Origin of the sequence: Streptomyces sp. NPDC048297 (assembly GCF_043201585.1) — a bacterium.
Taxonomy (GTDB): domain Bacteria; phylum Actinomycetota; class Actinomycetes; order Streptomycetales; family Streptomycetaceae; genus Streptomyces.
The window spans coordinates 217886-272947 of record NZ_JBICZA010000001.1 but is presented as its reverse complement, the minus strand read 5'-3'; the positions used below and the strand labels follow the sequence as shown (position 1 = coordinate 272947).

Annotated in this window: 50 protein-coding genes, 7 tRNA genes and 2 pseudogenes (1 of these 59 running past the window's edge); 20 read left to right on the top strand and 39 right to left on the bottom strand. The window is 71.9% G+C overall.

What is annotated here, in order from left to right; all coding sequences use genetic code 11:
- Positions 1-141, bottom strand: the start of a protein-coding gene (locus ACGFYV_RS01255) for a phosphatidylinositol mannoside acyltransferase (protein ID WP_393876239.1). The gene continues 768 nt to the left of window position 1, outside the view; 141 of the gene's 909 nt are visible here — the first part of the coding sequence; the start codon lies at positions 139-141; its stop codon lies beyond the left edge, outside the window.
- A complete protein-coding gene (pgsA, locus tag ACGFYV_RS01250) occupies positions 138-866 on the bottom strand; it encodes a phosphatidylinositol phosphate synthase (RefSeq protein WP_393876381.1) in 729 nt (242 codons plus the stop codon). Before pgsA ends, ACGFYV_RS01255 begins: the two co-directional genes overlap by 4 nt.
- Positions 867-1134: 268 nt before the next feature.
- Between pgsA and ACGFYV_RS01245 the strand changes: the two genes are divergently transcribed.
- A complete protein-coding gene (locus ACGFYV_RS01245) occupies positions 1135-3333 on the top strand; it encodes an elongation factor G-like protein EF-G2 (RefSeq protein ID WP_393876238.1) in 2199 nt (732 codons plus the stop codon).
- A 212-nt stretch (positions 3334-3545) separates the two neighbouring features.
- The gene (locus ACGFYV_RS01240) at positions 3546-5192 is read left to right on the top strand and encodes a hypothetical protein (RefSeq protein WP_393876237.1); all 1647 of its coding nucleotides are present in this window, start codon (positions 3546-3548) and stop codon (positions 5190-5192) included.
- Positions 5193-5363: 171 nt separating this feature from the next.
- Here ACGFYV_RS01240 and ACGFYV_RS01235 read toward each other — a convergent pair whose 3' ends face one another.
- Positions 5364-5924, bottom strand: coding sequence for an HIT family protein (locus tag ACGFYV_RS01235; protein ID WP_393876236.1), 561 nt, complete (start codon positions 5922-5924; stop codon positions 5364-5366).
- Between the two features lie 85 nt (positions 5925-6009).
- On the opposite strand from ACGFYV_RS01235, the pseudogene ACGFYV_RS01230 reads away from it, so the two are divergent.
- Positions 6010-6691: pseudogene (locus ACGFYV_RS01230) on the top strand (potassium channel family protein).
- Positions 6692-6719: 28 nt separating this feature from the next.
- Here the strand turns inward: ACGFYV_RS01230 and thrS are convergent.
- The 3 genes from thrS to ACGFYV_RS01215 all read right to left on the bottom strand — a co-directional run bounded on the left by thrS (position 6720) and on the right by ACGFYV_RS01215 (position 10602).
- Positions 6720-8696, bottom strand: a complete 1977-nt coding sequence (thrS, locus tag ACGFYV_RS01225; RefSeq protein WP_393876235.1) for a threonine--tRNA ligase — start codon at positions 8694-8696, stop codon at positions 6720-6722.
- 98 nt (positions 8697-8794) lie between these two features.
- Positions 8795-10039 carry a hypothetical protein gene (locus tag ACGFYV_RS01220; protein WP_393876234.1) on the bottom strand — a complete coding sequence of 415 codons (1245 nt, stop codon included), beginning with the start codon at positions 10037-10039 and terminating at the stop codon, positions 8795-8797.
- Positions 10036-10602: a DUF4365 domain-containing protein gene (locus ACGFYV_RS01215; protein WP_393876233.1), complete on the bottom strand. Its 567-nt coding sequence runs from the start codon at positions 10600-10602 to the stop codon at positions 10036-10038. Before ACGFYV_RS01215 ends, ACGFYV_RS01220 begins: the two co-directional genes overlap by 4 nt.
- Before the next feature lie 168 nt (positions 10603-10770).
- Between ACGFYV_RS01215 and ACGFYV_RS01210 the strand changes: the two genes are divergently transcribed.
- The gene (locus ACGFYV_RS01210; RefSeq protein WP_393876232.1) at positions 10771-11496 is read left to right on the top strand and encodes a 3'-5' exonuclease; all 726 of its coding nucleotides are present in this window, start codon (positions 10771-10773) and stop codon (positions 11494-11496) included.
- 44 nt (positions 11497-11540) lie between these two features.
- Here ACGFYV_RS01210 and ACGFYV_RS01205 read toward each other — a convergent pair.
- The 4 genes from ACGFYV_RS01205 to ACGFYV_RS01190 form a co-directional block, all read right to left on the bottom strand.
- Positions 11541-11612: transfer RNA gene (locus ACGFYV_RS01205), tRNA-Val, on the bottom strand.
- Positions 11613-11651: 39 nt separating this feature from the next.
- Complete coding sequence (locus tag ACGFYV_RS01200) at positions 11652-12098, bottom strand: SRPBCC family protein (protein ID WP_393876231.1); 447 nt, start codon at positions 12096-12098, stop codon at positions 11652-11654.
- Positions 12099-12511: 413 nt separating this feature from the next.
- Positions 12512-12583: transfer RNA gene (locus ACGFYV_RS01195), tRNA-Val, on the bottom strand.
- Positions 12584-12638: 55 nt separating this feature from the next.
- Complete coding sequence (locus tag ACGFYV_RS01190) at positions 12639-13175, bottom strand: TIGR02611 family protein (RefSeq protein ID WP_393876230.1); 537 nt, start codon at positions 13173-13175, stop codon at positions 12639-12641.
- A 191-nt stretch (positions 13176-13366) separates the two neighbouring features.
- On the opposite strand from ACGFYV_RS01190, the gene ACGFYV_RS01185 reads away from it, so the two are divergent.
- Positions 13367-13780: an SsgA family sporulation/cell division regulator gene (locus tag ACGFYV_RS01185; RefSeq protein ID WP_004002642.1), complete on the top strand. Its 414-nt coding sequence runs from the start codon at positions 13367-13369 to the stop codon at positions 13778-13780.
- A gap of 304 nt (positions 13781-14084) precedes the next feature.
- The gene (locus ACGFYV_RS01180) at positions 14085-14645 is read left to right on the top strand and encodes a CGNR zinc finger domain-containing protein (RefSeq protein ID WP_393876229.1); all 561 of its coding nucleotides are present in this window, start codon (positions 14085-14087) and stop codon (positions 14643-14645) included.
- 65 nt (positions 14646-14710) lie between these two features.
- On the opposite strand, the gene ACGFYV_RS01175 is transcribed toward ACGFYV_RS01180, so the two are convergent.
- Positions 14711-14863: a hypothetical protein gene (locus tag ACGFYV_RS01175; protein WP_167359162.1), complete on the bottom strand. Its 153-nt coding sequence runs from the start codon at positions 14861-14863 to the stop codon at positions 14711-14713.
- Positions 14864-15061: 198 nt separating this feature from the next.
- Positions 15062-15505 (bottom strand): hypothetical protein, encoded by a 444-nt coding sequence (locus ACGFYV_RS01170; RefSeq protein ID WP_393876228.1) that lies wholly within the window; start codon positions 15503-15505, stop codon positions 15062-15064.
- 274 nt (positions 15506-15779) lie between these two features.
- Between ACGFYV_RS01170 and ACGFYV_RS01165 the strand changes: the two genes are divergently transcribed.
- Positions 15780-16301 carry a DsbA family protein gene (locus tag ACGFYV_RS01165; protein WP_393876227.1) on the top strand — a complete coding sequence of 174 codons (522 nt, stop codon included), beginning with the start codon at positions 15780-15782 and terminating at the stop codon, positions 16299-16301.
- 199 nt (positions 16302-16500) lie between these two features.
- On the opposite strand, the gene ACGFYV_RS01160 is transcribed toward ACGFYV_RS01165, so the two are convergent.
- The 3 genes from ACGFYV_RS01160 to ACGFYV_RS01150 form a co-directional block, all read right to left on the bottom strand.
- The gene (locus ACGFYV_RS01160; protein ID WP_393876226.1) at positions 16501-17325 is read right to left on the bottom strand and encodes a GNAT family N-acetyltransferase; all 825 of its coding nucleotides are present in this window, start codon (positions 17323-17325) and stop codon (positions 16501-16503) included.
- 79 nt (positions 17326-17404) lie between these two features.
- Entirely contained in the window at positions 17405-18226 is an 822-nt protein-coding gene (locus tag ACGFYV_RS01155; RefSeq protein WP_393876225.1) for an aminotransferase class IV, read from the bottom strand.
- Entirely contained in the window at positions 18223-19278 is a 1056-nt protein-coding gene (locus ACGFYV_RS01150; protein WP_393876224.1) for a chorismate-binding protein, read from the bottom strand. The genes ACGFYV_RS01155 and ACGFYV_RS01150 overlap by 4 nt, the downstream gene beginning before the upstream one ends.
- A gap of 177 nt (positions 19279-19455) precedes the next feature.
- On the opposite strand from ACGFYV_RS01150, the gene ACGFYV_RS01145 reads away from it, so the two are divergent.
- The 5 genes from ACGFYV_RS01145 (at position 19456) to ACGFYV_RS01125 (ending at position 19923) form a co-directional block, all read left to right on the top strand.
- Positions 19456-19528: transfer RNA gene (locus tag ACGFYV_RS01145), tRNA-Gly, on the top strand.
- 38 nt (positions 19529-19566) lie between these two features.
- Positions 19567-19640: transfer RNA gene (locus ACGFYV_RS01140), tRNA-Cys, on the top strand.
- Between the two features lies 1 nt (position 19641).
- A tRNA-Val gene (locus ACGFYV_RS01135) sits at positions 19642-19713 on the top strand.
- A 37-nt stretch (positions 19714-19750) separates the two neighbouring features.
- Positions 19751-19822, top strand: a tRNA-Val gene (locus ACGFYV_RS01130).
- Positions 19823-19851: 29 nt separating this feature from the next.
- A tRNA-Val gene (locus ACGFYV_RS01125) sits at positions 19852-19923 on the top strand.
- 47 nt (positions 19924-19970) lie between these two features.
- Here the strand turns inward: ACGFYV_RS01125 and ACGFYV_RS01120 are convergent.
- From ACGFYV_RS01120 to ACGFYV_RS01110, 3 genes are all read right to left on the bottom strand, one after another.
- Positions 19971-20264 (bottom strand): zf-TFIIB domain-containing protein, encoded by a 294-nt coding sequence (locus tag ACGFYV_RS01120; protein ID WP_393876223.1) that lies wholly within the window; start codon positions 20262-20264, stop codon positions 19971-19973.
- Between the two features lie 206 nt (positions 20265-20470).
- Positions 20471-21406, bottom strand: a complete 936-nt coding sequence (locus ACGFYV_RS01115) for an aminoglycoside phosphotransferase family protein (RefSeq protein WP_393876222.1) — start codon at positions 21404-21406, stop codon at positions 20471-20473.
- A gap of 580 nt (positions 21407-21986) precedes the next feature.
- The gene (locus tag ACGFYV_RS01110; RefSeq protein WP_393876221.1) at positions 21987-22163 is read right to left on the bottom strand and encodes a hypothetical protein; all 177 of its coding nucleotides are present in this window, start codon (positions 22161-22163) and stop codon (positions 21987-21989) included.
- A gap of 628 nt (positions 22164-22791) precedes the next feature.
- On the opposite strand from ACGFYV_RS01110, the gene ACGFYV_RS01105 reads away from it, so the two are divergent.
- Positions 22792-24156 (top strand): protein kinase, encoded by a 1365-nt coding sequence (locus ACGFYV_RS01105; RefSeq protein WP_393876220.1) that lies wholly within the window; start codon positions 22792-22794, stop codon positions 24154-24156.
- Positions 24157-24367: 211 nt separating this feature from the next.
- On the opposite strand, the gene ACGFYV_RS01100 is transcribed toward ACGFYV_RS01105, so the two are convergent.
- From ACGFYV_RS01100 to ACGFYV_RS01060, 9 genes and pseudogenes are all read right to left on the bottom strand, one after another.
- Positions 24368-25186 (bottom strand): TrmH family RNA methyltransferase, encoded by an 819-nt coding sequence (locus tag ACGFYV_RS01100; protein WP_393876219.1) that lies wholly within the window; start codon positions 25184-25186, stop codon positions 24368-24370.
- A gap of 196 nt (positions 25187-25382) precedes the next feature.
- Positions 25383-26600 (bottom strand): annotated as a pseudogene (gene cobA / locus ACGFYV_RS01095) (uroporphyrinogen-III C-methyltransferase); the annotation flags it as partial.
- A 238-nt stretch (positions 26601-26838) separates the two neighbouring features.
- Complete coding sequence (cobT, locus tag ACGFYV_RS01090) at positions 26839-30747, bottom strand: nicotinate-nucleotide--dimethylbenzimidazole phosphoribosyltransferase (RefSeq protein ID WP_393876218.1); 3909 nt, start codon at positions 30745-30747, stop codon at positions 26839-26841.
- Between the two features lie 407 nt (positions 30748-31154).
- Positions 31155-32360, bottom strand: a complete 1206-nt coding sequence (gene cbiE / locus ACGFYV_RS01085) for a precorrin-6y C5,15-methyltransferase (decarboxylating) subunit CbiE (RefSeq protein ID WP_393876217.1) — start codon at positions 32358-32360, stop codon at positions 31155-31157.
- Positions 32361-32559: 199 nt separating this feature from the next.
- A complete protein-coding gene (locus ACGFYV_RS01080) occupies positions 32560-33198 on the bottom strand; it encodes a GNAT family N-acetyltransferase (RefSeq protein WP_393876216.1) in 639 nt (212 codons plus the stop codon).
- Positions 33199-33370: 172 nt separating this feature from the next.
- Positions 33371-34207 (bottom strand): MetQ/NlpA family ABC transporter substrate-binding protein, encoded by an 837-nt coding sequence (locus ACGFYV_RS01075; RefSeq protein ID WP_393876215.1) that lies wholly within the window; start codon positions 34205-34207, stop codon positions 33371-33373.
- Positions 34208-34318: 111 nt separating this feature from the next.
- On the bottom strand, positions 34319-35056 hold the full coding sequence (locus ACGFYV_RS01070) for a methionine ABC transporter permease (protein WP_393876214.1): 738 nt from the start codon (positions 35054-35056) through the stop codon (positions 34319-34321).
- Complete coding sequence (locus ACGFYV_RS01065; protein WP_393876213.1) at positions 35053-36096, bottom strand: methionine ABC transporter ATP-binding protein; 1044 nt, start codon at positions 36094-36096, stop codon at positions 35053-35055. The genes ACGFYV_RS01070 and ACGFYV_RS01065 overlap by 4 nt, the downstream gene beginning before the upstream one ends.
- 392 nt (positions 36097-36488) lie before the next feature.
- Positions 36489-37139 carry an HAD family hydrolase gene (locus ACGFYV_RS01060; protein WP_393876212.1) on the bottom strand — a complete coding sequence of 217 codons (651 nt, stop codon included), beginning with the start codon at positions 37137-37139 and terminating at the stop codon, positions 36489-36491.
- Between the two features lie 69 nt (positions 37140-37208).
- On the opposite strand from ACGFYV_RS01060, the gene ACGFYV_RS01055 reads away from it, so the two are divergent.
- Positions 37209-37568 (top strand): hypothetical protein, encoded by a 360-nt coding sequence (locus tag ACGFYV_RS01055; protein ID WP_393876211.1) that lies wholly within the window; start codon positions 37209-37211, stop codon positions 37566-37568.
- 2 nt (positions 37569-37570) lie between these two features.
- Positions 37571-37990 carry a hypothetical protein gene (locus tag ACGFYV_RS01050; protein WP_393876210.1) on the top strand — a complete coding sequence of 140 codons (420 nt, stop codon included), beginning with the start codon at positions 37571-37573 and terminating at the stop codon, positions 37988-37990.
- 120 nt (positions 37991-38110) lie between these two features.
- Here ACGFYV_RS01050 and ACGFYV_RS01045 read toward each other — a convergent pair whose 3' ends face one another.
- From ACGFYV_RS01045 to ACGFYV_RS01035, 3 genes are all read right to left on the bottom strand, one after another.
- Positions 38111-38608: a GNAT family N-acetyltransferase gene (locus ACGFYV_RS01045; protein WP_393876380.1), complete on the bottom strand. Its 498-nt coding sequence runs from the start codon at positions 38606-38608 to the stop codon at positions 38111-38113.
- Between the two features lie 45 nt (positions 38609-38653).
- Positions 38654-39160 (bottom strand): RNA polymerase sigma factor, encoded by a 507-nt coding sequence (locus tag ACGFYV_RS01040; protein WP_393876209.1) that lies wholly within the window; start codon positions 39158-39160, stop codon positions 38654-38656.
- 100 nt (positions 39161-39260) lie between these two features.
- The gene (locus ACGFYV_RS01035; protein ID WP_393876208.1) at positions 39261-40436 is read right to left on the bottom strand and encodes a glycerophosphodiester phosphodiesterase; all 1176 of its coding nucleotides are present in this window, start codon (positions 40434-40436) and stop codon (positions 39261-39263) included.
- A 392-nt stretch (positions 40437-40828) separates the two neighbouring features.
- Between ACGFYV_RS01035 and ACGFYV_RS01030 the strand changes: the two genes are divergently transcribed.
- A complete protein-coding gene (locus tag ACGFYV_RS01030; protein ID WP_393876207.1) occupies positions 40829-41500 on the top strand; it encodes a lysophospholipid acyltransferase family protein in 672 nt (223 codons plus the stop codon).
- Between the two features lie 108 nt (positions 41501-41608).
- Here the strand turns inward: ACGFYV_RS01030 and ACGFYV_RS01025 are convergent, their stop codons facing one another.
- The 5 genes from ACGFYV_RS01025 to ACGFYV_RS01005 all read right to left on the bottom strand — a co-directional run bounded on the left by ACGFYV_RS01025 (position 41609) and on the right by ACGFYV_RS01005 (position 47012).
- On the bottom strand, positions 41609-42817 hold the full coding sequence (locus ACGFYV_RS01025; protein ID WP_393876206.1) for a cytochrome P450: 1209 nt from the start codon (positions 42815-42817) through the stop codon (positions 41609-41611).
- A gap of 181 nt (positions 42818-42998) precedes the next feature.
- Positions 42999-44531 (bottom strand): MFS transporter, encoded by a 1533-nt coding sequence (locus ACGFYV_RS01020; protein WP_393876205.1) that lies wholly within the window; start codon positions 44529-44531, stop codon positions 42999-43001.
- Positions 44528-45109, bottom strand: coding sequence for a TetR/AcrR family transcriptional regulator (locus ACGFYV_RS01015; protein WP_393876204.1), 582 nt, complete (start codon positions 45107-45109; stop codon positions 44528-44530). The genes ACGFYV_RS01020 and ACGFYV_RS01015 overlap by 4 nt, the downstream gene beginning before the upstream one ends.
- A 195-nt stretch (positions 45110-45304) precedes the next feature.
- Positions 45305-46276, bottom strand: coding sequence for an aldo/keto reductase (locus ACGFYV_RS01010; RefSeq protein ID WP_393876203.1), 972 nt, complete (start codon positions 46274-46276; stop codon positions 45305-45307).
- A gap of 154 nt (positions 46277-46430) precedes the next feature.
- Complete coding sequence (locus ACGFYV_RS01005; protein WP_393876202.1) at positions 46431-47012, bottom strand: winged helix-turn-helix transcriptional regulator; 582 nt, start codon at positions 47010-47012, stop codon at positions 46431-46433.
- Positions 47013-47099: 87 nt separating this feature from the next.
- Between ACGFYV_RS01005 and ACGFYV_RS01000 the strand changes: the two genes are divergently transcribed.
- Both ACGFYV_RS01000 and ACGFYV_RS00995 read left to right on the top strand, forming a co-directional pair.
- Positions 47100-47801 (top strand): SDR family oxidoreductase, encoded by a 702-nt coding sequence (locus ACGFYV_RS01000; protein WP_393876201.1) that lies wholly within the window; start codon positions 47100-47102, stop codon positions 47799-47801.
- Between the two features lie 51 nt (positions 47802-47852).
- A complete protein-coding gene (locus tag ACGFYV_RS00995; RefSeq protein WP_393876200.1) occupies positions 47853-48278 on the top strand; it encodes a tautomerase family protein in 426 nt (141 codons plus the stop codon).
- A 54-nt stretch (positions 48279-48332) separates the two neighbouring features.
- Here the strand turns inward: ACGFYV_RS00995 and argH are convergent, their stop codons facing one another.
- Together argH and ACGFYV_RS00985 are read right to left on the bottom strand one after the other, a co-directional pair.
- Positions 48333-49760: an argininosuccinate lyase gene (gene argH / locus ACGFYV_RS00990; RefSeq protein ID WP_393876199.1), complete on the bottom strand. Its 1428-nt coding sequence runs from the start codon at positions 49758-49760 to the stop codon at positions 48333-48335.
- 167 nt (positions 49761-49927) lie between these two features.
- Positions 49928-51121, bottom strand: coding sequence for an argininosuccinate synthase (locus ACGFYV_RS00985; RefSeq protein ID WP_393876198.1), 1194 nt, complete (start codon positions 51119-51121; stop codon positions 49928-49930).
- A gap of 153 nt (positions 51122-51274) precedes the next feature.
- Here ACGFYV_RS00985 and ACGFYV_RS00980 point away from each other — a divergent pair, with 153 nt between their 5' ends.
- Complete coding sequence (locus ACGFYV_RS00980) at positions 51275-51862, top strand: pyridoxamine 5'-phosphate oxidase family protein (protein ID WP_393876197.1); 588 nt, start codon at positions 51275-51277, stop codon at positions 51860-51862.
- A 3-nt stretch (positions 51863-51865) separates the two neighbouring features.
- Entirely contained in the window at positions 51866-52567 is a 702-nt protein-coding gene (locus ACGFYV_RS00975; RefSeq protein WP_393876196.1) for a L,D-transpeptidase, read from the top strand.
- 56 nt (positions 52568-52623) lie between these two features.
- Here the strand turns inward: ACGFYV_RS00975 and ACGFYV_RS00970 are convergent, their stop codons facing one another.
- Positions 52624-54102: a sensor histidine kinase gene (locus ACGFYV_RS00970; protein WP_393876195.1), complete on the bottom strand. Its 1479-nt coding sequence runs from the start codon at positions 54100-54102 to the stop codon at positions 52624-52626.
- 5 nt (positions 54103-54107) lie between these two features.
- Positions 54108-54848, bottom strand: a complete 741-nt coding sequence (locus ACGFYV_RS00965) for a response regulator transcription factor (protein ID WP_393876194.1) — start codon at positions 54846-54848, stop codon at positions 54108-54110.
- Positions 54849-55062: the final 214 nt, after the last annotated feature.

Sequence of the window (55062 nt, the reverse complement as noted above, 5' to 3'; positions counted from 1 at the left end):
CTTGACGCCCTTGCCGCGCTGCTTCCAGGCGAGGTCGGCGATGGTCTGCCCGAGGCGGACCGCGACGGGTTCGGGGAGCTTCTTGACGGTGCTCCAGCCGAAACCGTACAGCGCGTCGGTGAAGCGGTCGGCGGTGCTCACTTGGCCGCCTCGCTCCCCTGGGACGCGCTGTGCCGCGCGGCCTCGTCCGCCTCTGCGGACTCGCGGCGGACGGTGACGACACGCTGGACCAGTGTGATCAGGCTGCCCACGGCGACGATCCACAGGGCGACCGGCAGCAGCCACTGGATGCCCGGTACGCCGAACTTGTGGAGGCCCGCGAAACCGGCCGCGACCAGCGAGATCACCAGGCGTTCGGCGCGTTCGACGAGCCCGTTGACGGCGACGGGCAGCCCGATCGACTCGCCGCGCGCCTTGGTGTACGACACCACCTGGCCGCTGGCCAGGCAGAAGATCGAGACGGCACACAGGACGTTGTTGTCGCCGTTGCCCGCGTACCACAGGGCGAAGCCGCCGAAGATCGCGCCGTCGGCGACCCGGTCCAGGGTGGAGTCCAGGAAGGCGCCCCAGCGGCTGGAGCGGCCCAGCTGGCGGGCCATGTTCCCGTCGACCAGGTCGGAGAAGACGAAGAGCGTGATCACGACCGTTCCCCAGAAGAACTCTCCCCGGGGGTAGAAGACCAGCGCGCCCGCCACGACACCGGCCGTACCGATGAGCGTCACCGTGTCGGGGCTCACGCCCCGTCGGATGAGAAACGCGGCGAACGGTGTGAGGACACGCGTGAAGAATGCACGCGCGTACTTGTTCAGCATGGCCTTCCCGACGGTCGGTGGCGCCGTGGCCCTGGTGGCCTCCGGCTGGCCCATCGTAGTCACGCGCGGGCGTACGCGGCGGGCGGGCACCCGCAGCCGGTGCCGCGATCCGGTGATCAGGCCCCCGAGCGGTCCCGGCCGGTGCTGCGCGGTCGTCCGTGTGGGCCCGGTGATCCTCCGTGCGGACCCGGTGGTCCTTCGTATGGACGCGACGTGACGGGAGTGGAAAGCTCGAAGGACCGCGGGCGTCCGGAGCCGCCACCGCACGCGGTTCCGCGTGTCCGCGCCCACAGTGACCTCACCGTGCACGGGAGGCAGGATCATGGGCGACAAGGCGCAATCACACCCCGGGGCCGCCGGCAGGGCAGTGGCGGCCGACCACCCCGCGTCCGTACGGAATGTGGTGCTGGTCGGCCACTCCGGATCGGGCAAGACAACGCTGGTGGAGGCCCTCGCGCTGACCGCGGGGGCGGTGAACCGGGCGGGCCGCGTGGAGGACGGCGGCACCGTCTCCGACTACGACGACATCGAGCACCGGCAGCAGCGGTCGGTACAGCTCTCCCTGGTCCCGGTCGAATGGGACGCCATCAAGATCAACCTCCTCGACACCCCCGGATACGCCGACTTCGTCGGGGAACTGCGGGCCGGTCTGCGCGCGGCGGACGCGGCCCTCTTCGTCGTCTCGGCCTCGGACGGGGTGGACGGCTCGACCCGGATGGTGTGGGAGGAGTGCGCGGCGGTCGGCATGCCCCGCGCGATCGTGATCACGCATCTGGAGGCCGCCCGCGCGGACTTCGAGGAGATGACCCGGATCTGCGCGGAGGCCTTCGGCGCCGACGACCCGGACGCCGTGCTGCCGCTGTACCTGCCGCTGCGCGGGGCCGAGGGTCCCGACGGGCACGCGCCCGTGACCGGTCTGGTCGGGCTGCTGTCGCAGAAGCTGTTCGACTACTCGACCGGGGAGCGCAAGGAGTCCGAGCCCGGCGAGGACCAGCTGCCGGACATCGCCGAGGCCCGCAACCGGCTCATCGAGGGGATCATCGCCGAGAGCGAGGACGAGACCCTCATGGACCGCTATCTGGGCGGCGAGCGGATCGACGTCAAGACGCTGATCGAGGACCTGGAGCGGGCCGTCGCACGCGGCACGTTCTTCCCCGTCCTGGCGGCCGCCCCCGCCGCCGAGGGCGCCCGGCAGGGCCTGGGCACGGTGGAGCTGCTTGAGCTGGTCACCCGCGGGTTCCCGACCCCGTTCGAGCACCCCCTGCCCGGGGTCACGACGATCGACGGTCGCGCGCGTGAGCTGAAGGCCTGCGACACCGACGGGCCGCTGGTCGCCGAGGTGGTGAAGACCACCTCCGACCCGTACGTCGGCCGTGTGTCCCTGGTGCGCGTCTTCTCCGGCACCCTGCGCCCCGAGGCGACGCTGCACGTCTCCGGGCACGGCCTCACCGACCGCGGGCACGAGGACCACGACATCGACGAGAAGATCGGCGCCCTGACCATGGCCTTCGGCAAACAGCAGCGCCCGGTGTCCCACGCCGTCGCGGGCGACCTGGTGTGCGTGGCCAAGCTCGGCCGGGCCGAGACCGGGGACACGCTCTCGGCCAAGGACGACCCGCTGCTGATGGAGCCCTGGCAGATGCCGGACCCGCTGCTGCCGCTCGCCATCCAGGCGCACAGCAAGGCGGACGAGGACAAGCTCTCCCAGGGACTCTCCCGCCTGGTCGCCGAGGATCCGACGATGCGGCTCGAACAGAACCAGGACACCCACCAGGTGGTGCTGTGGTGCCTGGGCGAGGCCCACGCGGACGTCGCCCTTGAGCGGCTGCGCAACCGGTACGGGGTCCAGGTCGACGTCGTACCGCACCGGGTCTCCCTGCGGGAGACGTTCGCCGCGAAGGCGGGCGGGCGCGGCCGGCACGTGAAGCAGTCCGGCGGGCACGGGCAGTACGCGATCTGCGAGATCGAGGTGGAGCCGCTGCCGGGCGGCTCGGGCATCGAGTTCGTCGACAAGGTGGTCGGCGGCGCCGTGCCCCGGCAGTTCATCCCGTCCGTGGAGAAGGGCGTACGGACGCAGGCCGCCAAGGGTGTCGCCGCCGGGTATCCGCTGGTCGACGTGCGGGTCACGCTGCTGGACGGCAAGGCGCACTCGGTGGACTCCTCCGACGCCGCTTTCCAGACGGCGGGCGCGCTCGCGCTGCGCGAGGCCGCGACCGAGAGCCGGATCCATCTGCTGGAGCCGGTCGCCGAGGTGAGCGTGCTGGTCGCCGACGACTACGTGGGCGCGGTGATGAGCGACCTGTCGACCCGGCGCGGCCGGGTGCTCGGCACCGAACAGGTGGGCTCCGGGCGGACCTTGATCCGGGCCGAGGTCCCCGAGTTCGAGATCGGCCGCTACGCGATCGACCTGCGTTCCCTGTCGCACGGCACGGCCCGCTTCGACCGCGCGTACGTGCGGCACGAGCCGATGCCGCCCCAGGTCGCCGACCGGATCCGCGAACAGGCGGGCGAAGCGCCGTAGTTCACGCCTGCTCCGCTCCGTGCGCCGGCGGGCGGCTTCGGCCGTCCGCCGACGCGCTGTCAGTGGCTGCGGATACGCTGATCACCTGATCATGTCGTGCCGAAGCCGTGCGCTCGCCGGGCGGTCTCGGCACGATGGCCTGTTCAACAGGTGTGCGGAGCAAGGAAGTCGGGAAGGCCGCAGGAGCGACACGGGCGGCGATGGGGGCGGGAATGTCGGTGGCAACGGAGTGGGACGGGCCTCAGGTGCCGGTCTCCGGTGACGCGGAGCAGGCGGCGACCTTCGCGCTGGCCTCGGCCGCCTACCGGGACAACGAGGTCGAGGACGTCAAGAAGACGGACAACGAGTGGCACAAGTCGACCGTCAAGCCGGGCCGGATCCGCCTGTTCCGGCCGAATCTCGGCGAGGCGTTCTCGCGGGCCGTCGTCGACCGCATGCTGGCGCCCGGCCGCAAGCCGCTGATCCAGTCCTTCGGCGCCGAGCCGCAGGTCGTCGTGGAGCACTGCCTGGCGGCCAACAACCTCCGCCGCGAGCGCGACAACCGGCTGTCCGCCGTCATCGTGCTGTGCGGCCTGATCTTCCTGCCCGGCCTGGTCGGCTGGCTGCTCGTCTTCCAGCTGCGGACGTTCGTCTCCAAGCGGGACGACAAGCGGGCGGGTGCGCTGGCCACCGCGCTGCTCACCGCGGTCGGCGTGGTCGCCGCCCTGTTCTTGCTGAAGATGCCGTTGAGCGGGTTCTGGGGGTGGTACGCGCGTGCGTGCGTCGTCGCCCCGGTGCTCGGCTGGTTCTGGGCCAAGCGGATCTGCGAGGGCACCGCGAAGGACCTGCGGGCGCGTTGGGACGGGCTGCTCTCCGGCACCAGCGTCGGCGCCAAGGTCCCGGAGGCCGTGCCGCGCGCCCCCGGCGAGACGGCCGCCGAGGCGCTGCGTCAGTCGCTGGCCCGGCTCAGCGCCGAGCAGCAGTCCAACTCGGTCTTCTACGCGGGCCCCAAGGGCATACTCGGCATGGGCACCCGCTGGGGCTCCTGGCAGCTCGCCGAGAACCTGTCCCCCGCCGACCCCACCCGGGAGATCCATCCCTTCCGCAGCTGGGACGTCATACGCTCGATCCACGACCAGCTGCGCATGCTGGAGCGCGGCCCGCTGAACACCGGCGGCTTCCCCAAGCCGTCCATACGGCACTGGATCGTCACGCCGATCGGGGAGGGCGCGGGTGCGGTGTCCCGGCCGGAGGGCACGGACGTCGAGGCGTTCCAGGTCAAGCCGCACGCCATACAGGAGATCTGCAACAAGCAGCAGTTCGGCAGCGGCGACCGGCACTACCTTGGCGTGCAGTGGACGCTGTGGGACGGGCAGTTGGTGATCACCATGATGATCACGGTGACCGTGCTGCACGAGACGCTGCGCATCGAGGTGACCGGTCACGCGCTCGGCCCGGTGAACTCGCTGTTCACCACCAAGCCGGAGGCGCCGAGCAAGGAGGTCGCCAAATCCCTCAAGCCGTGGGAGACCCGCAAGATCATGCTGCCGCTGGTCCCCACCGACGAGGTGGTACGGCTCGCCGCGCGCGCCCCGCTGACCTGGTACCCGCCGCTGCTCAACTGGCTCGGCGGCTCGCTCGCCCTGCCCGAGCCGTTCGGCCTGCGGCACGCCTGGGCCGACCAGCCGTGGCGGCACCGCTTCATGGCCGACGACGCGCTGCGCGCGGCCACGCCGGTGCTGCGGGTGGTGCACTCGGCCGCGATCAAGGTGCTTGAGGAGAACGGCGTGGACACGGAGAAGTTCGGTACGCGCTCGGCGTTCCTCAGCGTGCAGGTGCAGGACGCGTCGCCGCGGAAGGCCGATCTGTACGACGCGTAGGCCTGCGGCGGTTCGGCCTGGTGCGTGGGGGGCGCCGTTCGGGGCTGCCGTCCCCGAGCCCCCGCTCCAGCCCTGGACGGGCCTCGTGCTCGAACTCCCGCGGCGGGGGTGCCCCCGGACAGGCTGATGCTGCCGGGCGGCACTGGGGAGTTCAGCTCGCCAGCGGGGAATTCAGCTCGCCGGCCACGCCTCCGCCAGCATCTTCCTGGTGTCCGCCAGCAGTTGCGGCAGCACCTTCGTGTGGCCCACCACGGGCATGAAGTTCGTGTCGCCGCCCCAGCGCGGGACGATGTGCTGGTGCAGGTGGGCGGCGATGCCGGCGCCGGCGACCGTGCCCTGGTTCATGCCGATGTTGAAGCCGTGGGCACCGGAGGCGGCACGCAGGGCGGTCATCGCCTGCTTGGTCAGCTCGGCCAGCTCCGTGGTCTCGGGGCCGGTCAGGTCGGTGTAGTCGGCCACGTGCCGGTAGGGCACGGTCATCAGGTGGCCGCCGTTGTAGGGGTAGAGGTTGAGCACCGCGTACACGTGCTCGCCGCGGCGGACGACCAGGCCGTCCTCGTCGGACTTTGCCGGGATCGAGCAGAACGGGCAGCCGTCTCCGGACCCCGGGCCGGTCGGCTTGTTCTCACCCTGGATGTAGGCCATCCGGTGGGGCGTCCACAGGCGCTGGAACGCGTCCTGCGTCCCCACTCCGATCTGCTGTTCCGGCTCACTCGTCATGCTAGGCAGCATATGGCTTCGCCCGTTCGCGGCGTGTCGCCGGGGCGGCGGGAAGACCGTCACCGGCCAAGCTTGGCCGGTGGACGACGACAACCGGATGCGGCGCTGGGAACGGCGGACGGACCTCCCGCTCGCCTTCGCCTGGCTGACCTATCTCGGCGCCTACGCCGTGCACGTCCTCGTCCACGGTCTGCCCCCCGGCCGTGCACAGCCTGCTGCTGACGCTGACGAGCGTCGCCTGGGCGTTCTTCGTCGTCGACTATGTGGTGCGCTGGAGACTCAGCCGCACGAGGCTGCCCCGTTTCGTCCGGCGGCACTGGCTGGATTCGGTCGTCGTCCTGCTGCCTCTGCTGCGTCCGGTGCGGATCGTGCGGACCTACGAGAGGGTGGAGCGGCGGCACGGGCGCTCGCAGTTGCCGCTGCAGGTCCAGGTGATGCTGTACGCGGGCCTCGGCGCGGTCCTGCTGGGCTTCGCCGCCGCGCTGGAGGTCTACCAGGTCGAGCACGACGCGCCGGACGCCTCGATCCGTACCTTCGGCGACTCGGTGTGGTGGGTCTGCTCGACCCTGTCGACGGTCGGGTACGGCGACGTGGTCCCGGTGACGATGTGGGGGCGGCTCGTCGCGGTGGTGATGATGATCTGCGGACTGGCGCTTCTGGGCGCGGTGACCGGTTCGTTCACCTCGTGGCTGATGCAGCGGTTCGCGCGGGGCGAGGAAGACAGAGAGAGCAGAGAGAACAGGGACGGCGGGTACGGGGAAGGGCCCCCGGGGCGGTGATCCCCGAGGGCCCTCCAGGCGGTCCGGATCAGACCTGGACGCGGTCCTCCACGACCTTCGCGATCTTCGCGATGGCCTCGTCGAACGGGATGCCGTTCTCCTGCGAGCCGTCGCGGTAGCGGAAGGACACCGAGCCCTGGGACATGTCCTCGTCACCCGCGATGACCATGAAGGGCACCTTCTGCTTCTGCGCGTTGCGGATCTTCTTCTGCATGCGGTCCGAGGAGGAGTCGACCTCGACGCGCAGGCCCTGCTTCTTGGCCGCCGCGGCGAACTTCTCCAGGTACTCGACGTGCGCGTCGCCGATCGGGATGCCGATCGCCTGGACCGGGGCGAGCCACGCCGGGAAGGCGCCCGCGTAGTGCTCCAGGAGCACCGCGAAGAACCGCTCGATGGAGCCGAACAGCGCGCGGTGGATCATGACCGGGCGCTGCTTGGAGCCGTCCGAGCCCGTGAACTCCAGGTTGAAGCGCTCGGGCAGGTTGAAGTCGAGCTGGATGGTCGACATCTGCCAGGTGCGGCCGATGGCGTCCTTGGCCTGGACGGAGATCTTCGGCCCGTAGAAGGCGGCGCCGCCCGGGTCGGGCACGAGGGGCAGGCCCTGCTTCTCGGCGACCTGGCGGAGGGTCTCGGTGGCCTCCTCCCAGGTCTCGTCGGAGCCGACGTACTTCTCCGGGTCCTTGGTGGACAGCTCCAGGTAGAAGTCGGTCAGGCCGTAGTCACGCAGCAGGCCGAGGACGAAGGTGAGCGTCTTGTCGAGCTCCTCCGACATCTGCTCACGGGTGCAGTAGATGTGCGCGTCGTCCTGGGTGAAGCCGCGCGCCCGGGTCAGGCCGTGCACGACGCCCGACTTCTCGTACCGGTACACGGTCCCGAACTCGAAGAGGCGCAGCGGCAGTTCACGGTACGAGCGGCCGCGCGCGTCGAAGATCAGGTTGTGCATCGGGCAGTTCATGGGCTTGAGGTAGTAGTCCACGCCCTCGTCGAGCTGCATGGGCGGGTACATGCCGTCGGCGTACCAGTCCAGGTGACCCGAGGTCTCGAAGAGCTTCCCCTTCGTCGCGTGCGGGGTGTAGACGAACTCGTAGCCCTCCTCCTCGTGCCGGCGGCGCGAGTAGTCCTCCATCACGCGGCGGACGATGCCACCCTTGGGGTGGAAGACGGCGAGGCCGGAGCCGATCTGCTCGGGGACCGAGAAGAGGTCCAGCTCGTGGCCGAGCTTGCGGTGGTCGCGCTTCTCGGCCTCGACGAGGAAGTCGAGATGCGCCTTCAGCTCGTCCTTGGACGGCCAGGCGGTGCCGTAGATGCGCTGGAGCATCGGGTTCTTCTCGCTGCCGCGCCAGTAGGCGGCCGCGTTGCGCATCAGCTTGAACGCCGGGATGAGGCGGGTGGAGGGCAGGTGGGGACCGCGGCAGAGGTCCTTCCAGCACAGCTCGCCGGTCTTGGCGTCCAGGTTGTCGTAGATCGTCAGCTCGCCGGCGCCGACCTCGACGTCCGCGCCGTCGTCGTGCGACGCCGAGCCCTTGAGGCCGATCAGCTCCAGCTTGTACGGCTCGTCGGCCAGCTCCGCGCGGGCCTCGTCGTCGGTGACCACGCGGCGCGAGAACTTCTGCCCGCGCTTCTGGATCTCCTGCATCTTCTTCTCGACGGCCTTGAGGTCATCGGGGTGGAAGGGCTTCTCGACGTCGAAGTCGTAGTAGAAGCCGTCCTTGACCGGCGGGCCGATGCCCAGCTTGGCCTCGGGGAACAGCTCCTGCACGGCCTGCGCCATGACGTGCGCGGTGGAGTGGCGCAGGATGTCGAGACCGTCCTTGGAGGAGATCTCGACGGCCTCGACCTCGTCGCCGTCGGACAGCTCGTACGCCAGGTCCTTCAGCTCGCCGGCCACGCGCGCGGCGATGATCGAACGCTCGCCCGCGAAGAGGTCCGCGGCCGTGGTGCCCGTCGTCACCACACGTTCTTCCCGCTCGGAATCCCGTTGGATGATCACACGGACGTCTGACACCGGTCTCTCCTGACTGAAGGTGGATGCGGCGCCATACCAGGAGCGCGCGCTGAACGGATCGTACCGACCCGACACCTGTGACCGCGAAACGGTTACTTTCAGTCCTCGCTCCCGTACGCCTCTCCGCACGCCTCCTCGAAGAAGTCGAGGTTCTCCTGGAGCGACTTCATCAGCCGGTCCCGCTCGGCGTCGTCCACCTGGACGGGTACGACGCCGAAGGCTCCGGTGAGCCTGCGGAAGCCGCCCCGGCGTTCCAGCCGGCCGTGCACCCTGACCGGGAGGCCGACGAGGTGGGCGTGGCCGGCGATGCGGTAGTCCTCCTCGTTCAGGGTGACGCGGACGTGCGGGACCTCGGCGCCCGCGAGCACCCGCAGCCGCACGGCGCCCTCGCCGCGCGGCCCGGACCGGCGCAGGCGGACCACGGCCCCGGTGATCCGGACCGGGACGGAGGGTTCCTCCTGGAGGTAGCGGATGCCGGCGGCGCGCAGCACGGGCAGGTCGCCGGGTGAGAACTCGACGGGTTCGGCGGACACCGCGCAGCCCTCGGGGACGCCGGCGCCGGGCGCCCAGGCGACGGCGATGCGGGCGCCCTCGGTGCCGCGGACGAGGGTGGTGAGCGCCTCGGTCAGTTCGCGGCTGACGCCGGCTTCGACGGCGCCGTCGAAGGCGTCCATGCCGCCGGTGGCGCGCTCGTAGTCGATGGCCTCGCGGGCCGCGTGCAGGGCCTGGTGCAGGCGGACGGCGAGGGCGCGGCCGGCGGGCACGGGGACGAAGGCGGTCAGCCGGCCGTCCTCGGCGGCAGGCCCGACGAGGACGTTCTCCAGCAGGGCGGCGGCCGAACGGCGGTGCCGGGCACCGTAGTAACCGGCACGCGCGTGCGTGGCGAGCGCGGCGGCCAGCAGCGTCTGCCGGGCGGCGGCGCGCAGTCGCTCGTCGGCGGCCCACGGCGCGGCGCCGACCGGCCCGCTCGGGGTGTCCCGCCACCAGCGGATCTCGTCGCTGGGCACGGCGAGGGAGATCAGCACCTCGCGTGCGGAGGGTGCGGTGCTGCGGGCGAGTGCGTCGAGGGCCTCGCCGAGCAGGTCGTCGCTGTCGGGAAAGGCGCGGCTCTCGGGCACCAGCAGGCTGGTGCCCGAGGCGGCCGGGCCGGGCGGGGTCCAGCGGCCGTAGCGGCCGGCCGCCCCGCCGCGCCGGCGCCAGCCGTGCCGGCGCAGCAGCGCGCCGAGCACGGCCGGGTCGACGCCGGCGGGGTCGGGGGGCTGGTTCCAGGGGACGGTTCCGGGAGCGGTGTCGGGGTGCGGCCGCACCTGCCGGACCGGCTCGTCGTAGGGACGGCTTCTCATGGCCTGCCTCCCGTCCCGACCCGCGTCATGATCTCGCACAGCGCCCGGTCGTCGAAGATGCGTGAGGTCGGTATCCGCACGGTGGTCCGGTGCCGGCCGGTGACCGGGTGACCGGCCAGGTTGAGCCAGTAGCAGCAGTGCCTGAGGTCGAGCCGGTCGTGGCTGGCGCGCAGCCAGTCGTCCTGCGAGCGCGGGACGAGCATGACGACCAGGATCTTGTGCACCGAGACGGGGGTGCGGGCGAGCTTGCGCAGATGGTCGTTGTCGAGGGTGAAGGAGAAGAAGCGGCCCGGGGGGTTCGGCGGGACCTGGTAGGTGCACTTCAGCTGCACCTTGATGGTCACCTCGTCGTCGACGGTGTGCCCGGGGGCGCTGTGGCTGACGTGCCAGTCGATGCCGTTGTCCGGAAAGGGCTGGGACAGCGAGCAGCCGGCCGCGGCGGCGACCGCGTGCAGATAGCCGACCTGCAGTGTCTCCATGCAGGCGGTGGTGGCGAGCGTGCCGCGAAGGGGGCCCGAACGGTCGGGCAGCAGCCCGCCCCGCTCGGGCTGCGCTATGGCCATGACCAACAGCCTTCCAAGCCAAGAATTTCCCCGATGTGGGCCGCTGAACTGCAAAGACCCGTACTCCTGTTGTGTCCTTCCGGCGTACGGCGCAAACGGCCCGGGTATCACCAAACGGGCAGAAGACGGAACGTCATCTGCCGTGGGTGAACGAGGAGTTGGGTTGGGATGACGAACTGGTACGAGGGGCCGTTGGCCGCCTTCGACACGGAGACGACGGGCGTCGACGTCGAGACCGACCGGATCGTGTCGGCCGCCGTCGTCGTCCAGGACGCACCGGGCACCCGGCCCCGGGTCGCCCGCTGGCTGGTGAACCCGGGCGTGCCGGTGCCCGAGGCCGCGACGGCGGTGCACGGTCTGACGGACGAGCACCTGCAGCACAACGGCCGCTGGCCGGCGCCGGTGATGTACGAGATAGCCGAGCATCTGGCGGAGCACGCGGCGATGGGACGCCCGCTGGTGGTGATGAACGCGCCGTTCGATCTCACCCTGCTGGACCGGGAGTTGCGCCGGCACCGGGCGTCCTCGCTGGACCGCTGGTTCGAGTCGGCCCCGCTGCGGGTGCTGGACCCCCGGGTGCTGGACAAGCATCTGGACCGCTACCGCAAGGGGCGGCGCACGCTGACCGATCTGTGCGAGCACTACGGCGTGACGCTGCAGGGCGCGCACGAGGCGGCGGCGGACGCGGTGGCCGCGCTGGATGTCGTACGGGCGCTGGGCCGGCGCTTCGCGACCCGGCTGGACCGCCTGTCCCCCGCCGAGCTGCACACGCTCCAGGTCACCTGGCACGCGGCCCAGGCCCGCGGTCTGCAGGCGTGGTTCGCGCGCAGCGGCTCGCAGGAGACGGTGAGCACGGACTGGCCGCTGCGGCCGGACCTGCCGGCGGCGGCATGACAGCGCAAGAGCCGGTCCGCTGCTGCGGACCGGCTCTCTCCCGGTGGGCGATACTGGGTTCGAACCAGTGACCTCTTCGGTGTGAACGAAGCGCTCTCCCACTGAGCTAATCGCCCGGGAACGCACTGAACAATACAGGGCACCGCGGTGTTACTTCAAACCGCGTCCAGACGCCGGAGCAGTCCACGCCGGCCGGACCTCATCATCAGGCGGTGGTTGAGCCGGAAGAGGGGCCGTCCCGGTACGGCCAGCTTCCTGAGCAGGGGTTTGCCGACGTCCACCTCCTGGTCGTAGCGGACCGCCGTGCCCGGCCCGTCGCCCGTGACCGTCCAGCGGGCCCAGCCCTCGATGTCCCCGGACATGACGACCTCCAGGATTCCGGCGGCCGGGTCGCGACGGGCCTCGCGCGCGGTGAGGGTCAGCTCGTACGGCAGCACGGACCGCACGGTGAGGACCGCGGTGGAGGCGTCGAGCAGCGTCACCGACCGCACCTGCGGCCACCAGTGGGGGTAGTCGCCGATCCGCTCCAGTGCCGTGTAGACGAGGGCGGGCGGGGCGGGCAGGGACCACAGGGTGCGGAATCGGTAGTGGGTCCAGTCCATGGAGGGAGTCTGCCCGGCCGGGCGCCCCGGTTCTTAAGTACGCGTACTCATGCGTCGCGCCGTGACGGGGACCACACTCGGTGGCGAGCGCCGCCGCCCGTGCGACGGCGCTCTCCCCTCTCCCCTGTGGATGATTCCGTTTCCATATGTGACCGGGGTTCAGATTGCCTGTCGACGGGGCGGCTTGGGGACGTGAGGAATTCCTTCATTGCCGCGCCCCGCGATGAAATCCGAGGCTATTCCGAAAAGCATCCGGAGGATTCCCCGGCAACGCCCGGCGTCCCGGCCATAGAAGACGGCAGGAACCGGCACGGGTAACGGATCGTCACCGTCCTCTTCCCGCACGGACATGGGGACGGGGACGCATACGACGACGGCCCACCTGCTGTTCGCAGATGGGCCGTCGGTCCGGGTGGGCGATACTGGGTTCGAACCAGTGACCTCTTCGGTGTGAACGAAGCGCTCTCCCACTGAGCTAATCGCCCGGACGCAGGAAGAACATTACCCCATGTCAGGGGGTGCCCCTGACCATGCGCAAGGTCACTGGCCGTGGATCTTCCAGGGCATCACGACGCCGAACTTCCACACGTAGATCCCGGCCAGTACGACCGCGATCACCAGGCCGATCACCGTGAGCGTGATGTTGCGGCGGCGCACCCGGGGGTCGAGGGCGCGCTGGGCCGCCTCGGTCACCTTGCGCTTGGTCCAGCGCAGGACGAGCTGGGCCCAGACGAACTCGGTCGCCCAGATCGCCATGCCCCCGAAGATCACGACCCAGCCGGGTCCGGGCAGGGGCAGCATGACGACCCCGGCCGCGACGACGGCGAGCCCGACGACGAAGACACCGACCTGCCAGCTCACATGCAGGGTCCTGCGGGCCCTGATGAACTGCGGCGCCCGGGACCCGAGCCCCCGCCCGGAGCCGCTCTCGTCCGTGCCGGCCGTGCCGGCCGTGCTCTCTGTGCCGGCCGCGCTCTCTGTGCCGGCCGTGCTCTCTGTGCCGTCCGTGTCGTCCACGCCGTCCGCCTGGTTCTCCGCCACGACGGCCTCGCCCGGCTCGTCACTCCCCGTATTCATACGCACAAACCCTACCGGAGCGAATCCAGTCACCGGAATGGTCGTAGACCGCGTACGAGTTCTCGGCCGGAAGAGTTACGTAAAGACAGGCAAAACACGCAGAGGGGTTTACAACGGCATCGTAGGTGGCATGTCGATTTCGCCGACGTGCGAATCCCCGAGCGCACACTGAGCGAAAGGCCCTGGCGCTTATGAACACCACGGTCAGCTGCGAGCTGCACCTGCGCCTCGTTGTGTCGAGCGAGTCATCCCTGCCTGTCCCCGCAGGCCTGCGGTACGACACGGCCGACCCCTACGCCGTGCACGCGACCTTCCACACCGGAGCCGAGGAGACCGTCGAGTGGGTGTTCGCCCGCGACCTCCTGGCCGAGGGGCTCCACCGCCCCACCGGCACCGGCGACGTCCGCGTCTGGCCATCCCGCAGTCATGGCCAGGGCGTGGTGTGCATCGCCCTGAGTTCTCCGGAGGGAGAGGCCCTGCTGGAGGCCCCCGCGCGGGCCCTGGAGTCCTTCCTGAAGCGGACCGACGCCGCCGTGCCGCCCGGCACGGAGCATCGCCACTTCGATCTGGATCAGGAGCTCTCGCACATCCTGGCGGAAAGCTAGCTCACCGCCCTTCAGGCCGCCCGGCGCCGTCCACTCGGGGAGACGGCTCGGGCCGGAACAACCGCATACGGCACAGGCCGGCGTCGTCACCGTGAGTGTTCGCGGGACGGCGTCGGCCCGTACCCGTTTCGCTCCGGAGCGTGACGAGAGGTGGGCGCGGGCGGTCGCCGGGGCGTTTTTCCGGCGTCCGGGAGCCTCCGGCGGCAAATTCGATGGCCTGAGGCCGGTGCGCGGGGCGCTGATGTCGCTACCATCGGCCAGCATCGGAGGGCGCCCGCCCGACCCCCATGGCAGGGAGCGAAACGTGCTGATCACCCACGACACCCGGTGCGCGCTCGACACCGTGGTGGATCTGGTGAACACCGCACCGGAGGACGACACGGAAGCGGACGGACTGCCGGATGTCACGGCTCTCGCCGATTTCGTGCGAAGCCACAAAATCAGTGACGTGGGGGTGCTGTCCGAGTTCGACCTGTCGGCCGTGCGCAAGGTCCGCGGCCGGTTCGCGGGGATCTTCACGGCCCCGGACACCCGGGCCGCCGCCCAGTCGATCAACGAACTGGTGGCCGCGGCCGGCACGACGCCGCGCCTCACGGACCACGACGGCTACGACTGGCACGTGCACTACTTCGCCCCCGGCGCCTCCGTGGCCGACCATCTCGCCGCCGACTGCGGGATGGCGCTCGCCTTCTTCGTGGTGGCCGGGGAGCAGGAGCGACTGCGGCGCTGCGAGGCACCGGACTGCCGACGGGCCTTCGTGGACCTCTCCCGCAACCGCTCGCGCCGTTACTGCGACAGCCGCACCTGCGGGAACCGGCTGCACGTGGCCGCGTACCGGGCCCGGCGCAAGGAGGCCGCGGGCTGATCCAGGGGCGCGGGTCCTGGGCGACGCCGGTCCCGGCGGGTGACGCCGGGACGGACGTGTACGGCTCACAGCAACAGCAGGTCGTGCAGCGCTGCCATGAGGATGAGACACCCGATCACCGCAAGGAAGATCATCAGCGGTGGCTGGGAAAGGGCGAAGAGGCACCCGCGCGGCTCGTCCTTCGGCGGCGCGGCCTCGCTCTCGGTCGTGTCCAGCATCTCGGGGTGATGATGACGCAGAAGCAACCCTGTACGCGATCAACACGCCTGTAAAGTGCGGCAGTTCGCCGAATTCGCCCGGTCTCGTTCGACTTGTCGCGTGTCGTGACCGGATGCGGACGCGCGGGGGGGCGATCTGTGTCGCTTCAGCCCGTCATGTGCGGGTCAGATGCGGGTCATATACGGCTCACATACGGCTCATATGCCGTGCTTCTTGAGGATGGCCTCGATGTCGCTGAAGTCGTCGGCGGAATCCGTGGCCCGGGGCGCCGCGGCGGGGCGTGCCGCGGGGCGGGTGGCCGGGCCGAGGGAGGGGGCGGAGGCCGCCGGGGCCACCGCGTCGCTCCGGCCGCCACGGGCGGCTCTTCGCTCGGCGCGGGTACCGCCGCGCCTGCGCTCGACGGCGCGGGTGCTCGCGAACAGCAGCCAGGCCGCGCCCAGCACGCCGAAGCCCGCCCAGGCCGTGGGGCTGAAGGCGGTGTCCGCGAGCCAGCCGACGACGCCGGTCAGCACCAGGCCGACCGGGACCAGCGAGTAGGCCGCGATGCGCGCGGCCGCCAGGAAACGCTTGCGGTAGGCCGTGACCGCCGCAATGCCCAGGCCGGCCGCGGACACGGCGGAACAGACGGTCTCGGCAATCATCCGGTCCTCCTGGCGGGCTCGGTCGGTCGGCAGCGACGCGGGCGCACGGCGAGGTGCGCTTCGTCCCTTCCATCCTGCACCGTCCCGTACCCGCGATGCCATGCTCCGGCCCCGAGATCAGGGACATCTCCGGGTCACCTCCTCCTGGGGTGCCGGGGGGAGGGCCCCGGGTCCCGGGCGGACGACCTCGGGTACCGGGGACGGCCCCGGGGGCCGGGGGACGCCGCGGCGTCCCGATTCGGTCACCCGGGGCTCGCCTGGAAGACTGGTGGGCATGAGCGACTCCTCCCCCGTGCGCACCGAGCCCGTCGTCCTCGACGTCTGGTGCGAACTCCAGTGCCCCGACTGCCGCAGCGCCCTGAACGACGTCCACGCCCTGCGCGAGCGGTACGGCGACCGGCTGGACGTGCGGCTGCGGCACTTCCCGCTGGAGAAGCACAAGCACGCCTTCGCCGCCGCCCAGGCCGCCGAGGAGGCTCTGGAGCAGGGCAGCGGCTGGCCATACATCGAGGCGGTGCTGGCGCGGGCCGAGGAGCTGGACCGTACGGGAGAACCCCTCCTGGTCGAGGTGGCCCGGGAACTCGGTCTTGACGCCGAGGAGTTCGACACCGCGCTGATCGACGGCCGGCACATCCTGATCGTGGACGCCGACCAGGCCGAGGGCAAGGCGATCGGTGTGACCGGCACCCCGACGTACGTCATCGGCGGCGAGCGTCTGGACGGCGGCAAGAGCCAGGAAGGGCTGCGCCAGCGGATCGAGGAGATCGCGGACCGGCTGCTGGCCGATCAGGCGTGACCCGGATCCCGTGGAGCCGGATCCCGTAGAACCCGATCCCCTAGACCCGGATCCCGTAGAGCCGGATGCTCGCGCAACCGGCCCGGATCGTCACGCGACAGGCCAGGATCCCGTTGAGCCTGATCCTCACGCGACAGGCCAGGATCCCGTAGAACCCGATCCTCACGCGACAGGCCCGGATCCTCGCGCAACCGGACCTCTACACCAGGGGCTTGGAGAAGGAGCTGTCCGTCGTCACGTAGCCGAGCGACTCGTACAGCCGCTCCGCCGGGGCGTTGCCGGCGAACACGTTGAGCCCGAGGACGGAGCGGCCCGCGCCGATCGCCTGGCGCTCCGCCAGCAGCATGAGCGCCCGGCCGTGCCCCCGGCCGCGGTGGGCCGCGTCGGCCTCGACGTCGAAGATGAACGCCTTGGCGTTCTGGAGGCTCAGCCACAGCGTGCCCACCCGCGTGCCCTCGTGTTCCAGGACGCTGAAGACCATGCCCTCGGTGGCGAGCCCCTGTGGCAGCAGCGTCTCGTGGTCCCGGCGGGCCTTGGCGCGGGCCTCCGCCTCGGGGACGCCCCGCTCGATCCACTCCCGCGCGTACTGCTCGGACTCGTACGCGTGCCACGCCTCGAACTCGGCCGGGGTCATCGGCCGCGCGCCGCTGCCCGGGGGCAGTTCGGGCGGCGTGTCCGGGAGACGCTTCTCCATGCCCCGGTTGCGCAGGGTGTACCCGAGGGCGCCGACGAGCCGCAGCGCGGCCTCCGCCCCGGCGGGAACCGATGCCTCGATTCCGGTGCAGCCCCAGCCGCGCGCCACCTCCTCCGCGGCGAGCGCGGCCACCGTGCCCCGGCCGCGCCGCCGGTCGGGCTCGGCTATCCGCAGATCGTGGACGCGGGCCACCGACGGTCCCAGGGAGGGCGAGGTCCCGAGGTGGATCTCGCCGACGGGACGGCTGTTCACGCACACCTGGTAGCGGCGGGAACGGGTTCCGTCGGGATGCTGCTGAAGCGGCTCGGCCGGCCGCAGGGTCGTCGTCATCACGGGTGTTCTACCCGCTGCGGGCCCCTCGGTCAGCCGAATTTCCGGTGACTGTCGCAGGGCGCGTCCTGCGCACGCCTCAGGGGTCGAGGTCCGCGCCGGACCGCTCGTCGAAGATCCGCATCGCCTTGGCGGTCACCGGACCCGGCGCGGCGGACAGCTCCCGCTCGTCGACCCGGTGCACGGCCTGCACGTCCCGCAGGGTGGAGGTCAGGAAGATCTCCTCGGCCCGCTCCAGGACATCCAGCGGCAGGTGGGTCTCCTTGGCGCTGGTCCACTCCACCGCCAGGGCGCGGGTGATGCCGGGCAGGCAGCCGGAGGCGACCGGCGGGGTGTGGATCTCGCCGTCCAGGACGACGAAGACGTTGGACCCGGTGCCCTCGCAGAGCTGTCCGACCGTGTTGGCGAACAGCGCCTCGGAGGCGCCGTGTTGGTGGGCGCGGGCGAGGGCGACGACGTTCTCGGCGTACGAGGTGGTCTTCAGGCCGGTGAGCGCGCCGCGCTCGTTGCGGGTCCACGGGACCGTGACCACGGCCGTGCAGTCGGGGCGCCGGGTGGTCCCGCCGAGGGCGACGACCAGGGTCGGGCCGTGCTCGCCCCGGTCGGAGCCGAGCGGGCCGTGGCCGCCGGTGTAGGTGATCCGCAGCCGGCCCAGCGGCATCGGGTTGGCCTCCAGGACGGCCGCACAGGCGCGGCGCACCTCGTCGAGGTCGGGGGCGGGCAGGCCGAGGCCCCGGGCCGAGCGGGTCAGCCGGTCCAGATGGCGGGTGAGCGCGAACGGCTTGCCGTCGACCGCCTTGACGGTCTCGAAGATGCCGTCGCCGACGGTCAGCCCGTGGTCGAAGACGGAGACCCGGGCGGACTCGGGGTCCCGCAGCGCGCCGTCCAGCCAGATCCTCATGTCAGAGCCTCTCCACTTTCCTGGTACGCCCCAGACGCTACCGCGAGCAGCCGGGCCGCCTTCAGCTCGGTCTCCCGCCACTCCCCTTCGGGGTCCGACCCCCAGGTGATGCCGGCGCCGGTGCCGAAGCGCAGCTCACCGGCCTCCCGGTCGATCCAGAAGGTGCGGATGCCCACGGCCAGCTCACCGGCGCCCCGGTCGGCGTCGACCCAGCCGATGCCGCCGCAGTACGGTCCGCGGGGCGCGGTCTCCAGTTCCTCGATGATCCGCAGGGCGCTGGACTTCGGCGCCCCGGTGACCGAGCCCGGCGGAAAGGCCGCGGTGAGCAGCTCGGGCCAGCCGGCGCCGGGGCGCAGCTCGCCGCGGACGGTGGAGACGAGGTGGACCAGGCCGGGGTGCTTCTCCACCGCGCACAGGTCGGGGACGCTCACACTGCCGGTGGCGCAGACCCGGCCGATGTCGTTGCGGACCAGGTCCACGATCATCACGTTCTCGGCGTAGTCCTTCTCCAGGAGGTCCGCCTCGGTGCGCCCGGTGCCCTTGATGGGCCCGCTCTCGACGACCCGCCCGTCCCGGCGCAGGAACAGCTCGGGCGAGGCGGTGGCGATCTCCACCCCGTGCGCGGGCAGCCGGATCGTGCCCGCGTACGGCGCCGGGTTGCCGCGGGCCAGCAGGGCCGTCAGGGCGTCCACGTCGGCGTCGGGGGCGACGGGCGCGCCGAGCACCCGGCAGAGGTTGGCCTGGTAGACCTCGCCGGCCGCGATGTAGGCACGGATCCTGCCGACGGCCGCCGTGTAGGCGGCGCGGTCCAGGGAGGACGTCCAGTCCCGCACCCCCGGGCCGCGCCAGCCGCCCGGTGTGGGCGCCGGCACGGGCCGCATGCGTACGTCCGCGAAGCGGGCGCAGGTCAGGCGGCCCTCGAAGTCCGCGACCACGGCCCAGAAGCCGGTGGAGTCCAGGGCGGCGGGATCGCTGGTGACGTCGAGGAGGCCGGTGGCGACGCGGTCGCCGAACCGGGCAAGGGGAGGGAGGGGAGCCGGGAGGTGGAGCACGTGTCGAGTCTAGGTCGGGTGTCCGAAAGGTGGCCCGGGGATGTCCGCGGGAGGGCTCTGACCACGGCCTCCGCCCGGCGCACCGCAGCACGCTGCGCAAACGCGTTTTTGTGCTGGCCCAGGAATCCGCTAGAGTTCAACACGTCGCCGGGACGCGGGAGCGGACCGAAACGACAAGCGGACGTAGCTCAGTTGGTAGAGCGCAACCTTGCCAAGGTTGAGGTCGCGAGTTCGAGCCTCGTCGTCCGCTCGCAGGAAGTAGGGGTCGCCCCGATCCCCTACACTCCTGGTGGAGTGGCCGAGAGGCGAGGCAACGGCCTGCAAAGCCGTCTACACGGGTTCAAATCCCGTCTCCACCTCCAAGGACGATTAGCTCAGCGGGAGAGCGCTTCCCTGACACGGAAGAGGTCACTGGTTCAATCCCAGTATCGTCCACTGGATCCCCCGGTTCGTCCGGCGTGGTCCGAACCCCGCGCGATTAGCTCAGCGGGAGAGCGCTTCCCTGACACGGAAGAGGTCACTGGTTCAATCCCAGTATCGCGCACTGTCTGTGACTCGTCGGTCACGGCTCTTGGACGATTAGCTCAGCGGGAGAGCGCTTCCCTGACACGGAAGAGGTCACTGGTTCAATCCCAGTATCGTCCACACACCGAAGCCCCCGGTCCTGCGACCGGGGGCTTCTTCGTGCCCGCTCAGCTGGAGAACAGCATGTGGCCGAAGCTCTTGTGACCGTGGTGGCCGTAGTGACCGCCGTGGCCTCCGTGGTGGCCGCCGTGCGGGGCGCCCCAGGCGGGCGCGGACGGGGCCGGGTACGCCTGCGGAGCGGGCGGCGGCGGGGCGGGCTGAGTCCACTGGGACTCCAGGCGGGTGAGCGCCTCGAGCTCGCCGTAGTCCAGGAAGATCCCGCGGCAGTTGCTGCACTGCTCGATCTGGACGCCGTTGCGGTTGTAGGTGTGCATCGGCGCGTGACACTTCGGACACTGCATGCTCGGCTCAACTCCTCGCCGGTTGGTACTGCTTCACGTTTCCCCAGGACAGACTCCGTCCGGCCCGGGTCGGTTGCAGCCTACTTCGGGATTTCGTGCGCCAATTGGCCGGGTACGGCCGTCATTCGGGCACGGCCGTCATTCGGGCACGGCCGTCATTCGGGCACGGCCGTCATTCGGTTACGGCCGTCATTCGGTTACGGCCGTCATTCGGTTGCGGCCGTCATTCGGGCACAGGCGTCGACCACGGCCTGCTCCACCTCGTCCAGCGGCCGGTTCGCGGCGAGCGCCTTGGTGACGGCCAGGGCGGCGGTCTGCACCGTGAGCGCGCGGGCCGGGACGTCCAGGGCGGGCCAGGGGTCGCCGCCCGGCGGGACGGCCGGGCCGCCCGCCGCTCGGTACGACGCCAGGAAGCGGCTCCACTCGTCGGGCGGGAGCAGTCCGCAGGCGTACCAGGCGGCGGGACGGGCGAGGTCCCAGGCCGGGGTGCCGACGCCGAGGTCGTCCACGTCGATCAGGCGCCAGGGGCCGTCGGCCGCCGGGTACCGGACGAGCTGGCCCAGGTGCAGGTCGCCGTGGCAGAGCGCCGCGGTGCCGGGCATCGGCGCCTCGGCGCGGGCCCAGGCGGGCAGGGCTGCCCAGGCCCGCAGGACCGCCGGCGCGCCCGCGTGGGAGGCGGTGCGCAGGGCCGCGCGCAACCGCGCGACGGCCCGCGCGGCCTTGACCGGCCCGCGCATCGCCGGCAGACCGGCCGAAGGGGGCGTCCGGTGCAGCCGGGCGAGGAGGGTGGCGGCGGCTTCCCAGGGGGCGGCGTCCGGACGGTCGCGGTCCACGGGGGTGCCGTAGGGCCAGAACGTCACGAGGCGGTCGTACAGGGCGGCCGGAGTCCGGGCGAGCGGCGCGAGCAGGACGTCCGGGAGGCGCTCCGCCATGGCGACGCGGAGGGCCAGTTCGGCCGGGTCGGTGTCCGGCGCGTGCGCCTTCCCCACGGTGTCGGCGTGCCGGACGACGGTGGCGTCGGCCCGCTCGGCGAGCGCACTGGTGCCGCACGCACAGCGGACTCCACCGCCACCGGGGTGGACTGCGGCCCTGACCTTCACGGTCAGCGCGTCGAGAAGAGGGACGGTGGAGTCTGCGCTCACGGAAGCGGTCACGAAGGCCTTCGGTCGATTCGGCTGTCCACCCGAGCGTACTGACGCCGTCCGGCTCCGGCTCCGGCTCCGGCTCCGGCTCCGGCTCCGGCTCCGGCTCCGGCTCCGGCTCCGGCTCCGGCTCCGGCTCCGGCTCCGGCTGGACAACGCCCAGGGGACGCGGAGGGCTACGCAACCAGCCCCCACCCAACGCGCCACAACCACCCGGACACCAGCCCCATCCGACCAACGCCCCCGAGAACCCCCCAGGGGCGCGAGGAACTGCGCGACCAGCCCCCACAAACCCGCACCCGCACAACACCCCTCACGACCACGCAGACACCAGCCCCATCCAGCCGACAGCCACGCACACTCCCAAGGGGCGCGGGGAACTGCGCGACCAGCCCCCACCCACCCGCACCAATATCCGCGCACGGCGAGCCGCAAGCCGCCCGCCCCCGAAAACGGCTGATGCCGGCGCAGCTCCCCAGCTGCGCCGGCATGTGTGCCGTCCGCCGTACCCCCGTCCCCACGGGGTTTCATGGATGGGATGTCCCCGCCCGGACCGCTCTTCCGGGCCTGGGGTCGCCGCTCAGCGCCCCAGCATCACACCCACGGACGACGCCTGTGTGGCCACCGTTTCCCAGCCGTCGAAGACGACGAGGAGCAGGGCCGCCAGAGGAAGGGCCATGAGCGTCGCCACCAGGGGGTGGCGGCGGCCCGTGCGACGGGTGCCGAACGCTGTGCGCCGGGGTGCCGTGTGGGCCATGGTCCCTCTCCTGACCGTCTGTGTCCGGCCGCCCGGGTGGACGGCCTGTGTTGTATCGGAAGCGGCGGGTGTCCGACCTCGGGGGACGAGTGCTGCACCCGCCGCTTGACCTCAAATCTAGGCTCGCGGCCCTCGTGAGACGTCATGCCTTCGTACCGAATCGCGGGCCTCCCGGAGGATGAGCCATGCCCCGTGGAGTACTCCCCTGGGTGGAGACGGGGTCCTAGGTCTCGGGGTCATCCCCGAGGGGTCACCCACTGTGTCCTGTCATTTCCGGACTGTCCGACGTCCGAGACGAGTGACTTCGATCACTTCGCCCGTATGACGGGGGCCTCCCGGGCCGTCCCCGCCCGGCGCCCCGCCCCCGTTCCCCGCGTCCCCCGCCGACGCCTCCCCCGCGGCTGCGGCACCGCTCACCTGGTCACCTCACCCGAGACCAACCCCCTTGCCCGGCTGACGGGTTGAAATCCCGTGAGTCTCCATCGCACCACGGGAATCGGTGTCCTGACCCTGTCTCACTTCCCGCGTCCGGCACGCACAATCCGTCCGCCCGAGAGGGCGCGGCCTCTGCGCGCGGGCGGCCGTGGAAACGTAAGCTGTGCCACGTCACAGGGACCGGGCAGCGGGGATGAACATGGCGATGATGCGCCTGAGGCGCGAGGACCCGCGCGTCGTCGGCTCGTTCAGGCTTCACCGACGGCTCGGCGCGGGCGGGATGGGCGTGGTCTACCTCGGCTCCGACAAGAAGGGGCAGCGGGTCGCGCTCAAGGTGATCCGGCCCGATCTCGCGGAGGACCAGGAGTTCCGCTCGCGTTTCGCCCGTGAGGTCTCGGCGGCCCGGCGCATCCGGGGCGGCTGCACGGCCCGGCTGGTCGCGGCGGACCTGGACGCGGAGCGCCCCTGGTTCGCGACGCAGTACGTGCCCGGCCCCTCCCTGCACGACAAGGTCGCCGACGAGGGCCCGATCCTCGCGGCGGAGGCGGCGGCGATCGGCGCGGCCCTGTCCGAGGGGCTCGTCGCCGTGCACGAGGCCGGTGTCGTCCACCGGGACCTGAAGCCGTCCAACATCCTGCTGTCCCCCAAGGGGCCACGGATCATCGACTTCGGCATCGCCTGGGCCACCGGTGCCTCCACGCTCACGCACGTCGGCACGGCCGTCGGCTCCCCCGGCTTCCTCGCCCCGGAGCAGGTGCGCGGCGCGGCCGTCACCCCGGCGACGGACGTCTTCTCGCTGGGCGCGACCCTCGCCTACGCCTCGACCGGTGACTCGCCCTTCGGGCACGGCAGTTCCGAGGTGATGCTGTACCGCGTGGTGCACGAGGAGCCGCAGCTGCACGGTGTGCCGGACGCGCTCGCCCCGCTGGTGCAGGCCTGCCTGGCCAAGGATCCCGACGACCGGCCGAGCACGCTGCAACTGTCGCTGCGGCTCAAGGAGATCGCCGCCCGCGAGGCCCAAGGCCTGGGCGAGGCCCGGCCGCCCTCGCCCCGCGCGGCGGAGGCGGACCGGCCCACCGGGCGGCTCGCCGACACCTACCCCGAGCAGCAGCGCACCCAGCGGCGGACCGCCCCCGGCACTCCGGTGCCGCGCGGCGCCGCGCCCGCCCGGGGCCCGGTGCCCTCGCGGGGCGGCAGCGGCTCGCGTCCGGCGGGCTCCGCCCCGCGCCCCGGCACGGCCCGCCCCACCCCGGCTCCGCGTGGTGGCACCCCGCGCTCCGGCAGCGGAAGCAGGCCCGCTCCGCGCAGTGGTGCCGGTCGTCCGGCACCGCGTGCGACGGGGACCGGACGGCGGCCGGCCAATCCCCGGCTGCTGCGGCAGCGGCTGTTCGTGTTCGTGGTCGTGACACTGCTGGTGGCGCTCGGTATCGCGGTGGCGCAGGGCTGCGAGGGTCCGGCGCGCGGGCTCGGCGGCGACGGGGGCAGCGGCGGCGGCCGTGTCGTACAGGGGCAGACGCTCGTACAACCGGACGGCACACCGCAGGACCGCACACCGTAGGACCGCACGCCACGGGACCGCACACCGCAGAACCGCACGCCGCTGGACGGCGGCGCGACACTGTCTCAGCGGTACGACTCACCACTGCGGGCCGGCACCGGCACCGCCGCCTCCCGAACCTGACGCCGGCAACGCGACCGGCGCCCCCTGAAGCCGACGCCGGCGACGCGACCGGCGCCGGCTCGTCGACGTCGTACGCTCGGAGGCCGGCTCAGGACTGCGGGCGGCCCGTGGCGACCGCGTAGAAGGCCACCGCCGCCGCGGCGCCCACGTTGAGGGAGTCGACGCCGTGGGACATCGGGATGCGCACCCATTCGTCGGCGGCGACCAGGGCCTGGGTGGACAGGCCGTCGCCCTCGGCGCCGAGCATCAGGGCGACCCGGTCCATCGTGTGCGGGGCCGCCTCGTCGAGGGAGCGTGCCTTCTCGTCCGGGGTGAGCGCGAGCAGCGTGAAGCCCGCCTCGCGGACCGACTCGAGACCCTTCGGCCAGGTCTCCAGGCGGGCGTACGGCACGGAGAACACGGCGCCCATGGAGACCTTGACGCTACGGCGGTACAGCGGGTCGGCGCAGTCCGGGGACAGCAGCACCGCGTCCATGCCGAGGGCGGCGGCGGAACGGAAGATCGCGCCGATGTTGGTGTGGTCGTTGACCGACTCCATGACCACCACCCGGCGGGCGGCGCGCAGCAGTTCTTCCGCCGTCGGCAGCGGCTTGCGCTGCATGGAGGCGAGGGCGCCGCGGTGCACGTGGTAGCCGGTGACCTGCTCGGCGAGGTCGGGGCTCACGGCGTACACCGGTGCCGGGAGTTCGTCGATGACGTCGCGCATGACGTCGATCCACTTGGCCGAGAGCAGCATGGAGCGCATCTCGTAACCGGCGTCCTTGGCTCTGCGGATGACCTTCTCGCCCTCGGCGATGAACAGTCCCTCGGCGGGCTCGCGCTTGCGGCGCAGCTCGACGTCGGTCAGGCCCGTGTAGTCGCGCAGGCGCGGGTCGTCGGGGTCCTCGATGGTGATGAGATCGGCCACAGGGTGATACTGCCTTGTCCTGGGTGTGGTGCCAACGGCTGGGAACGGTCGTGTTACTCGGGGTTACGCGTGATCAAGCCACGGGCGTCGGACCGACGTTCCCGACCGGGCCGGCGTTCCCGTCCGAACCGGCGTTGCCGACCGGACCGGCGTTCCCGACCGGACCGGCGTTCCCGTCCGGACCGACGTTCCCGACCGGGCCGACGTTCACGACCGGGCCGACGACGATGACCGCGGGGGACTTCACGTCCTCGGTCCGCACGGTCTCGGCGACCGTGGCGAGCGTGGCGTCCACCCGGCGCTGCGCCGCCGTCGTGCCCTCCTGGACCAGGGCGACCGGGGTGTCGGGAGACTTGCCGTGCGCGACGAGCGTCTCGGCGATCTTCCCGATCTTGTCGACCCCCATGAGGATCACGAGCGTGCCGGTGAGCTTCGCCAGCGACGGCCAGTCGGCCAGGGAACGCTCGTCGTCCGGGGCGACATGACCGCTGACGACCGTGAACTCGTGGGCGACGCCCCGGTGGGTGACCGGGATGCCGGCCGCGCCGGGCACGGAGATCGAGCTGGAGATGCCGGGGACGACCGTGCACGGGATGCCGGCCTCGGCGAGCGCCTGGACCTCCTCCATGCCCCGGCCGAAGACGAAGGGGTCCCCGCCCTTGAGGCGTACGACGGACTTGCCCTGCCTGGCGTGCTCGATGAGCGCGTTGTTGATGGCCTCCTGGGCCATGTAACGGCCGTACGGGATCTTCGCGGCGTCGATGACCTCGACGTGCGGGGGCAGTTCGGCGAGCAGGTCGCGCGGGCCGAGGCGGTCGGCGATGACGACGTCGGCCTCGGCGAGCAGCCGCCGGCCGCGCACGGTGATGAGGTCCGGGTCGCCGGGGCCGCCGCCGACCAGGGCCACGCCGGGCGTGCGGGTGCGGTGGTGCGGGGCGACCAGGGTGCCGTCGCGCAGGCCCTCCACGACCGCGTCGCGGATGGCGGCGGTGTGGCGGGGGTCGCGGCCTCGCGCGTCCGTGGTCAGGACGGCGACGGTCACTCCCTCGCTGGTTCCGGTGGCCGGGGTCCAGGCCGTCGCCTGGTCGGCGTCGTCGGAGCGGACGCACCAGACGCGGTGGTGCTCGGCCTCGGCGGAGGCCCGTGCGTTGGCGACGGGGTCGCTGGTGGCGATGAGGGCGTACCAGGCGGCACCGAGGTCGCCCTCGGCGTAGGGGCGCCGCGCCCAGGTGATCTCGCCCGCGTCCGCCATCGCCTCGACCGATGGGGTCGCCTCCGGGGACACGAGGAGGATGTCGGCGCCGGCCGCGATCAGTGCCGGGAGGCGGCGCTGGGCGACCTGGCCGCCGCCGAGGACGACCACACGGCGGCCGAAGAGGCGGAGGCCAACGGGGTAGGCGGGGTGTTCGGCCATGAGGGGCGGCTCCTCCTGCGGCTGTGCAATGCGAGGCCTGTGCACCTTTGCGGTGGCCCTGACGTGCGGATTTTACTTTGACGGCGGGGGTGGTGGGGAAGGTGTCCGACGGCTGAGCGGCGGGGGTGGTGGAGCAGGTGTCCGACGGCTGAGCGGCAGGGCAGGGTGCGGCGTCGTGGGCCACGGCATGTCGGCGAGGGGCCCGGAACCGCTGTTCCGCGCCCCTCGCCGTGACCGGCTACTTCTCGGTGACCCCGGCCGAGTCGAACGTGGCCACCTCGTGCATCGCCCTCGCGGTGCTCTGGACCAGCGGCAGCGCGAGCAGCGCGCCCGTACCCTCGCCAAGGCGCAGGTCCAGGTCGACCAGGGGGCGCAGGCCCAGCTTGTTGAGTGCGGCGACGTGGCCGGGTTCGGCGCTGCGGTGACCGGCGATGCAGGCCGCGAGGACCTCGGGGGCGATCGCGCGGGCGACCAGGGCCGCGGCGCCGGCGCTGACGCCGTCCAGGATCACCGGCGTCCGCAGGGACGCGCCGCCGAGGAGCAGGCCGACCATGGCCGCGTGCTCGAAGCCGCCGATGGCCGCGAGGACGCCGATGGGGTCGGCCGGGTCCGGCTGGTGCAGGTCGAGCGCGCGGCGGACGACGTCGGTCTTGCGGGCGAGCGTCTCGTCGTTGATGCCCGTGCCCCGGCCGGTCACCTCCGCCGGGTCGGCGCCCGTGAAGACGGAGATCAGCGCGGCGGACGCGGTCGTGTTGGCGATGCCCATCTCACCGGTGAGCAGCGCCTTGTTACCGGCTGCCACCAGGTCGCGGGCGGTCTCGATGCCGACCTCGATGGCCGCCTTGGCCTCCTCGCGGGACATCGCGGGACCGGCGGTCATGTCGGAGGTGCCGGCGCGGACCTTGCGGGGCAGCAGGCCCGGGGTGGCGGGCAGTTCGGCGGCGACGCCGACGTCGATGACGCAGACCTCGGCGCCGACCTGGCCGGCGAAGGCGTTGCAGACCGCTCCCCCGCCGAGGAAGGTCGCCACCATCTGGGCGGTGACCTCCTGCGGCCAGGGGGTGACGCCCTGGGCGTGCACCCCGTGGTCACCGGCGAAGATCGCGACGGCCGCGGGCTCCGGGATCGGCGGCGGGCACTGCCGGGAGAGCCCGGACAGCTGCGCGGAGATGATCTCCAGCATGCCGAGCGCGCCGGCCGGCTTGGTCATGCGCTTCTGGCGCTCCCAGGCCTCGCCGAGGGCCTTGGCGTCGAGCGGGCGGATCTGGGCGACGGTCTCGGCAAGCAGGTCGTGGGGTTCCTCTCCGGGAAGGGCGCGGCGCCCGTACGTCTCTTCGTGCACCACCCACGACAGCGGGCGTCGCTTGGACCAGCCGGCCTGCATCAGCTCGGGCTCGTCCGGGAACTCGTCGACGTACCCGACGCACAGGTAGGCGATGACCTCCAGGTGCTCGGGCAGGCCGAGGGCGCGGACCATCTCGCGCTCGTCGAAGAAGCTGACCCAGCCGACGCCGAGGCCTTCGGCGCGGGCGGCGAGCCAGAGGTTCTCCACGGCGAGCGCGGCGGAGTACGGCGCCATCTGCGGCTGGGTGTGCCGGCCGAGGGTGTGGCGGCCACCGCGGGTCGGGTCCGCGGTGACGACGATGTTGACCGGGGTGTCGAGGATGGCCTCGATCTTCAGTTCCTTGAACTGCTTCGCCCGGCCCTTGGGCAGCGACTTGGCGTACGCGTCGCGCTGACGCATCGCCAGTTCGTGCATCGCGCCGCGGGTGTCGGCGGACCGGATGACGACGAAGTCCCAGGGCTGCGAGTGGCCCACGGAGGGCGCCGTGTGGGCCGCCTCCAGGACGCGCAGCAGCACCTCGTGCGGGATCGGGTCGCCGCGGAAGCCGTTGCGGATGTCACGGCGCTCGCGCATGACCTTCAGGACGGCCTCGCGCTCGACGTCGTCGTACGCGGGCGCGGCCGGTCCGCTGGACCGGCGTGCCTCGTCCACCGGTTCGGCGCTCTCCTCCTGGTCGGCGGCCCTGGTCTCCAGGTCCTCCGCGCTCTGCACGACGTCCTGTACGACGTCCTGTACGACGTCCTGTACGGCGTCGGGGGCGGGCTCGGCCTCCGGCGTGGCCGGCGCATCCGGCGCCACCGGTTCGGCCTCGCGGGGCGCCGGCACGGAAAGCGCGGGCGCGGAGGGCTCGGGTGCGAAGGACGCGGAGGGCGCGGACACGGACGGCGCGGGCGCCGACGGCACGGGCGGCGCCTGCGGCGTGGCGTCCGGCTCGTCCGTCGGCAGGATCAGCGGCTGCGGCGGGGTCGGGGCCAGGTGCGGGGTGGTCGGTACGGAACCGTCGACGGGCACGAACTGCCCGAGCGGCTGCTCCGGCCGCGACTCCAGCGGAACGCTGGAGGGCAGCGGGTCGACCGCGCCGGCGAGAACCTGCGGCACGGGCACACCGGGGTGCCCGGCGGTCACGATCGCCCCGGACCCCGCGACGGCCTCTCCGGCGGGCTGCACGGGGGCGGCCGGGGCGGGGATGGCGGTGGGGATGGCGGTGGGTACCGGCCGGCCCTCGGCGTCCTGTGCGGGGGTCTGCGCCTGCACCTGGGGCTCGGGCTCCGGGTGGGACTGCACAGGGGGCATGGTCTCACCGTCGTCCGGGACGGAGAGGGGGACGGGAGCCGGAATCGGGATCGGGATCGGGGCCGTGAGCTGCGGTCCCTGGGCCTGCGGGAGGGCCGGCTCGGGTGCCGCGGGGGCCTCGGGGACCGAGGGGGTGCCGTGCGCGGGAGTGCCGTCGCCGACGGTCGGGACGGGTACGGCGGCGGGGGCCGGGGCGACGACGACTTCGGCTTCCGGGGCGGGCGCCTCGGGGGCGGCGGATTCCGGAACGGCGGATTCCGGAGCGATGAACTCCGGAGCGACGGGCTCAGGAGCCGCCGCGGGCTCCGGGGCCACTGCAGGCTCGGGGGCCACTGCGGGCTCGGGGGTCGCCACCGGTTCCGGGACCGCCACGGCCGTCGGGATCACTACCGGTTCCGGGGCCACAACGGGCTCGGGGGCCTGGAGAGTCCGGGAAGACTGAGGAGTCTGGGGGACTTCGGTGACGACCGGTGCGGCCTCGACGGCCTGTACCGGGCTCGCGGGAGCCGGCGCGGCGACAGCGTCGACGGGCTGCGGCACAGCCTCGACACCCTCGACCACGCCCTGCTCCACCACGCCCTGCTCCACCACGTTCTGCCGCACCACGTTCTGCCGCACCACGTTCTGCCGCACCGTCTCGACAGGCTGGGCGGCGTCAGCCATCTCCGCCACCTCGACCGCGACGGGCTCGACAGCCTCCCCCTGTGGCTCCTGAGCCGCAGTCACCTGGGCTTCTCCACCCGGGACAACGGGATCCGCCACCTGTTCGACCTCCGCCTCGGTCTCAACCCCGGCCTCGGCCTCGGCGACGGCGTACACCCCGTCATGACCGTGCACGGGCTGCACACCGTCATGGCCGTGGACGACCGCGCCCGGGACCTGATCCCGCACGCCGGCGGCGTCACCCACCGGGGCAACCGTTTCCGCGGCCTGGGCCATGGTGCCGGCCTGGCCCAGGGCGGCCGGGGTCGCGCCCCAGGGGGCCGCGTTCTGCGGGGCCATGTCGCGCAGCGGCTGGACGTCGAGGTACTCGGGTCCGGTCGTGGGCGGTCCCGGCCGGCGTACCGGCGCTCCGGCGGGGCCACGGTCGGCGAGGGAGCGGACCGGGCTCGCGGAGGCGTCGGGGATCGGCGGGCCGAGGTGCAGCGGACGGCGCGGCGCCTGCGGGGCCGTGGCCGGATCCTGCGGGGCCGAAAGGATGGGTGACGGGGTGACGGAGACCGGGCCCGGCTCGGGCAGCCGTACGCCGTTGAGGTCGACGGAGCCGCTGTCGCGCCCGGCCGTCTCGTGCGGGCCCGGCTGATGGACGGCCTCGACGACCGGTTCCGGGGCGGGCGGCGGCACTTCGTTGCCCCACGCGCCCTGGGCGCCCGGCAGCAACAGGTCTTCGTCCTCGGCGGGCGCCTCGGCGAGGTAGGTGTACACACCGTGCGCGGGGACGCCCGGCTGTTCCACCATGCCTGCGCTCTCCGGCAGCCCCTCGCCCGGGACCTGGCCGGTGTCCGTCATGCGTACCCCTCGCCCATCGGTTAGTGCTTCTACGACCAGCTCACCCGGAACGGCGCACCGACCGCCCGTAGTGAAGAACGAGCGTCCGTGCCCAGCGGCACGAACGACCCGCCAGAAAAGGCGACAAAGCCATTCAGTGGCATTGTCCCGGCCGTTCCGCCGTCGCGACAGCATGATCCGCGACAGTCCGCTGTGGACTGCGCCACTTTGCGCGCGTCCTCCGGTTACGCCGTACCACACCCACCCCAAAACGGGCACGTTTTCCGGACATTGGCGAACGAATTTCCGGGTCACCGATGCGGTACAACGATCGGCCAGCCTACCGCGCGCGGTACGACAACACGATCACGGGGCGCTGTCCCGCGGCTCCCGGCGGTCACCCGGCGAGGGCTCCTCGGCAAGGGCGCTCAGCGCTGCGGCAGTTCCCCGGTCAGCAGGAAGACGACGCTGCGTTCGGTCTCCGACCAGGCCCGGGTGTCGAGTTCGACGGACTGCAGGAGCGCGCAGGCGACCCGGTATCCGTGCTCGGTCAGGTCGCGGCCGACGAGTTCGGCCTCGTCGCGGGTCGCGGCGTGCGTGACGATGCGCCGGGGGCGGCGGTCGGCGACCGCGGAGACCACGGCCGCTCCCCCACCGCCGACGCGTACGACGTCCGGTTCGGGCAGGTTCTCCAGGACGTGCGGGGCGGTGCCGTGGACGATCTGCGGCTGGACCCCGAAGCGGCGCCCGGCCGCGTCGGTGCGGGCACAGGCGTCGGGATCGCGGTCGACGGCGATGACGGCGGCACCGGCGCGCGCGGCCTCGGCGGCGAACGCGCCGGAACCGCAGCCGATGTCCCAGACGAGGTCGCCGGTCCGGGGGCCGAGACGGGCGAGTTGGGCGGCGCGCAGCAGTTCGGTCTCGCCCTCGCCGAGCGTGCCGTCGTAGGCCTCGGCGGGCTGCACCCAGCCGCGCGGGCCGGCGGCCGGGTCGCGTCCGGCGATCCAGCCGCCGCCCTCGGCAGCGCCGACCGGGCCGCCGATGACGATGACGACGTTGGGGTCGCGCCAGGCGTGGTCCGGGGCCTTGTCGGAGGTGACGACGCTGACCCGCTCGTGCTCGGTGCCGAGTTCCTCGCAGACGACGAAGGTCCGGTGGACGCCGTCCAGGAGCAGGCCGAGTTCGGCGGGCCCGGCGCCGGGCGAGGTGAGGACGGCGACCTTGGCGTGGGCGCGGCACACGTTGACGGCCCGGCGCAGGGTGCGCCGGTGGGCGACGACGACCTGGGCGTCGTCCCAGGGCATGCCGGCGCGGGCGAAGGCGGCGGCGACCGGGGAGACGGCGGGGAGGACCTCGACCTCCAGGCCGAACTCGGGTGCGCGCAGGGTGCGTACGACGCCGAAGAAGCCGGGGTCGCCGTCGGCGAAGACGACCGCGGTGCCGCGGTGGGCGGCGATCCGGCGGGCGGCCAGGGCGACGCTGCCGAGGCGCACGCGTTCGGCGGTGGGATGGACCTCGGGCAGTGCCAGGTGGTGGGGCGCGCCTGCCACGAGCGTGGCGGCGCCGAGGGCGGCGCGTGCCGCGTCGGTCAGCGGCGAGCCGTCCCAGCCGATCACCGTGACCCGGTCGGCCATCGTCGTCAGTCTCCCGGTCTTCGCAGGTCGTCAGGGGCACGGGGCCCACGGGCGGGCTCCGTGAGCGTACCTGGTGCGGGTGCCGGACGCGCGAGGGGACCTGGCGCGGGTCCGAATCAGGTCCGGATCAGGGCCGAACTGGGTCCGATCCGGGTCCGGTCGGGGTTCGGGCCGGGTTCGGGCCAGGTGCTCGGTGGTCTCAGTTCCAGTCGGAGTACGCGGTGAAGCCGCCGGTGTCGGCGAGTTGCTCGTCGGCGCCCTCCAGGTCCTCCGGCAGCAGGCTCCACACGATGTAGTCGGTGCGCTGGTCGCTCCAGGTGCCGTCCTCGGTGCGGACGTGCACTATGCAGGCGTTGCGCAGCACGCCCTCGCTGATGCAGCCGATCTTCTGGGCGACCTGCTGGGCGGCGGTGTTGTCGGCGGCGGTGCGGATCTCGATGCGCTCGAACCGCTGCTCGCGCAGGAGCCACTGGGCGGTGACGAGCGCGGCCTCCGAGGCGTAGCCCTCGCCGCGGGCCCAGGGGGCGATGATGTACGACAACTCGCCGGACCGGATGTGCCAGTCGGCCTTGGACAGCTGGACGACGCCGACCAGGCGCTGGGTGAGGAACTCGGTGACGGCGAGGTCCAGGCCCCGGCCGGCGGCGCGTTCGGCGGGCGCGTGCTCGGTGATCCAGTGCCGGGCGGTGTCCTCGGTGAAGGGCCGGGGGACGTCGGTCCAGGCGACGACCTGCTCGTCGTTCATCATCTCGGCGAGGGCGGGCACGTCGTCCAGGTCGAGGGGACGCAGCACCAACCGCTCCGTGCTGATGGAGATGTTGGGGAAGGTGCTCGTCATGCGCCGCTCCGTAACCTTCGGAAATTCCTTGAGGGACCATCAGAACCGCCGTGGGCCCTGCTGAACTGCCCAGCATGCAGCATGAAACCACTGAACGGCACGACGGGGTCCACCCCGGGTGAGGGAGTGGACCCCGTACGGAGTCGAGCAGTCGGGTTGGCTACGACCGTGCTCAGAAGGAGGGGATGACCGAACCCTGGTACTTGTCCTCGATGAACTTCTTCACCTCGGGCGAGGTCAGCAGCTTGGCGAGCTTCTTGACCCGCGGGTCCTTCTCGTTGCCCTTCTTCACCGCGAGGAAGTTGCCGTACGGGCTGTCCTTGGCGGACTCCAGGACCAGCGCGTCCTTGGCGGGCTTGATGCCGGCCGAGATGGCGAAGTTGCCGTTGATCACCGCGGCGTCCACGTCGTCGAGGGAGCGCACGGTCTGGGGCGCCTCGACCTCCTTGAACGTGAGGTGCCTGGGGTTGTCGGCGATGTCCTGCGGGGTCGCCTCGGCGCCGGCGCCGGCCTTGAGGGTGATGAGCTTGTCGGCGGCGAGCAGCTTCAGGGCGCGGGCCTCGTTGACGGCGTCGTTGGGGATGGCGACGGTCGCACCGCTCTTCAGGGCGTCGACGCTCTTCACCTTGTGGGAGTAGAGGCCGAGCGGCTCCAGGTGCACCGTGACGACGGGCACGATGTGCGTGCCGCGCTTCTTGTTGAAGTCGTCCAGGTACGGCTGGTTCTGGAAGTAGTTGGCGTCCACCGAGCCGTCCTCGGTCGCCGTGTTCGGGACGATGTAGTCCTGGAACTCCTTGACCTCCAGGTCGAGACCCGCCTTCTTCGCCAGGTGGTCCTTGACGAAGTTGAGGATCTCGGCGTGCGGGACGGGGCTCGCGGCGACGACCAGCGGGCCGCTGTAGTCGGCGGAGGAAGAGGAGGAGTCCTTGCCGGAGCCGCAGGCGGTGAGCCCGAAGGTGAGGGCTCCGGCGGCGAGGACAGCGGCGGTGATCTTGGCGGTGTTACGCACGAAAAGTGCCTTTCCTGAAGGGGTGGTGCGACCCCGTCGTGTGGCGGGACGGGGAGTCTGCGGGGGGCTGGGAGTCTGCGGGACCGGGGAGTCCGCTGGAGGGGACGGGGCTCAGGCGACCTTGCCGATGTCGGCCTGCGCGGGCTCCTTCGCCTTGAGCAGGCGGAGCCTCGGCGCCGGACCGGAGCGGCCGCCGCGGCGGTGCAGGGAGCGGGCCGCGTAGTCGCCGGCGAACTGGATGAGCGAGATGACGACGGCGAGGATCGCGACGGTGATCCACATGAGCTGGGTCTCGAAGCGCTGGTAGCCGTAGCGGATGGCGATGTCGCCGAGGCCGCCGGCGCCGACGGTGCCGGCCATGGCCGAGTAACCGATGAGCGCGACGATCGTGGTGGTGGTGCTGGAGATCACCGACGGCAGGGACTCGGGGACGAGCACCTTGCGGACGATGGTCCAGGTGTTGCCGCCCATCGACTGCACGGCCTCCACGAGTCCGCCGTCCACTTCGCGGACAGCCGTCTCGACCAGGCGCGCGAAGAACGGGATCGCCCCGATCGCGAGGGGCACGATGGCGGCCTCCCGGCCGATCGTCGTCCCGGTGATCGTCCGCGTGAAGCTCATCAGCGCGACCATCAGGATGATGAAGGGCATCGAGCGGGCGACGTTCACCACCTGGCCGATGACCTTGTTGGCGACGAGGTTCTGCAGCAGTCCGCCCTTGTCCGTGAGGACGAGCAGGATGCCGAGCGGGAGCCCGCCCACGACGGCGATCAGGGTGGACCAGCCGACCATGTAGAGGGTGTCCCAGCACGCCTGGGACAGCAGCGGCTGCATCTCGGACCAGGTCACTTGGCACCATCCTTCACCAGCACGGCCGACGCGGCCGCATCGTCCACGACGTCGATCTGCAGGCCCTGTTCGCGCAGGAAGCCGACCGGCACCACGTTGTCCTCGTAGCGGCCGGGCAGTTCGATGCGCATGCGGCCGATCTGCAGGCCGCCGACGGTGTCGATGGCGGCGCCGAGGATCGAGATGTCGATGTTGTAGGTCCGGGCGAGCTGGGAGATGACCGGCTGGGTCGCGGCCTCGCCGTGGAAGGTGACGTCGAGGACGGTGCGGTCGTCGCCCGTGCGCTCGCCGCTCACCGGGAACAGCGCGGCGGCCAGCTCCGAGCCGGGCGTGGCCAGCAGCTCGCTGACCGTGCCGGACTCCACGATGCGGCCCTTGTCCATCAGGGCGGCGGAGTCGCAGATCGACTTCACGACGTCCATCTCGTGCGTGATGAGCAGGACGGTCAGGCCCAGCTGCCGGTTCAGGTCGCGCAGCAGCTGGAGGATGGAGCGGGTGGTCTCCGGGTCGAGGGCGCTGGTGGCCTCGTCGGAGAGCAGCACCTTGGGGTCGCCGGCGAGGGCGCGGGCGATGCCGACGCGCTGCTTCTGGCCGCCGGAGAGCTGGGCCGGGTAGGCCTTGGCCTTGTCGGCGAGGCCGACGAGGTCGAGGAGTTCCAGCGCCTTGCGGGAGCGGTCCCGGCCCGACTTCCCGAGGATCTCCAGCGGCAGCTCGACGTTGTCCTGGACGGTCCGCGAGGAGAGCAGGTTGAAGTGCTGGAAGACCATGCCGATACGGCTGCGCGCCTGGCGGAGTTCCCGTCCGGCGCGGGGTCCGCGCCCGGCGAGCGCGGTGAGGTCCTGTCCGGCGACGCTCACCGTCCCGGATGTCGGACGCTCCAGGAGGTTGACGCAGCGGATGAGGGAGGACTTGCCGGCGCCGGACTGGCCGATGACGCCGAAGACCTCGCCTTCCCGGACGTGAAGATCGACTCCGTCGAGGGCGGTGACCTCGCGGCCGCGGGAGCGGTAGACCTTGGTCAGGCCCGTTGTGGTGATCACAGGGGTTTCCGTCACTGTCGAGTGCTCGGGCGTGGGTGTGCCCGGACACGGTGCGTTCGTTGCGTTCATGCAGGGACGCGACACGGTTCTCGCGCGGGCGAGTGAACCGGGGAGAACGGTGCGTGCGCGGGGCGGCCTGCCGCGTGGACGCCGGAGGATCCGGCGCGGGACGGGCCGCGGCTCTCGCTTCGGGGCGCGAGGCTCAGGTGGTGCGGGGGCCCTCTAGAAGGCGCACATTCGACACGTCATCTGACACATACAACGAACACCGGGCGTCATGGTCGCCTCGGTCGCAGGGGTGCGGCTGTTCGTCGTGGTCATGCGATCAGTAAAACAGACTCACGCTCCTGACCAAGGGCAGCCGTCCATATGCTGGACAGACGTGGACACTTTCAGTGCCGGACGGAGATCTCCACTCCGGCGTCGGTGACCAGCGCGGACAAGGCCGAGAGGTCCTTCACGACCAGGTCGGCGTCCAGCTCCTGCGCCCGGTGGGTTGTGGCCAACGCCACGGTCGTCATTCCGGCCGCGCGGCCCGCCCGGAGCCCGGCGGGGGCGTCCTCGAAGACCACGCACCGGGCCGGGTCCACGCCGAGCCGCCGCGCGGCGAGCAGATACGGCTCGGGGTCGGGCTTGCCGCGCGTGATGTCGTCGGCGGTGACCAGCGTCTTCGGCAGGATGCCGACCGCGTCCAGGCGGGCCTCGCCGAGCCGCCGGGTGGCGGAGGTGACGACGGCCCAGCGGTCGGCCGGCAGGGAGTCGAGGAACTCCCGCGTCCCGGGCAGCAGCCGCACGCCCCCGTTCGGCACGTCCTCCACCTCCAGCAGCTCGACCCGCGCGACGGCCTCCGCCACCAGGTGGGCGGGCAGCAGATCGGCGACGATCTCGACGGCGGGCCGCCCGTGCAGCGCCACGCCCCGGAACCGCTCCGCCGTGATCCCGTACTCCTCGGCCCACCGCGTCCAGCAGCGCTCGACGGAGTCGAGGGAGGAGACGAGGGTGCCGTCGTTGTCGAACAGGAGGGCGTGTGCGTGGATCGTCATGGTCTGGACCCTACGGCGTACGCCGGGGTCGGCGACGGCCTGCCGTTTCCGCCGTAATAAGGTCACCGCATGCTCAATGCCCTGACGCTGGTGACCGGCGTCGCCGCGCTGCTGCTCGCCGCCTGGTGCGGCTGGGCCGCCTACCGGGACCAGCCGACCAAGGACTGGCACTTCATCGGCATGGCCGTGGTGTCCCTGCTGGCCCTCATCCAGCTGGTGGTCGGGATCGTGCGGCTGGCGCGGGGCGAGAAGCCGGAGCAGGGCACGACGATCTTCGTGGCCTATCTGCTGGGCGCGTTCGCGTGCGTGCCGGCCGCGGGCTTCATGTCGCTGACCGAGCGGACACGCTGGGGCTCGGTGACGGCGGCGGCCGGCGGTGTGGTGCTGGCCGTTCTCGAAGTGCGGCTCTTCGACATCTGGGGAGGCTAAAGATGACGGCGGTGCAGGAGAAGCCGGCCCGGCTGATCAGCGGGCCGGGCATGCTGCTCGTCTGGTTCTACGGCGTGATGGTGGTCGGTGCGGTGTCGCGCTCGGCGTACCAGATCGCGACGGACTTCGAGCGGGCGCCGCTCGCCTACTCGCTGTCGGCGCTGGCGGGTGTCGTGTACGGGTTCATCACCTACACGCTGGTCCGGGGCGGCGAGACGGCCCGCCGCGCGGCGCTGGTGTGCTGCGCGGCCGAGTTGGTGGGTGTGCTGGTGGTCGGCACGTGGACCGTGGTCGAGCCGTCCGCGTTTCCGGATGCGACCGTGTGGTCGCAGTACGGGATGGGGTACGTCTTCATCCCGGTCCTGCTGCCGCTCTCCGCGATGTACTGGTTGCGGAAGGCGTCTCGCGGGGCCGGTGCCTGAGGAGCGTCGGCGGGCGCGGGTGCGCCGGTGGGCGCGGGTGCGCCGGTGGGCGCGGGTGCGCCGGTGGGCGCGGGTGCGCCGGTGGGCGCGGGTGCGCCGGTGGGCGCGGGTGCGTCGCGCTCACGCGGTCTGGACGAAGACCCCTGCCGGCTTCTCCAGGATGATCAGTTCCACTCCGTCGGCGCCCGTGGAGCGGCCCACCGCCTGGTAGCCGACGCGGCGGTAGAGGCGGAGGTTGCCCTCGCTGCGATGGCCGGTGAAGAGGCGGAACCTGGTGGCGCCGCGCTCCTGCGCCAACTCCGCTTCGACCGCGCGCAGCAGGCGGGCGCCGATGCCGTGCCCCTGGAGCCGGGGGTGGACGCAGAGCTTGCCGATGGCGGCGGCGCCGTCCTCGGTGACCTTGCCGCGCACCGAGCCGACCACCTCGTCGCCGAGCCGGGCGACGAACACGCAGTCGGCGGCGACCTCCTGGCGGACCGCGTCGAGGTCCTGGACCAGCGGGTCGATGCGGTAGTTGCCGTACAGAGCGGCCTCGCTCTGGAAGCACAGGTACTGGAGCCTGAAGATCTGCTCCGCGTCCTGCCCGGTCGCCACCGCGATGGTCACGCTCATGCCCATGTGCGCACGCCTCCCGCTCACCTGATCACCTGTCGTTCCCCACTCCTATCCCCGCACTTCGAGGACCGCAACCTCCGGAGTGAGCAATCGCCGCAGACATCCCAGACATCTGGAACGTTCCGGTCCCAGACTGCCCTGTGAGATACCCAACTCCCCCGCGATCTCCCGGTATGTGAGGTCCTTCGGGGAGAGCAGCGCCTCGATGAGCGACGGGCAGCGGCCGGGCAGCCGGCGGATCGCGGCGTGCAGGGTGCGGTACCGGGCGGCGGTGAGGGCGAGTTGCTCGGGTCCGGGCCGGGCGTCGGCGACCGGCTCGGCGCCGTAGGGGAGTTCGACGCGGGTCGTACGACGGGTGCGGCGCGCCTCGGCGCGGACGGCCTTGCGCAGCCAGCCCGGAGGGTCGAGCGGCGGCCCCTCGCTCGCCAGCCGCTCCAGCAGGCGCAGCCAGACCGCCTGTTCGAGATCTCCCGGCTCACCTCCGAAGGCGTGCGCCTCGGCCGAGGCCTCGGCGGCGAGCAGCGGGCGCAGGGCGGTCACCAGGTCGTGCGTCATATGCACAACGACGTGCCGCCCCGGCGGGGAGTTTCCGGGGCGGCGCGGAGTCACCCCGAAGGGTGTCGTACGGCGTTGGTGTTGACGAAGGCGGCGGGGCTCAGCCGGCCAGGAAGTCGGCGCGGGCCAGCAGGCCGGTGTCGGCGTTGTCGGTGAAGACGCCGTCGATGCCGGTCGCGAAGTACGTCTTGAAGGCACCGAAGGGGTCGCCGTAGGCGTCCGCCGCGCTGCCCTTGCGGTACTCGGCCGGGAGGAAGGGGTTCTCGTTGCGCATGGTGTAGGGGTGCAGGACCAGCCCCACCTTGTGCGCGTCGGAGACCAGCCGGGTCGGCCGGCCCAGGGTGCCGTCGGCGTTCTTCGGGATGACCAGGTCCAGCGTGGGGCCGATGCCCTGCGCGTAGCCGGCGATCTCCCGCAGTCCCTTGGGCGTGATCAGGTCGGCGACGGTACGCGGGTCGCCCGCCTCGACGAAGTCGTAGGGGCGGCTGTCGGCCGAGGAGAGCAGGACGACGAGCGGGTTGTCGACGAGCTGGTTCAGCTTCTGGATGCTGGTCGGCTCGAAGGACTGCAGGATGACCGGCGAGTTGCGGTTGTCCTTGCCGTACTTGCGCAGCAGCTTCGCCACCCGCTCCTCCAGGCCGAGGCCCAGCTTGCGGAAGTAGGTGGGGTGCTTGGTCTCGGGGTAGATCCAGACCTGCCGGCCGCGCTTGCGGGTCTGCTCGTCCTGCCACCGCAGGACCTCTTCGAAGGTGGGGATCTCCCAGCGTCCGTCGTAGAGCGTGTTGTGCGGGCGGTTGGCCGGGATGCGCTCGACGGCGCGCAGCGTCTTCAGCTCGGCGAGGGTGAAGTCCTCGGCGAACCAGCCGGTGGTGGCGACGCCGTCCAGGACCTTGGTGGTCCTGCGGCCGGCGAACTCGGGGTGCGAGGCGACGTCCGTCGTGCCGCCGATCTCGGGCTCGTGCCGGCAGACGAGGTGCCCGTCCCGGGTGACCACCAGGTCGCCGGCCTCGACGATGTCGGCGCCGAGGTCGAGGGCCAGGTCGTACGAGCCGAAGGTGTGCTCCGGGCGGTAGCCGCTGGCACCCCGGTGGCCGATGATCGTCGGCACCGGCAGGCTCTTCAGGCCGCGCGCGCCGGGTGCGGCCGTCCGGGTGTCGGCCGCTCGGGCGACACCGGGCAGCCCGAGGACCGCTCCGCTCGCGCCGAGGACGGCGGCGCCGAGGAGCGCCCGCCGTCCGGTCACCGGTGTCTGCTGGTTCGCCTGGTCGCTGTCCATGAGCGCCCTCCTGCCGTCCCTCTTGAGTGCGCGCCGATCGTAGGGGGGTCCACATGACGGCCGATCGACCCCGGCCGGAACACAGAGGTGACGTCGTATGTCGGCTGGGCTGCGGGAGGTGACGGCCCGTCGGCGAACGGGGTCCCGGGAAGGCCCCGGAAGGGACGGGGCGGGGCGGAAAGCGGGAGCGGTGCCGGGTCCGACGCGATGTCCGTCACATCGTCACCGGGGCGTCGACCGCCGACTCCGGCACGCCACCGCAGGTAAACCCACGTCAACAATGCGTAAGACCTCGGTGAACCGCGCGCACCCGATGTGCGATTCCCGCCGAGCCGCGAGTAATGTCCTCACCTGCACAGACTCATATCGCTCCCTCGACATCGGAGGACCCGTTGTCCCGCTTCGCGCTCATCAAGGCAGTGCTCGGACCGATCATGCGCCTGATGTTCCGCCCACAGGTGGAGGGCGTGGAGCACATTCCGGGGGACGGCCCGGTCATCCTGGCGGGAAACCACCTGACGTTCATCGACTCGATGATCCTGCCGCTGGTCTGCGACCGTCAGGTCTTCTTCATCGGCAAGGACGAGTACGTCACCGGCAAGTCCCTCAAGGGCCGTCTCATGGCGTGGTTCTTCACGGGCGTCGGCATGATCCCGGTGGACCGTGACGGCGGTCGCGGCGGTGTGGCTGCGCTGATGACCGGCCGCCGTGTCCTCGACGAGGGCAGGATCTTCGGTATCTACCCGGAGGGCACGCGCTCGCCCGACGGCCGCCTCTACCGCGGCCGCACCGGCATCGCCCGCCTCACTCTGATGACGGGCGCGCCGGTGGTTCCCTTCGCGATGATCGGCACGGACAAGCTGCAGCCGGGCGGTGCGGGGATGCCGCGGCCGGGCCGCGTGACCGTGCGGTTCGGCGAGGCGATGGAGTTCTCCCGCTACGAGGGCATGGACCGCGACCGGTACGTGCTGCGGGCCGTGACGGACTCGGTGATGGCCGAGGTCATGCGGCTGTCCGGTCAGGAGTACGTGGACATCTACGCGACCAAGGCGAAGGCGGCGTAAGGCCTCCGGGCCCGCCGCGGCGACCGGCCGCCACCTCGGCGACCGGCCGCCGTCTCAGCAGGTCATCGTCTGGTCACCAGGTCATCACCTCGTCGCGAGGTCACCGGGTCACCAAGTCACCGGCAGGTTGTACAGGCCCACCAGGTGCTCGTTGTCCTTGAACGGCATTTCCTCCAGGGGTATCGCCGGTCGCAGCCCGGGGATCCTGCGGAAGAGGGTGCCGAAGGCGACCTGCAACTCGACATAGGTCAGGGCGCGGCCCAGACACTGGTGCAGCCCGTGGCCCAGCGCCACGTTCCGCGTCGGCGGCCGGCTGAGGTCGAGCCGGTCCGGTTCGGGGAAGGCCGACGGGTCCCGGTCGGCGGCGTCCATCTGGAGCAGCACCCCTTCGCCGGCCCGGATCACGGTGCCGCCGAGTTCGACGTCCTCGGTGGCGGCACGCGGCATGGCGGCCTGCGAGACGGTGGTGTACCGCAGCAGCTCCACCACGGCCGGGGCGACGTCGTCCAGGTCGCGGAAGGCGGCCAGCTGTTCCGGGTGCGCGAACAGTGCCACCGTACCCACGGCGATCATGTACGCGGTCGGCCCGTGCCCTGCGTGGAAGATCATCTGGATCGTCCCCGCGGCGTCGTCCCGCGTCAGCTCCCCGGCCCGGATCCGCTCGGCCAGCAGGTCCACCACCAGGCTCTTTCCGGAGCCGTCCAGTCCCGCCTCCACGAGGCCCTGGAAGTACTCCTGGAGAGCCGCGTTCGCGCGGGAAGCCTCCTCCGGCGGCGTGGTGCGCGAACCCATGGCGCGGCAGAGTCCGTGCAGATGCTCGCGCTCCTCGTCGCCGTCCACTCCGAGGAGTTCGCAGATGACGTGGATCGCGAACGGCAGTGCGAAGGCCGACACCAGGTCGACGGGACGCGGTCCGGCCAGCATCGCGTCGATGGCGTCGTCGGCGAAGCGCTGCACCCGGGGGCGCAGTTCCTCCATCTTCTTCGGGGTGAACTCCCGCATGAGCATGGCCCGCTGGGCCCTGTGCATGTCGTCCTCGCGGAAGGCGTACGGCAGCGTCCCCTCCAGTCTGGCCGCGCTGGACGCCGAGGCGAGCGGAAATCCGGGGAGCCTGTGGTCCCCGCTGAGCCGGGCGTCGCCCATCGCCTGTACGACGTCGTCGAACCGGGTCACCAGCCAGGGTTCGCTGCCGTCCCGGATCCTGACCCGTGTCAGCCCGTCGGCCTTCTGCATACGCTCGTAGACGCCGGGCGGGTCCAGCGGACACCGCGGGTCACGCGGGATCGGGTAGCGGAGAGTCTCATCGAGTTCGGTCAAAGGGGCCTGCCTCGTCGAGGGAACGTGAGAACCGGGCTCTGGGGTGCGAGCGCCTCGTGGCCCGCACCTGCCCGGCCCTTGATATCCCGGCGAACGAGGGAATCGCCATGCTCACGTCTCGTCACAGCACTTTCAGGCACCGTGAAGGTCCCGACGGTCAGACCCCGCGCAGCGCCTCCGGTCAGCCGTCCTGGCCGGCGCCTTCCAGCTTCTGGCCCTTCAGCAGGAACCAGGCCGCCGCCGCGGCGGCCAGCAGGACGGCCGCTCCCGCGCCCGAGGCCAGGTGCAGGCCGTGGACGAAGGACGAACGGGCCGATTCCAGCAGGGAGTCCGCCGCGAGCGGGGACATGTGCGCCGACGCCTCCACCGCCGCTCCCAGTGACTCGTGGGCCGCTGCCGGGGTTCCGGCCGGGCCGGTGAAGTCGCGGTAGACGCCGGTCACGATCGAGCCGAGCAGGGCGATGCCGAGGGCCGCGCCGAGTTCGTACGCCGTCTCGGAGACGGCGGAGGCGGCGCCCGCCTGGTCCTTGGGGACGTTGGAGAGGATGACGTCGGCCGTCACCGTGAAGGAGAAGCCGGCGCCGACGCCGACGACCAGGAGTGCGGCGCCGAGCATCGGGTAGCCCGTCGAGATGTCCAGTGCCGTGAGGACGGCGAGGGCGATGCCGACCGCGGCCAGACCGCCCGTCACCACCGCGCGCACGGAGAAGCGCCGGGCCGTGCGGCCCGCGACCAGGCCGGCCGCCACCGCGCCGACGGCGGCGGGCAGTTCGGCCAGGCCCGCTTCGAACGGGCCCCTGCCCTGCACGAGTTGCAGGAACTGGGACAGGAAGAACACCAGGCCGGACATGCCGAGCACGGTCAGCAGGTCGGCGAGCACCGCCCCGCTGAAGCCGCGCCGCCGGAACAGCCGCATGTCCAGCAGCGGGGTCGGCATGGTGAGCTGGCGGCGGACGAAGCCGTACAGCGCGGTCGCGCCCAGCAGGCCCGAGGCGAGCGTGGCCCAGGTGAAGCCGTGGGTCGCCGCCTCCTTGACCGCGTACACGACGCCGATCATGCCGACCAGCGACAGCACGACGCTGATCAGGTCCCAGGGGCCGGGGTTCGGGTTGCGGGACTCGGGCAGGGTGCGGATGCCGACGACGACGAGGACGGCCATCACCGGCAGGTTGATCAGGAAGACCGAGCCCCACCAGAAGTGTTCGAGCAGGAGGCCGCCCACGATGGGGCCGACGGCGGTGCCCGCGGACGCGGTGGCGCCCCAGATGCCGACGGCGAGGCTGCGTTCGCGCGCGTCGTGGAAGATGTTGCGGATCAGGGCGAGGGTGGCCGGCATCAGGGTGGCACCCGCGACGCCGAGCAACGCCCGCGCCAGGACCATGAGTTCGGGTGTCGTGGCGTAGGCGTTCAGGACGGACACCGCGCCGAACGCCGTGGCGCCGCCGAGCAGGATCCGCTTGCGGCCGATGCGGTCGCCGAGGCTGCCCATGGAGACCAGCAGTCCGGCGATGACGAAGGAGTAGACGTCACCGATCCACAGGAGCTGCGTACCGGTGGGGTCGAGGTCCTCGGTGATGTAGGGGGTGGCGAGGCCGAGGACGGTGGCGTCGACGGCCACCAGCAGTACGGCCAGGACGAGGACGCAGAGCGCGAGCCAGCGGCCCGGACGCCTCTCCACCTCGGCCGCGTGGACCGACTGCAGGGTGCTGGTCATGATTCCTCTCTCCGTGGTGCGTCCGCTCGTGGTGCGTCCGCACGTCGTACGCCGCCGAGCAGCAGCTCGACGGTCATGTAGGTGAAGTCCTTGCCGGCCACACGGCCCTCCGCGACCGCCCAGGCGGCGGAGGCCAGCAGGCCGTACAGCGCCTCGGTGAGCCAGGCCGGGGTGAGGTCGATACGGAACTCGCCGCCCTCCTGGCCGCGCCGGAACAGGTCCGTGAGGCGTTCGTCCAGGCGGGCCCAGCCCTGGTTCTGCTGCTCGCCCTCGAACAGCTGGTTCTCGGTGTAGAGGAAGGCGAGCAGGGCGGCCGAGGGCTCGATCGCGCGGACCATGCGCTGCAGGGCCTCGCTCGCCGGGCCCTCGTCGAGACGGGCCGCGTCCAGCGCGGCGTCGCACTCCGCGATGCCGAGCGCCTCCAGCGCCCGCACGAGCGCGTCGCGCCCGGCGAAGTGGCGGTGCAGCGTGGCCCGGCTGATCCCGGCGGCCCTGGCGACCTCGTCCATCGTCGCGGTGGACTTGCGGGTCAGCAGGGCGGCTGCGCTGCGCAGCACGTGGTCACGATCCAGGGCCATGAGACAAGAGTAGCCCATGTGAGACATCTTTGTCTCATCAAAGGCATGCGTGACTCAGAGTGCGCTGCTCAGGGTGCGTGACGCGGAGTGCGCTGCTCAGGGTGCGTGACGCGGAGTGCGCTGCTCAGGGTGCGTGACGCGGAGTGCGCTGCTCAGAGCGCGTGACTCACAGGTGCCGGCCGGCGGGGGTGTCCGTCAGTGCCAGGGCAGCTCTCCGCGCCGCTCCCAATAGGTGCCCGGGTCCTCCACGAGCGTGGCGAGGCGGGTGAGCTGGTCGACGTCGAGGTCGACGACGGGCGCGTGGAGGTTGGAGGCGAGCTGGGTGACGGTGGCCGCGCCGGACAGGACGACACCGGCCCAGGGCTGGCGCAGGATCAGGGCGAGGGCCACGGCGTCGCAGCCGAGTTCCGTCTCGGCGGCCACGGCCTTCAGCACGGCCGGCGCGTCCGGTCCGGCCAGCCGGCCGTTCGCCAGGCCCTCCTTGACGATCACGGTGAGCCCCGCGTCGTGCGCCTCGGCCAGCGCGGGGCCGGCCGAGTGCTCCAGCGCGTTGTACGTGGACTGCACGGTACGGAAGAGGGGTTCGCCGTCGACGCTCACCCGGAGCGCCGCGCGGATCGTGTCGGCCTGGGCGGGGCCGCTGGTGGAGAAGCCGACGGTGAGACCCCCGGCGGCGGCCTCGGCGAGCCTCGCGTGGAGTTCCTTGTCGGTGAGGGCGGGACTGCCGGGGGTGACCGAGTGGATCTGGTAGAGGTCGAGGCGGTCGCCGAGCAGCGCGTCGGTCTCGGCGCGCTGGCGCTCGTACGCCGCCAGGCTGTGGTCCTTGACCTCGTGCTGTGCGGCGTCGGTGGACCAGTCGGCGGTGTAGGTGTAGCCCCATTTGCTGCCGACGACCACGTCGTCGGTGCCGGGGCGGGCGCGCAGCCAGTCGGCGAGGAACTCCTCGGAGCGGCCGTAGGAGCGGGCGACGTCGACGTAGCGCACGCCCTGGGCGTAGGCGGCGTCGAGGAGTTCATGGGTGCGGGTGCGCAGGGCTTCGACGCTGCGGTCCTCGCCGAGGTCGCTCTCCCGGCCGAGGTTGATGTAGCCGGGGCGGCCTACGGCGGCCAGGCCGAGGCCGATGTGGCAGGTCGGCGTGGTGGCGGTCGCGAGACGGGCGAAAGGCATCGCGGGCTCCGTGGGGTCGGCTCCGTGGGGGGCTCGGCCCAACGTAACCCGCGAGGTGATCGTTTCACGCGTGCGCGTTCATCCGTGCGCGCCGGGTTGCGGGGTGCCGGGCGGGGTGACGTGAGGGGTCGCGGGGCGATGCGACCGGGGAGCCTCAGTCGGGGCCGGGCTCGCCGTGATCGGTGGGGCCGGGCTCGCCATGGTCGATGGGATCGGGCTGGGCGCCGGCGGCCGGGGCCGTCTGCGGCGGCCGGGGCTGGAGGTCGGGGTGCCGCCGGATCTCGATGTCGTCGGACGCCGCCTCCACCGCCGGGTCGGCGGTGACGCGGACCCGCACCGGACGGCCGCTGTCGGCATCGACGAACGACAAGGGCGGGCGGCCGTCCTGAAGGTACCGGTCACCCCACTGCACCAGCGACAGGAACACCGGCAGCAGGTCCTCACCGGCCTCGGTCAGCCGGTACTCCTCACGCGCCCGACTGCCCGGTTCGCGGTAGGGGACGACCTTGACGATCCGGGCGGCCTTCAGCTGCGCGAGGGCCCGTGACACCGCGGGCGCCGAGGCCCCGATGCGCGTCACGAAGTCGTCGAACCGGGTCGTGCCGTAGAAGAGTTCCCGGACCGCCAGGAACGCCGTCCTGGTGTTGAGCAGGTCGAGAACCCGCCCGGCCGAGCACGCGTCGCCGATCGGCCACGGCCCCGGGTCGCGCAGCCGCTCCTCGAAGTTCATCGCCATGACCCCAGCATAACTAACGCTTGCGTTACCCAGTGAGCCGTGATTCCCTCTCACTAACGATCACGTTACCCAGATTGAGGAGAGGTCATGGTCGCGGTAGCAGACAAGGTGGTCCTGGTGACCGGAGGCCGGAGGGGGCTCGGCGCGGCGCTGGTGGACGAGCTGCTGGCACGCGGGGCGCGCAAGGTGTACGCCACGGCACGCTCGGCCCACACCGACGAACGGCCGGAGGTCGTCTCGGCGGAGCTGGAGGTCCGTTCGGCCGCGTCGGTCGCCGCCCTCGCGGAGGTCGCCACCGATGTCGACATCGTCTTCAACAACGCCGGGATCCTGCTGCCGGCCCCGCTGCTGACGGGCGACCTCGATGACGCCACCACGACGTTCGACGTCAACGTCTTCGGGCCGCTGCGGGTGGCACGGGCGTTCGCGCCGGTCCTGGCCGCGAACGGCGGGGGCGCGCTGGTGAACATGCACTCGGTACTGTCCTGGATGTCCGGCGCCGGCGCCTACGGGGCGTCCAAGGCGGCGGCGTGGTCCGTCACCAACACGCTGCGAGGGGAACTGGCGGGCCAGAAGACGCAGGTCGTCGGCGTGCACGCGGGGTTCATCGACACCGAGATGGTCTCCGCCGTGGATCTGCCGAAGGCGACGCCGGCAGACATCGCCGCACGGATCGTGGACGGTCTGGAGGCCGGTGCCACGGAGGTGCTCACCGACGACGTCACCGTCGCCGCCAAGGCGGCACTGTCCGGCCCCGTGGAGGATCTGGCCTTCCCGTTCGCCCGCTGACACCCCGCCCGGCACTCACCCGACACTCACCCGAGGGAGAACCAAACCGCCATGCCCCTGTGGACGATTCACCACACGCCCGGGATCTTCACCGGCGAGGAGAAGCACCGCCTCGCCTCCCGCATCACCGACCACTACGAGAAGATCGGGCTGCCCCGGTTCTACGTGGTCGCGCTGTTCCATGAGATCCAGCCCGAGGACATGTATTTCGGCGGGGAACCGACCCCGGCCGGGGTCCGCATCACCATCGACCACATCGCCCGGCACAACGTCGACCAGGAGAGCCGGCGCCGGACCGCTCAGTGGGTCAACGGCATGCTGCGGCCCCACCTCGAAGAGAAGGCAGGGCTGCACTGGGAGTTCAGTGTGGACGAGACCAGCGAGGATCTCTGGATGATCAACGGGCTCGTGCCGCCGCCCGGAGGCTCCGACGTGGAACGGCAATGGGCGAAGGACAACGCGGTCTCGCCCTACTGACTGCTGCTTCGACGAGCCGGGCGGCCATACGGCCGCCCGGCCGCCTGCTTCTTCCTACTTCTTCGCGGTCGCCCACGCGTGCTGCCGCGCCACGTCCGCCTTGACCTCCGTCAGCTGGACGGCGACCGCGCTGGGGGCGGTGCCACCACGGCCGTCGCGGGAGGCGAGGGCGCCGGGGACGTTGAGGACGGAGCGGACCTCGGGGGTGAGGTGGGCCGAGATCTTCGCGAACTGCTCGTCCGTGAGCTCGTCCAGCTCCTTGCCCTCGGCCTCCGCCACCTTCACGCACTCGCCTGCCACCTCGTGCGCCACCCGGAACGGCACGCCCTGCTTGACCAGCCACTCGGCGATGTCGGTGGCGAGCGAGAAGCCGGCCGGGGCCAGTTCCTCCATGCGCTCACGGTTGACGGTGAGGGTGGCGATCATGCCGGTGAAGGCCGGGAGCAGCACCTCCAGTTGGTCGCAGGAGTCGAAGACCGGCTCCTTGTCCTCCTGGAGGTCGCGGTTGTAGGCGAGGGGCAGGGCCTTGAGGGTGGCGAGGAGCCCGGTGAGGTTGCCGATGAGGCGGCCGGACTTGCCCCGGGCCAGCTCCGCGATGTCCGGGTTCTTCTTCTGCGGCATGATCGACGAGCCGGTGGAGAACGCGTCGTGCAGGGTCACGAAGGAGAACTCCTTCGTGTTCCAGATGACGATCTCCTCGGAGATCCGGGAGAGGTTGACCCCGATCATCGCGGTGATGAAGGCGAACTCGGCGACGAAGTCACGGGAGGCCGTGCCGTCGATGGAGTTGCCGACGCTGCCGTGCTCGAACCCGAGGTCGCGCGCGACCGCCTCCGGGTCGAGGCCCAGGGAGGAGCCCGCGAGGGCGCCGGAGCCGTAGGGCGACACGGCCGTCCGCTCGTCCCACTGGCGCAGCCGCTCGGCGTCCCGGGACAGGGACTGCACATGGGCCAGGACGTGGTGGGCGAAGAGCACGGGCTGGGCGTGCTGGAGGTGGGTACGGCCGGGCATGGCCACGTCCGGGTGGGCCTCGGCGAGGCCGATCAGCGCGTCCTGGAGTTCGGCGATCAGGCCGCCGACGATCCGGGCGTGGTCCCGCAGGTACATCCGGAAGAGGGTCGCGACCTGGTCGTTCCTGGACCGGCCGGCGCGCAGCTTGCCGCCGAGGTCGGGCCCGAGCCGCTCCAGCAGGCCGCGCTCCAGGGCGGTGTGGACGTCCTCGTCGGCGATGGTGCCGACGAAGGAGCCGTCCGCCACGTCGGCCTCCAGCCGGTCGAGCCCGGCGATCATGCGCGTCAGCTCGTCCGCGGTGAGCAGACCCGCCGTGTGCAGCACGCGCGCGTGGGCGCGGGAACCGGCGATGTCGTAGGGGGCGAGCCGCCAGTCGAAGTGGACGGACGCGGACAGCTTCGCCAGGGCCTCGGCGGGACCGTCGGCGAAACGGCCGCCCCAGAGCCGTACGTCACCGCTGTTGCTGCTCACTGCGTTGCTCCTCAAAGCTCATGGTGTGCCACAAGGCTCGTGATGTGACACCGCCTCCTCACCTTGGCAGGTGAGGAGGCGGCTGTCAGGCCGATCGTCGCGGGGTGACCCGTCCGGTGCCTTGCGAGGCGACCCGTACGGTCTGTCGCGAGGTGACCCGTACGGTGTTACGCCAGGTCCCGCTTGGCGGCGATCTTCGACGACAGGCTGTAGATGTCGATGAAGCCCTTGGCCGCGGCCTGGTCGAAGCTGTCGCCGGTGTCGTAGGTGGCGAGGTTGAAGTCGTACAGGGACGACTCGGAGCGCCGGCCGGTGACGACGGCGCGGCCGCCGTGCAGGGTCATCCGGATGTCGCCGTTGACGTGCTCGTTGGCCTCGGCGATGAAGCCGTCCAGGGCGCGCTTGAGCGGGGAGAACCACTGGCCGTCGTAGACCAGCTCGCCCCAGCGCTGCTCGACCTGCCGCTTGTAGCGGGCCAGCTCGCGCTCGACGGTGACGTTCTCCAGCTCCTGGTGGGCGGTGATCAGGGCGATCGCGCCCGGAGCCTCGTACACCTCGCGGGACTTGATGCCCACGAGCCGGTCCTCGACCATGTCGATCCGGCCGATGCCCTGGGCGCCGGCGCGCTCGTTGAGCTGCTGGATCGCCTGGAGGACGGAGACGGCCTTGCCGTCGATGGCGACGGGGACGCCGTGCTTGAAGGTGATGACCACCTCGTCGGCCTCGCGGGGCTCGGCCGGGTTGGAGGTGTACTCGTAGATGTCCTCGATCGGGGCGTTCCAGATGTCCTCCAGGAAGCCCGTCTCGACCGCGCGCCCGAAGACGTTCTGGTCGATGGAGTACGGGGACTTCTTGGTGGTGGCGATCGGGAGCTGCTTGGCCTCGCAGAAGGCGATCGCCTTGTCACGGGTCATCGCGTAGTCGCGGACCGGGGCGATGCACTTGAGGTCGGGGGCGAGGGCGACGATGCCGGCCTCGAAGCGGACCTGGTCGTTGCCCTTGCCGGTGCAGCCGTGGGCGACGGTCGTGGCGCCGTGCTTCTTGGCGGCGGCGACGAGGTGCTTGACGATCGTCGGCCGGGAGAGGGCGGAGACCAGCGGGTAGCGGTCCATGTACAGGGCGTTGGCCTTGATCGCCGGGAGGCAGTACTCGTCGGCGAACTCGTCCTTGGCGTCGGCGACCTCGGCCTCGACGGCGCCGCACGCGAGGGCGCGCTTACGGATGACGTCCAGGTCCTCGCCGCCCTGGCCGACGTCGACCGCAACGGCGATGACCTCGGCGCCCGTCTCCTCGGCGATCCAGCCGATGGCGACGGAGGTGTCCAGACCGCCTGAGTAGGCGAGTACGACGCGCTCGGTCACGGTTTTCTCCTCACAGTGCATTCGCTGACATGCATGAGTATGCAGAACTCTGCATGGTTCGTCAATCGGGACTCGCAAGGGTGTCGACTTTCCTGGTGACGAGCCCGGGAAATGCTTAGACAGGCGAAGGATTTTCGGCGAGCATCGTGAGACATGGGAAAGACCTATGAGCGCATCGACGGCAGGCTCCGGACGTTCATCGCGGAGCAGCCCCTCTTCTTCACGGCCACCGCGCCCCTCGCCGGCGACGGCACGGTCAACCTCTCCCCCAAGGGCCTCAAGGGCTCGTTCGCGGTGCTCGACGAACACACCGTGGCCTACCTGGACTTCGCCGGATCCAACGCGGAGACGATCGCCCACCTGCGGGAGAACGGGCGGATCACCCTGATGTGGTGCGCCTTCCAGGGCCCGCCGAACATCGTGCGCGTGCACGGCCGGGGCGAGCCCGTCTTCCGTGACGACCCGCGCTTCCCGGAGCTGGTCGCGCACTTCCCGGACATCGACCCCGGCCTCCACGGACTGCGCGCGGTCATCGTCGTCCACGCCGAGCTGATCCGCGACACCTGCGGGTACGCCGTCCCCTTCATGGCGTACGAGGAGGACCGCGATCTGCACGGGAAGCGCTTCGCGCGCGAGGACGACGCCTCGCTGGACGCGTACTTCCACAAGAAGGAGCACATCGCGAGGAGCCTGGACGGCCTACCCGGGCTGCCGCTCCCGCTCCCGCCCTCTACCGTCTGAGCCATGCGCTCCGGTGTCGTCGTCGCCCTCGTGTCCGCGTCCCTCTGCGCGCTCGGCCTCGCGCCCGGCGCCGACGCCTCGCCCCTGCCCGCGCAGTTGGCGGACACCGGCGGCGGCACCCAGCTGATCACCGCTCAGGCGCCGGGCACCGACGCCCCGTCCGGCACGGTCACCTGGTGGGACCTGCGGGACGGGCAGTGGGTCCAGGCGGGCACCGCTCCCGCCCGCTTCGGGGCGAAGGGACTGGTCGAGGGGACCGCGCGCAAGCAGGGCACGAACACGACACCGACCGGCCTGTACGACCTCCCCTTCGGCTTCGGCATCAAGGCGGCACCCGCCGGGACCCGCGTCGAGTACCGGCCGGTGAAGGAGACGTCCTGGTGGTGCGAGGACAACGACTCCACGAGGTACAACCGTTGGACGGACCCGCTCCCCGCGGACTGCCGTGCCGCGGAGTCCGAGCACCTGATCACCTACACGACCCAGTACACGTACGCACTCGTCATCGGCTTCAACCACGCGTGGCCGGTGCACGGGCGCGGCGCCGGGATCTTCCTCCACGTCAACGGCAAGGCGGCGACGGCCGGTTGCGTCTCCGTACCGGAGGACGCCATGCAGCGGATCCTGCGGTGGGCCGACCCGGCCCGCGACCCGCACATGGCGATCGGGACGGCCGCCGGAACCACGGCGATCACGCGGTACTGACGGGCGGCGGTCACGCGGCACCGACTGCGGCGATCACCGGGTACCGACTGCGGCGGTCAGGTGCGTGGCCTCGGCAGCCGGACGGTGAAGGTCGTGGCGCCCGGTGCGCTCGCCAGGTCGACCCGGCCGCCCTGGGCCTCCACCACCGCCGCGACGATCGACAGGCCCAGGCCGGCGCCGCCGCCCGCGCCGTCGGGGTGGCGGCGGTGTTCCGCGCGGGTGAAGCGTTCGAAGACGTGCGGGCGGACGTCCTCGGGGACGCCGGGGCCGTTGTCGTGGACCGCGAGACGGGCCGTGCCGTCCTCGGCCGCGAGGGTCACCGTCACCTCGGTGCCCACAGGTGTGTGCAAACGCGCGTTGGTCAACAGGTTGGCCAACACCTGGTGGAGGCGGTGGGCGTCGCCCGTCACGGTGACCGGCTCCTCCGGCAGGTCCAGGGTCCAGCGGTGGCCGGGGCCCGCGGCGCTCGCGTCCGTGACCGCGTCCAGCACCAGATGGGTCAGGTCGACCGGGCCTCGCTCCAGGGGGCGGCCCGCGTCCAGGCGGGCGAGCAGGAGCAGGTCGTCGACCATCTCGCCCATGCGGGAGGACTCGGCGGCGATGCGCCGCAGCGCACGGTTCACCTCCGCGGGCACCGGACCCGGGTGCAGCAGGGCCAGTTCGGCGTGGCCGCGGACCGAGGCGACCGGGGTGCGCAGTTCGTGACTGGCGTCGGCGGCGAAGCGGCGCAGCCGCTCCTCGACGGCGTGGCGCTTGGTCAGCGCGTCCTCGACATGCCCCAGCATGCGGTCGAAGGCCCCCGCGACCTGGCCGACCTCGCTGCGCGGGTCCGCATCGGGGGTGCGCGTCGGCAGCTCCACCTCCCCGTTGGCCAGCGGCAGTTCGCTGACCCGGGTCGCGGTCGCGGTCACCCGGCTCAGCGGGCGCAGCGACCAGCGCACCCAGAGCGCACCGGCCACACCGGTCACGACGAGGGCCAGGCCGAAGACGACCCCGGCCACCAGTTCCAGCCGGCGCACGGCGGCCCGCACGGGCTCCAGCGGCAGCCCGACGACCAGCACGTCCCCGTCCCGGCCGTGAGAGGCGACGACGCGGTACTCGTCCAGCGCGGACAGCTCGACGGTGTGGGGCCTGCCGTCGACCGGTACCGCCGCGAGCCGCCGCCCGTCCGCGGCCGTCAGGTCGACGTTCAGCTCCGTGGCGGGGTCGCCGGAGCGGATGAGGCCCTTGTGGGTGACCGTGCCGTGCAGCAGGCGGGCGCCGAAGGTGCCGGTGGCCTGGCGGCGGGTGTCGCCGTACTCGTCGCCGTCGTGGTCGTCGCGGACCAGGCCGCCCCGCTCCAGGCTCTCCGGGAACCGGGTGCCGACCTGGGCGAGCTGCTCGTCGACCCGCCGGGTGAGGAATCCGTTCAGCTCGACGACCGCGGCGAGTCCGACGGCCGCGCAGCTCACCGCGAGGAGGACCACCAGGCCGAGGGTGAGCCGGGCACGCAGGGTGCGCGGGGCACGCGGTGCGCGCGGGCGGGGCAGGCCCACGGGGCTCACCTGGTCACCGGCTTCAGGACGTAGCCGGCGCCGCGCACGGTGTGGATCATGGGTTCGCGTCCCGCGTCCACCTTCTTGCGCAGGTAGGAGATGTACAGCTCGACCACATGGGCCCGGCCGCCGAAGTCGTAGGACCACACCCGGTCGAGGATCTGGGCCTTGCTGAGGACACGGCGCGGGTTGCACATGAGGAAGCGGAGCAGTTCGAACTCGGTCGGCGAGAGCTCGATCAGCTCGCCCGCCCGGGTCACCTCGCGCGCGTCCTCGTCCATCACGAGGTCGCCGACGACCAGCAGCGGCCCCTCGTGCGGCCGGCGGGCCATCCCGGCCCGGCGCAGCAGTCCGCGCAGCCGGGCGACGACCTCCTCCAGGCTGAACGGCTTGGTCACGTAGTCGTCGCCACCCGCGGTGATGCCGGCGATACGGTCCTCGACGGCGTCCCGTGCCGTGAGGAAGAGCACACACACGTCGGGCGTCACCTCGCGCAGCCGGCGCAGCACGGCGAAGCCGTCGGTGTCCGGGAGCATCACGTCGAGCACGACGGCGTCGGGCGCCAGGTCGCGCGCGGCGGTGACGGCGGAGGCCCCGTCGCCGGCGTCGCGCACCTCCCAGCCCTCGTAGCGCAGGGCGCCGGTGAGCACCTCCGCGAGGTCGGGGTCGTCGTCGACGACGAGGACGCGCAGCGGGGTGCCGTCGGGGCGGGTGAGGGCGGGGTGGCCGGAGCGGGTGGTGTTCATCGCGCCTCCCAGCATCGCTCGTGCGGGGAGCGGCGGGCCACACGGTCACCTGTGAGTTTGCTCTGAGCGGGGTCCGCGGAGGCTGCTCAGAGCTTCCTCAAAGCTTCGGCACGCACAGTGGTGTCCTGGCCGCCGGCGGCTCTGCGGGTCTACGGCGCTGCGGGTCTGCGGCGCTACGGCGCTGTGGTGCTACGGCGCTGTGGGTGCTGTGGTG

What these genes read in the sequence shown, in the direction of transcription:
- pgsA (WP_393876381.1), bottom strand. Translation starts at nt 866, where the DNA reads ATGGGCCAGCCGGAGGCCACCAGGGCCACGGCGCCACCGACCGTCGGG.
- ACGFYV_RS01245 (WP_393876238.1), top strand. Translation starts at nt 1,135, where the DNA reads ATGGGCGACAAGGCGCAATCACACCCCGGGGCCGCCGGCAGGGCAGTG.
- ACGFYV_RS01240 (WP_393876237.1), top strand. Translation starts at nt 3,546, where the DNA reads ATGTCGGTGGCAACGGAGTGGGACGGGCCTCAGGTGCCGGTCTCCGGT.
- ACGFYV_RS01235 (WP_393876236.1), bottom strand. Translation starts at nt 5,924, where the DNA reads ATGCTGCCTAGCATGACGAGTGAGCCGGAACAGCAGATCGGAGTGGGG.
- ACGFYV_RS01220 (WP_393876234.1), bottom strand. Translation starts at nt 10,039, where the DNA reads ATGAGAAGCCGTCCCTACGACGAGCCGGTCCGGCAGGTGCGGCCGCAC.
- ACGFYV_RS01215 (WP_393876233.1), bottom strand. Translation starts at nt 10,602, where the DNA reads ATGGCCATAGCGCAGCCCGAGCGGGGCGGGCTGCTGCCCGACCGTTCG.
- ACGFYV_RS01210 (WP_393876232.1), top strand. Translation starts at nt 10,771, where the DNA reads ATGACGAACTGGTACGAGGGGCCGTTGGCCGCCTTCGACACGGAGACG.
- ACGFYV_RS01200 (WP_393876231.1), bottom strand. Translation starts at nt 12,098, where the DNA reads ATGGACTGGACCCACTACCGATTCCGCACCCTGTGGTCCCTGCCCGCC.
- ACGFYV_RS01190 (WP_393876230.1), bottom strand. Translation starts at nt 13,175, where the DNA reads ATGAATACGGGGAGTGACGAGCCGGGCGAGGCCGTCGTGGCGGAGAAC.
- ACGFYV_RS01185 (WP_004002642.1), top strand. Translation starts at nt 13,367, where the DNA reads ATGAACACCACGGTCAGCTGCGAGCTGCACCTGCGCCTCGTTGTGTCG.
- ACGFYV_RS01175 (WP_167359162.1), bottom strand. Translation starts at nt 14,863, where the DNA reads ATGCTGGACACGACCGAGAGCGAGGCCGCGCCGCCGAAGGACGAGCCG.
- ACGFYV_RS01170 (WP_393876228.1), bottom strand. Translation starts at nt 15,505, where the DNA reads ATGATTGCCGAGACCGTCTGTTCCGCCGTGTCCGCGGCCGGCCTGGGC.
- ACGFYV_RS01165 (WP_393876227.1), top strand. Translation starts at nt 15,780, where the DNA reads ATGAGCGACTCCTCCCCCGTGCGCACCGAGCCCGTCGTCCTCGACGTC.
- ACGFYV_RS01160 (WP_393876226.1), bottom strand. Translation starts at nt 17,325, where the DNA reads ATGACGACGACCCTGCGGCCGGCCGAGCCGCTTCAGCAGCATCCCGAC.
- ACGFYV_RS01155 (WP_393876225.1), bottom strand. Translation starts at nt 18,226, where the DNA reads ATGAGGATCTGGCTGGACGGCGCGCTGCGGGACCCCGAGTCCGCCCGG.
- ACGFYV_RS01120 (WP_393876223.1), bottom strand. Translation starts at nt 20,264, where the DNA reads ATGCAGTGTCCGAAGTGTCACGCGCCGATGCACACCTACAACCGCAAC.
- ACGFYV_RS01110 (WP_393876221.1), bottom strand. Translation starts at nt 22,163, where the DNA reads ATGGCCCACACGGCACCCCGGCGCACAGCGTTCGGCACCCGTCGCACG.
- ACGFYV_RS01105 (WP_393876220.1), top strand. Translation starts at nt 22,792, where the DNA reads ATGAACATGGCGATGATGCGCCTGAGGCGCGAGGACCCGCGCGTCGTC.
- cobT (WP_393876218.1), bottom strand. Translation starts at nt 30,747, where the DNA reads ATGACGGACACCGGCCAGGTCCCGGGCGAGGGGCTGCCGGAGAGCGCA.
- cbiE (WP_393876217.1), bottom strand. Translation starts at nt 32,360, where the DNA reads ATGGCCGACCGGGTCACGGTGATCGGCTGGGACGGCTCGCCGCTGACC.
- ACGFYV_RS01080 (WP_393876216.1), bottom strand. Translation starts at nt 33,198, where the DNA reads ATGACGAGCACCTTCCCCAACATCTCCATCAGCACGGAGCGGTTGGTG.
- ACGFYV_RS01060 (WP_393876212.1), bottom strand. Translation starts at nt 37,139, where the DNA reads ATGACGATCCACGCACACGCCCTCCTGTTCGACAACGACGGCACCCTC.
- ACGFYV_RS01055 (WP_393876211.1), top strand. Translation starts at nt 37,209, where the DNA reads ATGCTCAATGCCCTGACGCTGGTGACCGGCGTCGCCGCGCTGCTGCTC.
- ACGFYV_RS01050 (WP_393876210.1), top strand. Translation starts at nt 37,571, where the DNA reads ATGACGGCGGTGCAGGAGAAGCCGGCCCGGCTGATCAGCGGGCCGGGC.
- ACGFYV_RS01045 (WP_393876380.1), bottom strand. Translation starts at nt 38,608, where the DNA reads ATGGGCATGAGCGTGACCATCGCGGTGGCGACCGGGCAGGACGCGGAG.
- ACGFYV_RS01040 (WP_393876209.1), bottom strand. Translation starts at nt 39,160, where the DNA reads ATGACGCACGACCTGGTGACCGCCCTGCGCCCGCTGCTCGCCGCCGAG.
- ACGFYV_RS01035 (WP_393876208.1), bottom strand. Translation starts at nt 40,436, where the DNA reads ATGGACAGCGACCAGGCGAACCAGCAGACACCGGTGACCGGACGGCGG.
- ACGFYV_RS01020 (WP_393876205.1), bottom strand. Translation starts at nt 44,531, where the DNA reads ATGACCAGCACCCTGCAGTCGGTCCACGCGGCCGAGGTGGAGAGGCGT.
- ACGFYV_RS01015 (WP_393876204.1), bottom strand. Translation starts at nt 45,109, where the DNA reads ATGGCCCTGGATCGTGACCACGTGCTGCGCAGCGCAGCCGCCCTGCTG.
- ACGFYV_RS01010 (WP_393876203.1), bottom strand. Translation starts at nt 46,276, where the DNA reads ATGCCTTTCGCCCGTCTCGCGACCGCCACCACGCCGACCTGCCACATC.
- ACGFYV_RS01005 (WP_393876202.1), bottom strand. Translation starts at nt 47,012, where the DNA reads ATGGCGATGAACTTCGAGGAGCGGCTGCGCGACCCGGGGCCGTGGCCG.
- ACGFYV_RS01000 (WP_393876201.1), top strand. Translation starts at nt 47,100, where the DNA reads ATGGTCGCGGTAGCAGACAAGGTGGTCCTGGTGACCGGAGGCCGGAGG.
- ACGFYV_RS00995 (WP_393876200.1), top strand. Translation starts at nt 47,853, where the DNA reads ATGCCCCTGTGGACGATTCACCACACGCCCGGGATCTTCACCGGCGAG.
- ACGFYV_RS00980 (WP_393876197.1), top strand. Translation starts at nt 51,275, where the DNA reads ATGGGAAAGACCTATGAGCGCATCGACGGCAGGCTCCGGACGTTCATC.
- ACGFYV_RS00975 (WP_393876196.1), top strand. Translation starts at nt 51,866, where the DNA reads ATGCGCTCCGGTGTCGTCGTCGCCCTCGTGTCCGCGTCCCTCTGCGCG.
- ACGFYV_RS00965 (WP_393876194.1), bottom strand. Translation starts at nt 54,848, where the DNA reads ATGAACACCACCCGCTCCGGCCACCCCGCCCTCACCCGCCCCGACGGC.